General features: G+C 57.8%; 48 protein-coding genes and 1 pseudogene (1 of these 49 running past the window's edge). 16 read left to right on the top strand and 33 right to left on the bottom strand.

Annotation, left to right across the window (positions count from 1 at the left end):
• From acs to gabT, 4 genes are all read right to left on the bottom strand, one after another.
• Positions 1–1,803: acetate--CoA ligase (gene acs, locus AC1D1M_RS28320; RefSeq protein WP_477778241.1), on the bottom strand; the 1,803-nt coding region annotated here is incomplete at its 3' end.
• Positions 1,804–1,946: 143 nt separating this feature from the next.
• Positions 1,947–2,435, bottom strand: coding sequence for an Lrp/AsnC family transcriptional regulator (locus tag AC1D1M_RS28325; RefSeq protein ID WP_008017091.1), 489 nt, complete (start codon positions 2,433–2,435; stop codon positions 1,947–1,949).
• Positions 2,436–2,482: 47 nt separating this feature from the next.
• Entirely contained in the window at positions 2,483–3,139 is a 657-nt protein-coding gene (locus tag AC1D1M_RS28330; protein ID WP_477778242.1) for an HAD family hydrolase, read from the bottom strand.
• A gap of 93 nt (positions 3,140–3,232) precedes the next feature.
• Entirely contained in the window at positions 3,233–4,525 is a 1,293-nt protein-coding gene (gene gabT / locus AC1D1M_RS28335) for a 4-aminobutyrate--2-oxoglutarate transaminase (protein WP_477778243.1), read from the bottom strand.
• Between the two features lie 287 nt (positions 4,526–4,812).
• Here gabT and AC1D1M_RS28340 point away from each other — a divergent pair, with 287 nt between their 5' ends.
• The 6 genes from AC1D1M_RS28340 to AC1D1M_RS28365 all read left to right on the top strand — a co-directional run bounded on the left by AC1D1M_RS28340 (position 4,813) and on the right by AC1D1M_RS28365 (position 11,119).
• On the top strand, positions 4,813–5,739 hold the full coding sequence (locus AC1D1M_RS28340) for a 2-hydroxyacid dehydrogenase (RefSeq protein WP_477778244.1): 927 nt from the start codon (positions 4,813–4,815) through the stop codon (positions 5,737–5,739).
• A gap of 422 nt (positions 5,740–6,161) precedes the next feature.
• On the top strand, positions 6,162–7,502 hold the full coding sequence (locus AC1D1M_RS28345) for an OprD family porin (protein ID WP_477778245.1): 1,341 nt from the start codon (positions 6,162–6,164) through the stop codon (positions 7,500–7,502).
• A gap of 336 nt (positions 7,503–7,838) precedes the next feature.
• Positions 7,839–8,696, top strand: a complete 858-nt coding sequence (locus AC1D1M_RS28350) for a GNAT family N-acetyltransferase (RefSeq protein ID WP_477778246.1) — start codon at positions 7,839–7,841, stop codon at positions 8,694–8,696.
• Between the two features lie 57 nt (positions 8,697–8,753).
• Positions 8,754–9,461: a cupin domain-containing protein gene (locus tag AC1D1M_RS28355; RefSeq protein ID WP_477778247.1), complete on the top strand. Its 708-nt coding sequence runs from the start codon at positions 8,754–8,756 to the stop codon at positions 9,459–9,461.
• Positions 9,462–9,545: 84 nt separating this feature from the next.
• Complete coding sequence (gene tatA / locus AC1D1M_RS28360; protein ID WP_477778248.1) at positions 9,546–9,776, top strand: twin-arginine translocase TatA/TatE family subunit; 231 nt, start codon at positions 9,546–9,548, stop codon at positions 9,774–9,776.
• Positions 9,777–9,910: 134 nt separating this feature from the next.
• Complete coding sequence (locus AC1D1M_RS28365) at positions 9,911–11,119, top strand: aminotransferase class V-fold PLP-dependent enzyme (protein WP_477778249.1); 1,209 nt, start codon at positions 9,911–9,913, stop codon at positions 11,117–11,119.
• A gap of 22 nt (positions 11,120–11,141) precedes the next feature.
• Here AC1D1M_RS28365 and AC1D1M_RS28370 read toward each other — a convergent pair whose 3' ends face one another.
• Entirely contained in the window at positions 11,142–12,011 is an 870-nt protein-coding gene (locus tag AC1D1M_RS28370; RefSeq protein WP_477778250.1) for an NmrA/HSCARG family protein, read from the bottom strand.
• 34 nt (positions 12,012–12,045) lie between these two features.
• Positions 12,046–12,981 carry an NADP-dependent oxidoreductase gene (locus tag AC1D1M_RS28375; RefSeq protein WP_477778251.1) on the bottom strand — a complete coding sequence of 312 codons (936 nt, stop codon included), beginning with the start codon at positions 12,979–12,981 and terminating at the stop codon, positions 12,046–12,048.
• A gap of 102 nt (positions 12,982–13,083) precedes the next feature.
• On the opposite strand from AC1D1M_RS28375, the gene AC1D1M_RS28380 reads away from it, so the two are divergent.
• Positions 13,084–13,959: a LysR family transcriptional regulator gene (locus AC1D1M_RS28380; RefSeq protein WP_477778252.1), complete on the top strand. Its 876-nt coding sequence runs from the start codon at positions 13,084–13,086 to the stop codon at positions 13,957–13,959.
• A gap of 218 nt (positions 13,960–14,177) precedes the next feature.
• Here AC1D1M_RS28380 and AC1D1M_RS28385 read toward each other — a convergent pair whose 3' ends face one another.
• The 13 genes from AC1D1M_RS28385 to AC1D1M_RS28445 all read right to left on the bottom strand — a co-directional run bounded on the left by AC1D1M_RS28385 (position 14,178) and on the right by AC1D1M_RS28445 (position 30,591).
• Positions 14,178–15,257, bottom strand: coding sequence for a tartrate dehydrogenase (locus AC1D1M_RS28385; RefSeq protein WP_477756522.1), 1,080 nt, complete (start codon positions 15,255–15,257; stop codon positions 14,178–14,180).
• A 40-nt stretch (positions 15,258–15,297) separates the two neighbouring features.
• On the bottom strand, positions 15,298–16,755 hold the full coding sequence (locus AC1D1M_RS28390; protein WP_477778253.1) for an NAD-dependent succinate-semialdehyde dehydrogenase: 1,458 nt from the start codon (positions 16,753–16,755) through the stop codon (positions 15,298–15,300).
• A gap of 204 nt (positions 16,756–16,959) precedes the next feature.
• A complete protein-coding gene (locus AC1D1M_RS28395; RefSeq protein ID WP_477778254.1) occupies positions 16,960–19,041 on the bottom strand; it encodes a methyl-accepting chemotaxis protein in 2,082 nt (693 codons plus the stop codon).
• A gap of 137 nt (positions 19,042–19,178) precedes the next feature.
• Entirely contained in the window at positions 19,179–20,336 is a 1,158-nt protein-coding gene (gene argE, locus AC1D1M_RS28400) for an acetylornithine deacetylase (RefSeq protein WP_477778255.1), read from the bottom strand.
• The gene (locus AC1D1M_RS28405; RefSeq protein WP_477778256.1) at positions 20,333–21,487 is read right to left on the bottom strand and encodes an NAD(P)/FAD-dependent oxidoreductase; all 1,155 of its coding nucleotides are present in this window, start codon (positions 21,485–21,487) and stop codon (positions 20,333–20,335) included. Before AC1D1M_RS28405 ends, argE begins: the two co-directional genes overlap by 4 nt.
• Positions 21,484–22,875 (bottom strand): FAD/NAD(P)-dependent oxidoreductase, encoded by a 1,392-nt coding sequence (locus AC1D1M_RS28410; RefSeq protein ID WP_477778257.1) that lies wholly within the window; start codon positions 22,873–22,875, stop codon positions 21,484–21,486. The genes AC1D1M_RS28405 and AC1D1M_RS28410 overlap by 4 nt, the downstream gene beginning before the upstream one ends.
• Entirely contained in the window at positions 22,857–23,165 is a 309-nt protein-coding gene (locus AC1D1M_RS28415) for a (2Fe-2S)-binding protein (RefSeq protein ID WP_477778258.1), read from the bottom strand. Before AC1D1M_RS28415 ends, AC1D1M_RS28410 begins: the two co-directional genes overlap by 19 nt.
• Entirely contained in the window at positions 23,162–25,006 is a 1,845-nt protein-coding gene (locus AC1D1M_RS28420; RefSeq protein ID WP_477778259.1) for an ABC transporter ATP-binding protein, read from the bottom strand. Before AC1D1M_RS28420 ends, AC1D1M_RS28415 begins: the two co-directional genes overlap by 4 nt.
• Before the next feature lies 1 nt (position 25,007).
• A complete protein-coding gene (locus tag AC1D1M_RS28425) occupies positions 25,008–25,880 on the bottom strand; it encodes an ABC transporter permease (protein WP_457265720.1) in 873 nt (290 codons plus the stop codon).
• Complete coding sequence (locus AC1D1M_RS28430; RefSeq protein WP_151213984.1) at positions 25,877–26,833, bottom strand: ABC transporter permease; 957 nt, start codon at positions 26,831–26,833, stop codon at positions 25,877–25,879. The genes AC1D1M_RS28425 and AC1D1M_RS28430 overlap by 4 nt, the downstream gene beginning before the upstream one ends.
• 46 nt (positions 26,834–26,879) lie before the next feature.
• Positions 26,880–28,526, bottom strand: coding sequence for an ABC transporter substrate-binding protein (locus AC1D1M_RS28435; RefSeq protein WP_477778260.1), 1,647 nt, complete (start codon positions 28,524–28,526; stop codon positions 26,880–26,882).
• A gap of 85 nt (positions 28,527–28,611) precedes the next feature.
• Positions 28,612–29,886: an NAD(P)/FAD-dependent oxidoreductase gene (locus tag AC1D1M_RS28440; RefSeq protein ID WP_477778261.1), complete on the bottom strand. Its 1,275-nt coding sequence runs from the start codon at positions 29,884–29,886 to the stop codon at positions 28,612–28,614.
• Positions 29,887–29,922: 36 nt separating this feature from the next.
• On the bottom strand, positions 29,923–30,591 hold the full coding sequence (locus AC1D1M_RS28445; RefSeq protein ID WP_150752413.1) for a haloacid dehalogenase type II: 669 nt from the start codon (positions 30,589–30,591) through the stop codon (positions 29,923–29,925).
• 860 nt (positions 30,592–31,451) lie between these two features.
• On the opposite strand from AC1D1M_RS28445, the gene AC1D1M_RS28450 reads away from it, so the two are divergent.
• A complete protein-coding gene (locus tag AC1D1M_RS28450; protein ID WP_477778262.1) occupies positions 31,452–32,939 on the top strand; it encodes an aldehyde dehydrogenase family protein in 1,488 nt (495 codons plus the stop codon).
• A gap of 229 nt (positions 32,940–33,168) precedes the next feature.
• Here AC1D1M_RS28450 and AC1D1M_RS28455 read toward each other — a convergent pair whose 3' ends face one another.
• The 8 genes from AC1D1M_RS28455 to AC1D1M_RS28490 are packed head-to-tail and all read right to left on the bottom strand — an operon-like array spanning position 33,169 to position 40,183.
• Positions 33,169–33,903, bottom strand: a complete 735-nt coding sequence (locus AC1D1M_RS28455; protein WP_477778263.1) for a lipoate--protein ligase family protein — start codon at positions 33,901–33,903, stop codon at positions 33,169–33,171.
• On the bottom strand, positions 33,900–34,604 hold the full coding sequence (locus AC1D1M_RS28460; RefSeq protein ID WP_477778264.1) for a 2-oxo acid dehydrogenase subunit E2: 705 nt from the start codon (positions 34,602–34,604) through the stop codon (positions 33,900–33,902). Before AC1D1M_RS28460 ends, AC1D1M_RS28455 begins: the two co-directional genes overlap by 4 nt.
• 3 nt (positions 34,605–34,607) lie before the next feature.
• A complete protein-coding gene (locus tag AC1D1M_RS28465) occupies positions 34,608–34,841 on the bottom strand; it encodes a lipoyl domain-containing protein (RefSeq protein ID WP_108232314.1) in 234 nt (77 codons plus the stop codon).
• A gap of 4 nt (positions 34,842–34,845) precedes the next feature.
• Positions 34,846–35,871, bottom strand: a complete 1,026-nt coding sequence (locus tag AC1D1M_RS28470; RefSeq protein WP_477778265.1) for an alpha-ketoacid dehydrogenase subunit beta — start codon at positions 35,869–35,871, stop codon at positions 34,846–34,848.
• A gap of 24 nt (positions 35,872–35,895) precedes the next feature.
• Positions 35,896–36,975 (bottom strand): 2,3-butanediol dehydrogenase, encoded by a 1,080-nt coding sequence (locus tag AC1D1M_RS28475; RefSeq protein WP_477778282.1) that lies wholly within the window; start codon positions 36,973–36,975, stop codon positions 35,896–35,898.
• A 56-nt stretch (positions 36,976–37,031) separates the two neighbouring features.
• Positions 37,032–38,021: a thiamine pyrophosphate-dependent dehydrogenase E1 component subunit alpha gene (locus AC1D1M_RS28480; protein ID WP_477778266.1), complete on the bottom strand. Its 990-nt coding sequence runs from the start codon at positions 38,019–38,021 to the stop codon at positions 37,032–37,034.
• 12 nt (positions 38,022–38,033) lie between these two features.
• Positions 38,034–39,614 carry a GMC family oxidoreductase gene (locus AC1D1M_RS28485; protein ID WP_477778267.1) on the bottom strand — a complete coding sequence of 527 codons (1,581 nt, stop codon included), beginning with the start codon at positions 39,612–39,614 and terminating at the stop codon, positions 38,034–38,036.
• 50 nt (positions 39,615–39,664) lie between these two features.
• The gene (locus AC1D1M_RS28490; RefSeq protein ID WP_477778268.1) at positions 39,665–40,183 is read right to left on the bottom strand and encodes a gluconate 2-dehydrogenase subunit 3 family protein; all 519 of its coding nucleotides are present in this window, start codon (positions 40,181–40,183) and stop codon (positions 39,665–39,667) included.
• A gap of 494 nt (positions 40,184–40,677) precedes the next feature.
• On the opposite strand from AC1D1M_RS28490, the gene AC1D1M_RS28495 reads away from it, so the two are divergent.
• On the top strand, positions 40,678–42,627 hold the full coding sequence (locus AC1D1M_RS28495; RefSeq protein WP_477778269.1) for a sigma-54-dependent Fis family transcriptional regulator: 1,950 nt from the start codon (positions 40,678–40,680) through the stop codon (positions 42,625–42,627).
• A gap of 61 nt (positions 42,628–42,688) precedes the next feature.
• On the opposite strand, the gene AC1D1M_RS28500 is transcribed toward AC1D1M_RS28495, so the two are convergent.
• The gene (locus AC1D1M_RS28500) at positions 42,689–43,240 is read right to left on the bottom strand and encodes a VOC family protein (RefSeq protein WP_477778270.1); all 552 of its coding nucleotides are present in this window, start codon (positions 43,238–43,240) and stop codon (positions 42,689–42,691) included.
• A gap of 404 nt (positions 43,241–43,644) precedes the next feature.
• Between AC1D1M_RS28500 and AC1D1M_RS28505 the strand changes: the two are divergent.
• Both AC1D1M_RS28505 and AC1D1M_RS28510 read left to right on the top strand, forming a co-directional pair.
• Positions 43,645–43,959, top strand: a pseudogene (locus tag AC1D1M_RS28505) (hypothetical protein); the annotation flags it as partial.
• The gene (locus AC1D1M_RS28510; protein WP_477778271.1) at positions 43,926–44,123 is read left to right on the top strand and encodes a twin-arginine translocase TatA/TatE family subunit; all 198 of its coding nucleotides are present in this window, start codon (positions 43,926–43,928) and stop codon (positions 44,121–44,123) included. The pseudogene AC1D1M_RS28505 and the gene AC1D1M_RS28510, both read left to right, overlap by 34 nt.
• Before the next feature lie 100 nt (positions 44,124–44,223).
• Here AC1D1M_RS28510 and AC1D1M_RS28515 read toward each other — a convergent pair whose 3' ends face one another.
• From AC1D1M_RS28515 to AC1D1M_RS28535, 5 genes are all read right to left on the bottom strand, one after another.
• Positions 44,224–45,162, bottom strand: coding sequence for a carbohydrate kinase family protein (locus AC1D1M_RS28515; protein WP_477778272.1), 939 nt, complete (start codon positions 45,160–45,162; stop codon positions 44,224–44,226).
• Between the two features lie 90 nt (positions 45,163–45,252).
• Positions 45,253–45,912, bottom strand: a complete 660-nt coding sequence (locus AC1D1M_RS28520) for a nucleoside/nucleotide kinase family protein (protein WP_477778273.1) — start codon at positions 45,910–45,912, stop codon at positions 45,253–45,255.
• Between the two features lie 287 nt (positions 45,913–46,199).
• Complete coding sequence (locus tag AC1D1M_RS28525; RefSeq protein WP_477778274.1) at positions 46,200–47,126, bottom strand: ABC transporter substrate-binding protein; 927 nt, start codon at positions 47,124–47,126, stop codon at positions 46,200–46,202.
• Between the two features lie 50 nt (positions 47,127–47,176).
• The gene (locus AC1D1M_RS28530; protein WP_477778275.1) at positions 47,177–48,199 is read right to left on the bottom strand and encodes an ABC transporter permease subunit; all 1,023 of its coding nucleotides are present in this window, start codon (positions 48,197–48,199) and stop codon (positions 47,177–47,179) included.
• Entirely contained in the window at positions 48,196–49,755 is a 1,560-nt protein-coding gene (locus tag AC1D1M_RS28535) for a sugar ABC transporter ATP-binding protein (RefSeq protein ID WP_477778276.1), read from the bottom strand. Before AC1D1M_RS28535 ends, AC1D1M_RS28530 begins: the two co-directional genes overlap by 4 nt.
• Before the next feature lie 322 nt (positions 49,756–50,077).
• Between AC1D1M_RS28535 and AC1D1M_RS28540 the strand changes: the two genes are divergently transcribed.
• From AC1D1M_RS28540 to gbdR, 5 genes are all read left to right on the top strand, one after another.
• Positions 50,078–51,082, top strand: a complete 1,005-nt coding sequence (locus AC1D1M_RS28540) for a LacI family DNA-binding transcriptional regulator (RefSeq protein ID WP_477778277.1) — start codon at positions 50,078–50,080, stop codon at positions 51,080–51,082.
• A 397-nt stretch (positions 51,083–51,479) separates the two neighbouring features.
• Positions 51,480–53,144: a glucose-6-phosphate isomerase gene (pgi, locus tag AC1D1M_RS28545; protein WP_477778278.1), complete on the top strand. Its 1,665-nt coding sequence runs from the start codon at positions 51,480–51,482 to the stop codon at positions 53,142–53,144.
• A gap of 276 nt (positions 53,145–53,420) precedes the next feature.
• Positions 53,421–54,647, top strand: a complete 1,227-nt coding sequence (locus AC1D1M_RS28550) for a carbohydrate porin (RefSeq protein ID WP_477778279.1) — start codon at positions 53,421–53,423, stop codon at positions 54,645–54,647.
• Positions 54,648–55,135: 488 nt separating this feature from the next.
• Positions 55,136–56,536, top strand: a complete 1,401-nt coding sequence (gene gabP, locus AC1D1M_RS28555) for a GABA permease (RefSeq protein WP_150674249.1) — start codon at positions 55,136–55,138, stop codon at positions 56,534–56,536.
• 101 nt (positions 56,537–56,637) lie between these two features.
• Positions 56,638–57,671, top strand: partial view of a choline metabolism transcriptional regulator GbdR gene (gene gbdR / locus AC1D1M_RS28560; protein ID WP_477778280.1) — the 5' portion only. 88 nt of this gene lie beyond the right edge of the window; only the first 1,034 of its 1,122 coding nucleotides appear in the window; it begins with the start codon at positions 56,638–56,640; its stop codon lies beyond the right edge, outside the window.

Raw genomic sequence — 57,671 nt, forward strand, 5'->3', positions numbered from 1 at the left:
GGCGGGCGCCCACTGGATCACATCCGGCGAAGCAATCGGGCCGATCTCCTTGCGCACCCAGTTTTTCAGTTCCAGGCGCAGCTGCTCGTTCGGCTCTTCACCGTTTTTAAGGGTGACATACACATAGATGCCCTGCCCCTTGATGTCGTGCGGCACGCCGACCACMGCGGCTTCGGCGACTTTCGGGTGAGCGACCATCGCGCTTTCGATCTCGGCGGTGCCCATRCGGTGGCCGGACACGTTGAGCACGTCGTCCACGCGACCGGTGATCCAGTAGTAACCATCGGCATCGCGACGGGCGCCGTCACCGGTGAAGTACATGCCRCGGAAGGTCTTGAAGTAAGTGTCGACGAAGCGGTCATGGTCGCCAAACAGCGTACGCGCCTGRCCTGGCCACGAATCGAGRATCACCAGGTTRCCYTCGGCCTCGCCTTCGATGATGTTGCCCAGGTTRTCCACCAGYGCCGGCACCACGCCGAAGAACGGACGCGCCGCAGAGCCTGGCTTGAGCGCGTGAGCACCCGGTAGCGGGCTCATCATGTTGCCGCCGGTTTCGGTCTGCCACCAGGTATCGACGATCGGGCAACGGGACTTGCCGACATTCTTGTAGTACCAGTCCCAAGCTTCCGGGTTGATCGGCTCGCCCACCGAACCCAACAGGCGCAGGCTGCTGCCATCAGCACCTTCAACGGCAGCGGTGCCCGAGGCCATCATGGCGCGGATCGCGGTCGGTGCGGTGTAGAGGATGTTGACCTTGTGCTTGTCGACGATCTTCGCCACCCGGGTGATGTCCGGGTAGTTCGGCACGCCTTCGAACAGCAGCGTGGTCGCGCCGTTAGCCAGCGGACCGTAGACGATATAGCTGTGGCCGGTGACCCAGCCGACATCGGCGGTGCACCAGTAGATTTCACCCGGGCGGTAGTCGAACACGCGCTCGTGGGTCATGGCTGCGTACAGCAAGTAGCCGCCGGTGGTGTGCTGCACACCCTTCGGCTTGCCGGTGGAGCCGGAGGTGTAAAGGATGAACAGCGCTTCTTCGGCGCCCATTTCTTTCGGCGCGCACACGGTGCCCGCCACTTTCATCAGGTCCTCGAACCAGATGTCGCGATGCTGGTTCCACTTGATGTCGCCACCGGTGCGCTTGCACACGATGACTTTCTGGATGCTGCTGGTTTCCGGGTTGGTCAGCGCGTCATCGACGTTGGCCTTGAGCGGGATCTTCTTGCCGGCACGGATGCCTTCGTCAGCGGTGATCACCACTTTGGATTTGCAGTCGATGATGCGACCGGCCAGGGCTTCCGGAGAGAAACCGCCGAACACCACCGAGTGAATCGCGCCGATCCGGGTACAGGCCAGCATGGCGACCACGGCTTCRGGGATCATCGGCATATAGATAGTCACCACGTCGCCGCGGTGCACGTCCTGRCCACGCAGGGCGTTGGCGAACTTGCASACTTGCTCGTGCARYTCGCGGTARGTGATGTTGCGGCTTTCGGCAGGGTCATCGCCCTCCCAGATGATCGCAACCTGATCACCGCGCTCGGCCAGATGGCGGTCGAGGCAGTTGTAGGAAACGTTCAGGGTGCCGTCGGCGAACCATTTGATGTCGACATGGTGATCGTCGAAGGAAGTCTGCTTCACCGTGGTGAAAGGCTTGATCCAGTCGAGGCGCTTGGCTTGCTCGCGCCAGAAGCCGTCCGGGTTGACGACCGACTGCTGGTACATGGCCTTGTAGGTCGCCTCGTCGGTCAGCGTGTTAGCCAGAACCTCGGGACGAACGGGATACAGGGAAGCCGCACTCATCTTTCTTACCTCGGTGTCTCAAGCCCGCCCGTGATGGTGTTGTGCTCTTTTGACGACAAGTCATATTCGGAAGCGGTTGAGCAATATGGATTTGGACTTCGTACTGTTTCTTACTTCGTCTGATCCAATTGACCTGGGTGGCATCAGTGACGCAATAACCTACGTAACGGGACCCCATCTTTGAGTACTGGGGATTTAATTACGATATAACTGAAATATTTGGAGATACCGATATTTTTGTCCAGCAGCCCTTCGATCACTTCCTGATAATGCTGAATACTGCAGGTCATGAAGCGCACCAGGTAATCGTAACCGCCGCTGACTAAATGGCACTCAAGTACCTCATCGACCAAACGAATATTGGATTCGAACTTAGCGAAGTCCTCTCGTTTATGGTCGCTGAGCGTGATCTCAGTAAATACCGTGACCGAGTCGGTGATCTTGGCAAGGTTTAGATGAGCTCTATACCCGGAAATATAGCCGGCCGACTCAAGCCGTTTGACCCGCTGCAAGCATGGACTGGATGACAGGCCCACCGCATCGGCCAGACTGACGTTGGTCATTCGACCGTCTTTTTGAAGTTCAACCAGGATACTGATATCAATTCGGTCTAGTTTAATTAAACCTTCCATCGGGTACCTCTTGATTGCCGTTCAGATAGACAGTGGTTTTAGCAAACTCAACGTCGCAAAGATAGCTGATGCTGAGCGACCAGGTCAGCCATGCTAGTGATGTGAAAATCAGCGGAATATTCCTGAGTATAATTCTCATGGCTACGGCGGATCAGGCACAAACCAGCCGATTTTGACGGCTGCGCAGGAGGCCTGGAAACCTGCAGAATATTTTCAGGCTCCAGATTGTTGGCCAGCAACCATGCACCGTCCTCCAATGGATTACTGGCTCGGGAATGCAGGTCTTCGGGTAAAATTCCCAAACGCTCACAGAGCTGCTCCCGATCTTCAGCATCACGATCGCAGTACACCAGCAACCGATAGAATTTGCGCAGATACAACATCGCACCAGGCGCGTCCTCGAACAGCGACCAGTTGCATGCCGAACGGGCGAAACTCATGCCCTCTTCCCAACTGGCCTTGAGCCCAAAACGCTCTGCCAGCTGACGATGGGCAAAGCACAATAAGCCACTGAAGCCCAGCTCGGAAAAACGTGGGTAGAGCGTGTGCACCGCCTCGTCAAACTCAGCCAATACCGCTTCCCTGCCTGGCATGCCCGGATGGTTTTCGAGCAAAGGTTGCAGGGCCGTCCAGATACCGGAATCCCGATCGACCAGGACTTCGTCGCAATCGATCAGCAGTGCACGATAATCAGTCAGGTACATGGTGTGTAGCCTCCCATGATGCATTCATCAATCCATGTGCGCTAAATGCCCTCGGTCGGCGCATTGCTACATTGCGCCAACCGAGACCTGAGATTAATCCAACACTCGCAATAATGCCGCTTCAAGAATTGTCAGCGCTTCGTCGATCTGATTTTCTTCGGTTACCAGAGGAGCAAGGAAGCGCAGCACATTTCGGTACACCCCGCATTTGATCACCAACAGCCCGCCAATCCTGGCGTGATCGATAAGTTGTTGGGTGAGTTCTGCATCGGGGCTGCGGGCCTCATCGTCTTTGATCAATTCGATTGCCAGCATGAAGCCAGTGCCGCGCACGTCACCGATACGAGGGTGACGCGCCTGCAAGCGCAGCAAGCCCTGACGCAGCCGCTCACCCAATACCTCACCACGCTCGAGCAACTGATCCTGTTCGTAAGTTTCGATCACCGCCAACGCGGCCGCACAAGCCAGGGCGTTACCGCCGTAGGTACCGCCGAGCCCCCCGGGTAATGGCGCGTCCATGATGTGCGCACGACCTACCACGCCCGATATTGGCAAACCACCTGCGAGACTCTTCGCGACGGTGACCAGATCCGGCTGAATCCCGGCGTGCTGAAAACCGAACCATTTGCCGGTACGGCCGAAACCGGTCTGAATTTCATCGAGAATGAGCACGATGCCATGTTGTTCGGTCAGAGCCCGCAGTGCCTGGAGAAATTCCGGCGGCGCGCAAAGGAAGCCTCCGTCGCCCTGCACCGGCTCAATGATGATCGCAGCTACTCGATCCGGAGCGACTTGGGTCGCCAGCAATTCGTTAAGAGCTTGCAAAGCCATCTCGCTGCTGAAACCGCGATAGGCGTTAGGGTATGGGGTATGGAAGACTTCTGGAGCGAAGGGCCCGAAGTTTTGCTTGTAGGGTTGGCTCATGCCAGTCAGCGTCGTACCCAGTAAAGTACGCCCATGGAAACCGCCACGAAAGGAGATAACGGCTGAACGATTGGTATGTGCGCGGGCGATCTTCACCGCGTTCTCTACCGCCTCTGCACCGGAAGTAAACAGCGCCGCCTTGTAGGCTTCTTGGCCACCCACCAACTTGCACAAGCGCTGTACCAGGTCAATGTAGGGTTTGTAGGCCACCACCTGGAAGCAAGCATGGCTGATCTTTTGCAATTGGGTCTGCACTGCCGCGACCACCTTCGGGTGATTGTGACCGATGTTCAAAACGCCAATGCCGCCGACGAAGTCCAGGTAGCGCGTCCCGTCCACGTCCCACACTTCAGAACCCTGGGCCCGGTCGATGACCAGCGGGTGTGCCGTGACCAAACCCCGTGGCACGAATTGATCGCGCTGACGGAGCAAACTCGGGGTTTCTTCGACTTTACTGTTCATGGCATCTCCCATAGTGAACCTGGCAACCGGGAAACGGCTGCGATGTGTTCCAAAGGTTAAGCTTTCGACGCAATTGTCTAAGCCGAACTTGGCCTCTGAGAAATTCGGATCGACTGTTTTCACCCCGGTAAACAGCAGAATCCTTCAGCTGTGGCCAGCTCCCATCGAATCTGCCGACGTGCACCCCATACAACGCAACGTTATGCGTTTACGCAGATTCTTTCGACATATCCTGCTCTGCCACTCGGGCATGCTGGATACTCCCAATCTAAAGCGAGAAGTTACCCATGGCCCTGCTCTATAAAGCTGACCCGGTGCGCGGCGAACAATGGAAACGCCTATTCGCTGAGCACGCTCCGGATATCGAATGGCGTGCCTGGCCGGATATCGGCGATCCGAAGGATATTCGCTACCTGGCAGCCTGGCAGGCGCCGGACGATCTCGAAACATTGTTGCCAAACCTGCAGGTACTGTTCGCCTTGTCGGCCGGGGTCGACCAACTTGACCTTGACCGTCTGCCAACGACCCTGCCGGTGGTACGTTTACTCGACCCGAGCATCACCCGGGGCATGTGCGAGTACGCCGGTTTTGCGGTGCTCAGCCTGCACCGGGATATGCTCCGTTATCGCCAGCAACAAATGGCTCGGTGCTGGCAGGCTCACCTGCTGCAACCGGCAGCCAAACGTCGGGTAGGTGTGATGGGGCTCGGCACGCAGGCTCAACAGATTCTAGCCACCTTGCAGACCTTTGGATTCGACTTATCAGGCTGGGCACGCAGTGAGCATCGCATTGCCGGGGTGGACTGCTTTGCGGGTGCTGAGCAACTTCCGGCCTTCCTCGGCCGTTGCGACATCGTGGTTTGTGTCTTGCCATTGACCGAGGAGACTAAAGGGATTCTCAACCGACAGTTGTTCCAGCACCTGCCCAAAGGCGCTGCGTTGGTCAACATGGGCCGGGGTGGGCATCTGATAGAAGAGGATCTGCTTGAGGCATTGGCCAGCGGCCAGCTCAGTGCGGCGGTGCTCGATGTACTGGAACAGGAGCCGGCAGCGCCGGACCACCCCTTCTGGCACCATCCGCAGATATTGCTGACACCGCATATCGCCGCAATGACCCAACCGGAAAGTGCGTTTAGCGTGTTGCTGGAGAATATCCGCCGGCATCAACGTGGTGAGTCAATGCTTGGCCAGGTTGACCGCAAGCGAAGTTATTAACCTCCGGCGGTCAACTCACCAGTAACAACCAACCGGCGCCAGATTTTTTTACTTCTCTGAGGCAAATCTGGCGCTATACAAAACAGACCTGATGCTCATCCCATTTTGCTGTTTCTGCGCACACCTACCCCCAAGAATCAGCCGACATTTGCTGCCGATCTCACCCCCCGATTGAGCACTAATTGCGGCTCGTGAAGCCGCAACTTATGCAATCTACCGAATTGACTGCACCCCATTGTCAGGTCTCGCCGTAACTGCGATACAGCCACCGCTGCGGCGCCCGGCTGCTGGTCAAGTCCACCGCAAGGCGCTGATCGACAGGACTCTCCCGGGCTTACTTCGCAGTGGTTTACCTGAGCTGCCGCAAGGGCATCGCCTGCCGCGCAGATTACCAACACTAATAAGATCAAATGGGGTAAGCGATGAACATCGCAAAACTAAGCTCTCTCTCCTTGGCTGTCATTGCCGCCACCACGCAACTGGCAATAGCGGGTCAGCAACAGCAAGCCAATGGCTTCATTGAAGACAGCAGCCTCGGGTTGCTCAACCGTAATTTCTACATGAATCGCGACTTCCGTAATGGCGGCAGCAATAGCCAAGGTACCAACGGCTCCAAGCCGGCCAGCGAGCGCAATGGCTATCGCGAGGAGTGGGCACAAGGGGCCATGCTCAACTTCGCCTCTGGTTTCACTCAGGGAACCATCGGCTTCGGCACCGATGCCTTCGCCTATGGTGGAGTAAAGCTGGACACTGGCCGTGGCCGGGTCGGCAACGGCCTGCTGCCCATCAGCAACAATCGCACCGCCGAAGCCGACGTGCCAGATAGCTATGGCGAGATCGGCGGCGCAGTGAAGATGCGCATTTCCTCCACTGTACTGAAGTACGGCGAACAACGCCCCACCGCTCCGGTATTCGCCACCGGCGACAACCGCTTGCTGCCGGAAACCGCTACCGGCTTCCAACTGTCGAGCAACGAATTCGATGCCTTATCCTTCGAGGGTGGCCACTTCACCGCATTCAACAATCGCAATTCAACCAACTCCAATGACAAGCTGCTCACTACATACGGGGGGACCGAAGCCGACAGCGTCGACTTCATCGGCGGCACCTATAAAATCAACGAAAACCTTAGCCTGAAGGCGTACACCAGTGAGGCCGAGAATGTCTGGCGTCAGCACTTCGGCAGTGCCTCCTATACGATTCCTCTGGCTGACCAGCAGTCGCTGAATTTTGGCTTGATAGCCTATAAGACCCAGGACCAAGGCGAAGCGCGTGCCGGCAAACTGGACACCACGAGTTGGTCGGCGAAGGCAGCCTATTCCTTCGGTGCCCACAAGCTCACCCTGGCTTATCAGAAGATCGATGGCGACGAGTATTTCGATTACATCGGCGTGGACTCGATCTGGCTGGCCAACTCGATTCAGTACTCCGACTTCAACGCCCCCAACGAGCGCTCCATCCAGGCTCGTTATGACCTGAACATGGCTCCATTCGGCATACCGGGGCTGAGCTTCATGGCCCGCTATGTCAAAGGTGATCAAATCGATGGCACCAAGGCCGATCCGAAGGGCGCCTATGCCAACAAGGTGGGTGACGACCAGAAGGAATGGGAACGTGACCTGGAAGCCAAATACGTGGTCCAGGGAGGGGCCGCCAAGGACCTGTCCTTCCGCCTGCGCCAGGCTACGCACCGCGCGACCTCGTTCGAGAGCGATATCGACGAAGTCCGCCTGATCATCGAGTACCCGCTGAGCATTCTGTAACGGTTGATCCTGGCCGGTTTTGCTCGTGGTCCGGCCGACTTTCTTGGAGGTCTGCTCCCGCTCCCTTAGCCTTGAGGCGCCCATCCGGGCGCCTTTTTTTTAAGCAATCCCTTCATCAGAAGTGCCTTTTGCTTTGGCCAGCATCCTGAAAACCGACCCAGTATTTGCTGCCGATCCCGCGTCTCATTTGAGCAGTAACTGTGGCCTGCCGCGCTGTCGCTTACAGAATCTGCCGAATCAATGGCCGCCTCTTGTCAGGCCTTCCAGCAGGTGAGATACCAATACTTTCAGCGGAGAAATCCGACCGGTCACGCTCCCTGTCTACGGAGATCTTTCATGTCCAACTCGCAACGCCCTGCGTATAGCTATCGCCCCATGACACCGGCCGATGTGCCGTTGGCCCACGCCTTGTCTGTACAGTTGAAATGGCCCCACCGCCTGGAGGAATGGGCCATGTTGCAGCGCATCGCGCAGGGTTTTGTCGTAGAAGATGGAGGTCGCCTGATCGGTAGCGCGTTCACCTGTGCACAGGGAGATTACGCCACTATCGGCCTGGTGATCGTCAGTGATGAGTACCAGGGCCAGGGTATAGGTCGCAAGCTGATGGAACTGGCACTTGAGGCTTGCGGATCACGTACCGCCATGCTCAATGCGACGCTAGCCGGTGCCCCACTTTATGCCAGCCAGGGATTCATTGACTTTGGACATATTCAACAACATCAGGGTCATGCGCTGTCCCCAGTACCCAATGATCTGCCAGCCGGTGAGCGCTGCCGCCCGCTGACCAAAGCTGATCGAAGCGATCAAATCGAACTGGCCAACGCCGGCAGCGGCCTGAACAGACAGGCCGTGCTCAATGATCTGTTCGATAGTGTCGAACACTCGGTCGGTATCGAGCGCGAGGGTCAGCTACGCGCCATCGCGATGCTGCGCCCATTCGGCCGTGGTCGCTGCATCGGCCCGGTCATCGCGGAAAGTCCAGAGCAGGCCAAGCACTTGATCGCGGTGTTGTTGGCCCAAGTGCCGGACGCTTTCGTGCGCATGGACATACCGTCCGACAGCGGACTGGCCCCTTGGCTGGAAGAGGCCGGGCTGAAGCAGGTCGACACCGTTGCGCAAATGGCTCGTGGTACCCCACCGCAGGCAATCGGCGGAGTACGCCAGTTTGCGCTGGTGACTCAGGCCATCGGCTGACAAACCCCACAGATCCATCCAACGCCACACGACGCATATTTCTGGAGAAACTCCTTCATGCAAGAGCCCACTGCAGTGCTGCTGGCACACGCCGACGGCAGTCCCGCTTCAACAAAATTTACCCCCGGTTCGCTAGGGGCCAACGATCCTTTCGACAGGCACATTGCATATGTCGGGACGGATGACATTGCTGCCGGAGTGGTCCAGGCGAGCGGACAATTCAGCGTCAATGAATATCCCTACAGCGAAATGATCGTGGTACACGCGGGACAAGTCATCCTGCAGAGCCAGGATGGCACGCTCCAACTCAATCCCGGTGACAGCGCCGTGATTGCCCGGGGGACAGCGATTCAGGTCGAGGCACAACCCGACTCTCTCTGGGCATTCTGCGCCGATACCCAGCTCGTTGAGGCATGCAATCCCGGGTTAACGCCTCTCCCCCAGCTAACCCTGCTCTCTCCCTCGGCAGCACCGGATGCAGAAATTCTGCTAAGTCCGGCACCGCAATGTCGCTCGCACAATTTATTTGTCGAAGAACCGACCAACCTGCGCATCGGCGTCTGGGACTCGACACCCTATACCCGCAAGGCGAGGCCGCACATGCTGCATGAACTGATGCACTTGCTCGAAGGCAGCGTCACCCTCCAGGTGGCGGACGGGACTCATCTGACGGTCAACAGTGGCGATACGGTGTTCGTGCCCCGAGGCGCCCCATGCGCCTGGAAGAGCAGCGCCTATGTACGCAAGTTCTACGTCGTCAAATAACTCGAACCGCGTTAGCGCCGGCAGATGAGTTGTCCTCCGCCGGCCCCACCACAAAACCGATCAATCACTTGTGGAGTACAGACAATGGGATTGGGTGGCTTCAGTACCGGAAAACTCCTGATCATCCTGTTGATCGTGGTCATGCTGTTCGGAACCAGGCGCCTGAAAGGCTTGGGGTCGGATCTCGGTGACACGATCAGGGGGTTCCGCAAATCCATGGGCGACGATACGCCAGTCACCGAGGAGCCCAGGGACCCGCCCATTGACGCTCAGGCGCGCACGCTCGAAGACTCGGTAAAAAATACTAACCCCTAATTTATATCGGCTTTAACGAACTGCTATTGATGGTTCAGGCAGCTCTAAAGAGATCACTAATCGTGGCGTGAAGATCGTGGGCGTGGCGAGCACCCAAGCCCCAGTCACAATTCAAACAGAGGTGAGAAGCGGGAATGGAAGTGCAGCTGATGTCAGACAAGTCTGTCGCTGGGGAAGCATTCTGGGAGCGCGTGTGCGCAGCCTATCCTGAGCAGCGCCCCCTATTGAACCTGAACAACGCGGCCGTGAGTCCGCCGCCGATGGTGGTAGAGCAAGCTATGATCGATGCCTATCGGCTGATCAGTCAAAACCCGGACGTCAATATGTGGAGCAAGCTCGACGCCGAGCTCCCTACGATCAAGCAACAGCTGGCTGACATGGCCGATTGCGGTCCCGACGAGATCGCCTTGAACCGCAACTCATCCGAAGGCTTGTCGACAGCCATCTTCGGCATTCCATTGAAGGCCGGCGACCAAGTGCTGGTCTCACTGTGGGACTATCCGAGCGTAATAGCCGGATGGTTGCAGCGTCAGCAGCGCGAAGGCATCGAAGTGGTGACCGTCGACTTCGACCTGATGGACGATGAGAATGTCATCGTGCAAGCTTATGCGCAGGCAATTACCCCGCGTACACGGGTGATCCAGCTGACCCACATGCTGCATTGGACCGGGCGGGTCCTACCGGTCAAGCGCATCTGTGCGCTAGCCCGGGCGCGGGCGATTGTCACGGTGGTGGACGGTGCCCAGACGTTTGCACAGATGCCGCTCAGCTTCCGCGAACTGGATTGCGACTACTTCGTCACCAGCCTCCACAAATGGCTGGGGGCGCCGGTCGGCAATGGCATGCTAATTGTCAGGCGCGACCGAATCGACAGCACCTGGCCGTTGCTGGGGCCTTTCGATACTCCGCCGCTACAGATCGACAAGTTCGACCACTGGAATCTCGGCACCTATAACTCGGCGATACAGGCCGGCATTGCCCCGGCTATCCATTTCCATGCGCAAATCGGCACACGAGTCATTCACGCGCGCCTACAGGAGCTGACCCGCTACTGGGTTGACCTCGCCAGCGACATTCCCGGTTTCAGGCTCCACACGCCACTTGATACCGTCGAGCTGGGCGCAGTAACCCTGTTCTCTATCGATCAATGCGATGCTCGATGGGTTGAGCAGGAGCTTCGAAAAACCCACGGGGTGCATGTCAAGTTCCGCGAGATCAGGCACATAAGCGGACTTCGGGTATCGCCGGGCATCTACACGCAAAAGAGCGATCTGTGCCGCTTTGTCGAGGCGTTAAAGCAGGTGGTTGCAAGCAGGTCAGTCAAGGGTAAATCGGACCTGTAGGAGCCCGGCTTGCCCTGACTGTTTAAACCCCGGCAATGGCTTCGCGAACGAAGTCTTCATAGGTGCGCAGCGGGTGCCCAATGATGGCCTCTAGCCGGTCCACTGTTCCGTCAGCCGCTTGCATGCCGAACTTCTGGATACCCGCCATCATCAGGCGCATGTCATAAGCCAACCAGGTGGGACCGTACGAAGCCAGCTGTCCTTCGAAGGCCGCTACATCGTCACCGCCGTAGGCAATGTCGCGACCCAGGGCGGAACTCCAGATCTTCGCCACGCAGGCACCGGTAAGTGCCTGCGGCCCGACTAACTCCAGCGTTACACGATCCAGGGCAGAAGATGCTTTGTCGCGTCGCAGCAACTCTGCAACGGCAACATCGGCGATGTCACGCGCATCTATCATCGAAACGCCCGCCGAGCCGATCGGCATCGGGTATACCGAGTAGTTCTGAATCGTCTGCTGGACCATGAGTTCGTTTTGCATGAAGTAAGCCGGACGCAGAATGGTTGCGGGGATGTCGAGGCTTTCGATCATGCGTTCAACCGTATGCTTGCCGGTGAAGTGCGGAACATTGGTGAACTTGTCGGCATGAATCACCGACAGGTAGACGATGCGCTCGATGCCAGCCTCGCGAGCGAGGTTCAGCGTGATGAGGGCTTGCGTCACCTCATCCGGCGTAACGGCGTTGAGCAGGAACAGCGTCCGCACCGACGACAGCGCGACGCGCATCGACGGTACATCGGTGAGGTCTGCGACAACTTCAGTGACGCTGGCCGGGAAGTCGCGCTTACCCGATTGGCGCACAAGGGCTTTGACCTCGGCGCCCGCGTCGGCAAGGCCCTGAGTGATGAGTGAACCAATGGTGCCCGTGGCACCGATGACAAGAATGCTCATTTTTGAATCTCCTGCAGTGGATATATAGGGTGGGTCAGCGAGTGAAGTCCGCAACGACCTTGCCAGTCCGTGAAACGCTGCGATTGCGTTCGATGGCCTCAGGGATGTCGGCGAAGCCAACGACCTTGCCGATCCTGTAGTGCAGCGTGCCACTGGCGATTTCCTGAACCAGCGACCCCAGAAGTTCGGGGTCGGGTTTGTTCATGAACCAAAGGCCTCGGCGATTCGCAGGTGTGCGCGCCAAGATCTCGGGTGATGACGTGCCGACAATGACGCCGTTTTCCGCCAGCACCTGCCACGAGCGATCCAGTACCTCACCCCCGACGTAGTCGAGTACCAGGTCAATGTCCCGGACTACGTCCTCGAAACGTTGAGATTGATAGTCGATGACATGATCGGCGCCGAGGCTGCGCACATAATCCAGGTCAGCCGTGGCCGCAGTTGCGAAGACCTCGGCGGCTGCCCGCTTGGCGTACTGCACTGCATATCCGCCCAGCGCCCCTGCCGCGCCATGGATAAGGATTCGCTGGCCTGGATGGATCGGTCCTGCGTGATGAAGACTCTTCCAGGCCGCCACGGCTGCTACGGGTATGGCGGCAGCATGGACGTCTTCAAGATTTTCAGGCGTAAGGGAGAGGCTCGCTTCACTGACAGTCACGAATTCGGCGTACGCGCCCAGTCCTCCCACCGCACCCATGACGCGCTCGCCAACACGAAAGCGAGAGGCTCCGGGGCCGACAGCCTCGACAACCCCCGCCAGTTCGGCGCCGAGTACTATTGGCAGTGGAAGCGGGAAAGCATTTCGCACATAGCCTTCACGGACCTTCCAATCGATGCCGTTCACTCCGGCGGCTCGAACTCGAACCAGAACCTGGCCTTGCCCTGGTTCTGGCTTTTCGATCTCGGCCACTTCCGCGGCGTCAGCGCCACCGTATGCCCGGATCAGTACAGCGCGTTGCATGGTGCTCATTGCAGTTCCTCGTATCGAGTTCCGATGACGAGAAGATATGCTGTTGCACAGACAAAGCAGAGACACCAAAATGCAGACACTTCGTTTCAAAAGTGGAACACCATGAACCTGAACGCTCTGATCGATTTCATACTCGTCGCAACGAATGAGGGGCTGGGAAAGGCAAGCCGTGCGAGCGGTATCTCCAAAGCCACCTTATCGCGCCGAATCTCCGACCTTGAGGAACAACTGGGCGTGAGGCTGATCGAGCGCAGCGCTCGCGGCCTGAAGCTCACCGAAGCTGGCGAAATGCTGATGGCTCGAACAGAAGGTCCTTTGGGCGAGGTGGCCGAAGCCATGACGGCGGCCCGTGAAGGCGTATCGACGCCTCGCGGACGCTTGCGTGTTGCTTCCCCGGTCCTGTTCTCGCAGCTTGCGATGGGCCGCATTGGCGCTGAATTCTGTGCGGCCTACCCAGAGGTCGTAATCGAAGTCGTGGCGGAGGATCGCCTGGTCGACCTTGTAGAGGAACAATTTGACGTCGCCATCCGGATCAATCCGAGCCCAGACAGCAGTCTGGTCGGCCGCTGCTTCGCCAAGGACCGGCTGGTTGTAGTGGCTGCGCCTGAAGTACCTAAGCCAATGCCCGGCGCGACCAGACCGGTTCCCAGCATCGTGGTTTCGAGTTTCCAGCCCACCCACTGGAAACTCGATGGAGGACACTTGGTCCTGGAGCCCATCCCCAAGCTGCGGTTCTCTTCCTTCATGATGATCCGCGATGCTGCTGTCGCAGGTGGTGGTGCAGCCCTCATTCCACAGTCCATCGCATGGAACCAGCTTGCCAGTGGCGAGTTGGTTCAATGGGGCACGGTATCGGGTGTAGAAGCTGAACTCTGGGTCTTGCACACGTCCAGGCGTCTTGCTGCTCCGAAGGTTCGCGCATTTGTCGATTTCATGTGCGCTAAATACCCGGACATGTCTCTGGTACTCAAAGGGTAGAAGACCATTCATAGATCTCGGGTACAGTTGCGCCAGGCGAGTAGCTACATTTCTGGCTTGAGTCGCCATCCGGTCGGATGGACTTTCCCCTGATGTTCAAGAAACTCTACCCAGTGCACATCGCTATTTGCCAAAAAAAAGCCCGCAGTGTGAACGGGCTAAAAGGGTGATGCACAAGTATGAACAGAGCTTTCTGACCGACCTGTTGTTACCTCAGTTCAAAGCGCCGCGGCGATTGCCATTCCGACATCCTGGGTCGAGCCCTGTCCACCCAGATCAGGGGTGATCGGTCCCTCGGAGATGACCTGCTCGATGGCCTTCAGAATACCGTCATGGGCCGCCCGGTAGCGCTCATCGCCATTGCCCAGGAAGTCCAGCATCAAGGCACCGGACCAGATCATCGCAATCGGATTGGCAATGTTCTGCCCATAGATATCCGGCGCCGAGCCATGGACCGGTTCGAAAAGCGAGGGGAAGCGCCGCTCCGGATCGAGGTTGGCCGAAGGAGCGATGCCGATGGTACCGGCACAGGCAGGTCCCAGGTCGGACAGAATGTCGCCGAACAAATTCGACGCCACCACCACATCGAAACGATCTGGTTGCAGCACGAAGCGCGCACAGAGAATGTCGATGTGTTGCTTGTCCCAAGTGACGTCCGGGTACTGCTGCGCCATTAACGCCGTGCGTTCATCCCAGTACGGCATGCTGATGGAAATGCCGTTGGACTTGGTCGCCGCGGTCAGGCGCTTGCGCGGCCGGGTCTGGGCCAGATCGAAGGCGAACTTGAGAATCCGGTCTACGCCGCGCCGGGTGAACACCGACTCCTGCAGCACGAACTCATGCTCGGTGCCTTCGAACATCTTGCCGCCGACCGACGAATACTCGCCCTCGGTGTTTTCGCGGATCACCACGAAGTCGATGTCCCCGGCTTCGCGTCCGGCCAGCGGACACGGTACACCGGGAAACAGCCGCACCGGACGGATATTCACGTATTGGTCAAAGTCACGGCGGAACTTCAGCAGCGAACCCCACAGGGAAATGTGATCCGGCACTTTATCCGGCCAGCCCACGGCGCCAAAGTAAATCGCGTCGAAGCCCTTGAGTTGTTCAAACCAGTCGGCGGGCATCATCTGCCCGTGTTCCAGGTAGTAATCACAGTGCGCCCAGTCGAGCACTTCAATGCTCAAGTCCAGCTGCCATTTCTTCGCGGCCTGCTCCAGTACCCGCAGCCCTTCAGGCAAGACTTCCTTGCCGATACCATCGCCGGCAATCGCGGCGATTCTGAATGGTTTGCTCATCAATCGTGGCTCCTCAATGTCTGTTCAAACGGTGACCGGATCACAGCCCACCGATGTGGAAGGCTTTGACTTCAAGGTATTCATCCAGGCCGTACTTGCTGCCTTCACGGCCCAGACCCGATTGTTTGATACCGCCGAATGGGGCGACTTCCATGGAAATGAGCCCGGTGTTGAGACCGATCATGCCAAACTCCAGCGCTTCGCCGAACCGCCATGAACGGCGCAAGTCCTGGGTGAAGAAATAGGCGCCCAAGCCATAAGGCGTGGCATTGGCCAAGGTCAGCGCTTCTTCTTCACTGGTAAAGCGCATCAGCGGTGCAACTGGGCCGAAGGTTTCTTCGTTGGCCAGCAACATCCCGGCATGGGCCTCACCGAGCACCGTTGGCTGGACGAACTGACTGTCGCCCTCGGGGGCGCCGCCACAGAGCAGACGGGCTCCCTGACTCAAAGCATCGTCGATATGTCGAGCGACCTTGCTCACCGCTGCCGCATTGATCAGCGGGCCAATGGTCACCTCAAAGTCCAGGCCATTGCCGACCTTGAGCTTGCCCACCTCCTCCACCAGGCGCTGGGCGAAGCGCTCATAGATCCCGTCCTGCACCAGAATCCGGTTGGCGCAGACGCATGTTTGTCCGGCGTTGCGAAACTTGCTGAGCATGATACCGGCCACTGCCTGTTCCAGATCAGCGTCGTCGAACACAATGAATGGCGCGTTACCGCCCAGTTCCAGGCTCAAGCGCTTGATGTGTTCGGCGCTCTGACGCATCAGCAGTCGACCGACAGCGGTGGAACCGGTGAAGGAGATCTTGCGCACCGTCGGGTTGCCGGTCAGTTCTTCGCCGATGCCGACGGGCATACCGGTCACTACGTTGAACACCCCGGCCGGAATGCCGACGCGCTCGGCGAGCACCGCCAGAGCCAAGGCGGACAGCGGAGTCAGATCCGAGGGTTTGACGATGACCGGGCACCCGGCGGCCAGGGCCGGCGCGCACTTGCGGGTGATCATCGCGTTGGGGAAGTTCCATGGGGTGATAGCGGCGCAGACGCCCACGGGTTGCTTGAGGGTCAGCAAGCGGCGGTCGCCGCTGGGTGCAGGTATGGTCTCGCCGTAAACCCGGCGGGCTTCTTCGGCGAACCATTTGACGAAACTGGCGCCATAGCGGATCTCGCCCTTGGCTTCGTTGAGCGGCTTGCCTTGCTCGCAGGTCATGATCAACGCGAGATCGTCCAGGTTGTCGATCATCGCCTGATACCAGCGCTCCAGCAGCGCCGCCCGTTCTGCCGCCGGGCGTGCGCGCCAGGCCGGCCAGGCGCGTTCGGCAGCTTCGATGGCGCGTCGGGTTTCGCTGCCTTGCATCGCCGGTACGCGGGCGAGCAACTGGCCGCTGGCCGGGTCGATAACGTCAAGGGTCGCGGCGTTGTCGGCGCTGATCCACTGACCGTCGATGTAAGCGAGTTCTACCAGCAGGCTGGGGTCTTTCAGGCGATTCTTGAGCATGGTCGAGTCCTGTTCCGAGACAGCCTTCAGTCTATTGTGTCGCCACAGACGAGGATGCTGAAAGCGCCGCCCCGGCAGCCTTGAATGCTGAAAATCAGCATTCGACAGCAGGCTCTACTGTTGGTTTGTGATGGTTATTGTCACGTTCCCTGGTGCCGAGATGCAGCCGGTTATCGGGCATGAATGGGGCGCAACGAGTCTCGGTTAGACGATAAAATGCTTGACCATGCTATTCAGCTCGCTGGCCAGGCCCGCGAGTTCCCGGCTAGAGGCCTGGCTCTGATTGGCCCCGACCGTGGCCTGCTGGGAAACATCACGAATATTGAGCAGGTTGCGATCCACCTCACGGGCAACCTGGGATTGCTCTTCGGTGGCACTTGCAATACACAGATTGCGTTCGTTGATCTGGGCGATGTCGTCTACGATGGCATTCAGCACCGCGCCCGCCGCGCGGGCGACCTCCAGGGTCTCCCGGGTTTTACCATTACTGTTTTGCATCGCTCGCAGGGTGCCGTGACTGCTTTTTTGCACCGAGCCGATGATGGTCTCAATCTGTTTGGTCGACTCCTGGGTTCGTTGCGCCAAAGCCCGAACCTCGTCGGCCACCACGGCGAAACCCCGTCCGCTTTCGCCCGCACGAGCCGCCTCGATCGCTGCATTCAAGGCGAGCAGATTCGTTTGCTCGGCTATGCCGCGAATCACATCCAACACCGAGCCAATGTCACCTATCTGGCCTGCCAGGGTTTGCAGGGCGCTTGCGGTATCCTCGATATCCTCGGTCAACGATTCGATCGCACCGACTGTACGGCTGACGCTCTCTTGCCCCTGACGCGAACGCTGGTCTGCTGCTTGAGAAACCTCCGAGGCCCAAGCGGCATTTCGCGCCACGTCTTCGATCGCCCCCGTCATCTCTGTGACCGCAGTGGCCGCCTGGTCGAGTTCAGCGCTTTGGCGTTGCACACCACGGGTAGCGTTATCGGTCACTGAACTTAACTGAGCGGAAGTCGTGGCCACTCGCTCGGAAGAACTCAAAACCTGCCTGACCGTACTGCGCAGGTTCATTTGCATGCGCTCAAGCGCCTGCAGCAGGCGCGCCGCTTCATCCATGCCAACGATAACCAATGGTTGGGTCAGGTCACCCTTGGCGATACGCTCGGCGGCCGCCATGGCAATCGCCAACTGTTTAAGCAGACGCAGTACGATCAATGTCGCCAAGGTACCGCCGGCTAACAACAGTGCCAACAGACCTGTGGACATCAGGACGAGGCGGTGCCGGTCACTGTCGCGGCGTTTCTCCAGCGCCTCATCGAGTGCCGTCAGCGCTGAACGGCCAAGGGCGTACAAAGCGTCAACAGGTTTGTTGTAAGCAGTCAGATAGTCGCCGACCGGGTAATTCAGCTTAAGCGCGTACAGGGCATCGGTAGGCTCGTTATTCCCTGCGGGGTTTACGCTGGGCGCGAAATCCAGGTCCATTTCGACGGCCGATACCAATCGCGCATTGCTGAGTTCAAGCGCCTGCTGGATTTGCGGACCTAGCGCCATTAGCGGCGCTTCCAGCAGAGTCTTGAGTTCGGGCTTGGCGGCACTCGCCTTGGTCAAGGCACGTGTCGTCTTGTCAACGCTGCTCAGCGCCTGGGTGGCCAGGCCACGCAGTGCACCTTGTTGCTCAGGCAGGATCCGGCCCTGCGCCAGATACAGGCTACCGGCACCCCGCAACTGACCCAACAACTCGCTGGCTTGCGGCAACTCGATCAGGGCACCCGCCATCAGCGAGTAAGTCTCTAAAACCGGGTCCAGGGACAATTTGAAGTGATCGAGCATTGCATCCTCGATCAGCAGGTAGGCTGCGATCAACTGGCTATGCCGGGCCAGACTCTGCGGGCCCTTGACTGTGGCCTGGCCAACCTGGCCGGCCAGTTCTTGCCATTGTTGCTGCGCCTGTCGCCAGGCAGCCAGAATGGTGGGGGCGACTTGGGCCTCCTGTAAAATCTGCTCGGTTGCCTCGACGGCACGATCCACTTCGGCCTGCTTGTCCAGACGGGCTTTGTGCAAGTCCCGATTGCCGGTAAGCACGACGGACGCCAAATCGCGATGCTGCTGCGTCAAGTGGATTAGCTGGAGCAACGCCTGCACTGGTCGTATGCCCCGCAGCTCCAGATTTGTCTGGTGGCTATTTTGGTACGCACCCAGTACGTAGAGGCTGGCAGGAATGGCAATCAGGGTCACGGCTAGCAAGCCGAGCAAGACGAACTTGCCAGCAAATGTCAGGCGCTCAAGCACTTTCATGGGGGGACTCCGGAAGGGTTGCGAGTGGCTGGCGGTTTTTCTGAACAGGCACAGTCAAGCAAGCCTGGGAAGCCTTTCTCAGCACTTCCCACTCTGTCAGTACGGTGAGCGAGTGTTCGGAGTAGGCAAGCGGAACACTAGAGCCGCATCGAGCCCAATAACCCTTGCAGAAAGTGCTCGCCGGCTTCCACTTGGCTGATCTCGATGAACTCGTCAGGCTTATGCGCCTGTTCTATCGAGCCCGGGCCACAGACCACCACCGGCACATCCAGGCGTTGTTTGAACAACCCGCCCTCGGTGCCGAATGAGACTTTGGCAGTGCCGGCGTCCGGGGCGGCGAAGTTTTTCAGGAAGCGCACCGCTTCGACGCTCGGGTGGGTATCGAGGCCCGGATAGACGTTCAGGGTTTCGATCTCGATATCCGCCACGCTGGACAGCTTTTTGGCTTCGCGCACGATCACTTCGGCACGCTCGCGCATCTGTTCCAGGAACTGATCCAGGTCGTCCGCCGGCAAGTTACGCACTTCGAAATCCAGGGTGCACAAGTTCGGCACGATGTTCAGCGCCTTGCCGCCGACAATCTGCCCGACATGCACGGTGCTGTAGGGCACGTCGTATTCGGCATCCTCAGCGCCCTGCTCTTGCAATTGCTGCTGGCCCTGACGCAGCGCGGCGATGAAGTCGCAAGCCACGTGAATCGCATTGACCGAGCGCGGTGCCAGGGAGGAATGGGCTTCCAGGCCGCGACAGTAAGAACGGTAAGAACCCTTGCCCTTGTGCCCAAGCACAAACTGCATGTTGGTCGGCTCACCGATCACGCACAGAAACGGCCGCACCGGCGCCAGATGCAATACATCCAGTAAGCGTCGAACACCCACGCAGCCGATTTCTTCGTCATGGGACAGTGCCAGTTGCAACGGCCGACTCAACGGATGATCGGCGGCATCGAGCATGGCGTCGATAGCCAGCGCGACAAAGCCCTTCATATCGCAACTGCCACGGCCATAGATCCGACCGTCCTGCACGGTCGCCTGAAACGCCGGAAAGGTCCAGGCCTGCCCCGCTGCCGGCACCACGTCGGTATGACCGGACAGCAGAATCCCCGGCACCTCCCGCGGCCCGGCACTGGCGAACAGGTTGGCTTTTTTGCCAGTGGAGTCTTTGACGATCAATGACTCGACGCCCTTGGTCAGCAGCAGATCGCGTACGTACTCAATCAAGGCCATGTTCGATTCCGAAGAAACGGTTTCAAAGGCCATCAGGCGTTTAAGAATGTCCAGTACACGGGGCTTCATGAGGCCTTGCTCCGTTGCTCGACTGAGGAGGCGAACCGGTTGATGGAGAACGGCAAAATCGAAGTACTGGTGCTGCCGGTGCTGATCAGCTCGGCCATCACGTCGCCGACGCCCGGGCCGAGCTGGAAGCCATGACCGCAGAAGCCGAACGCATAGAACAAACCATCAACAGTGCCGCTTGGCCCCATCACGGGCAGGGAATCAGGCAGGTAACCTTCGATACCACTCCAGACCCGAATGATGTTCAGGTTGCCGACACCCGGCAGCAGGCGACGCATCTGATCGAACTGATTGAGAATGCTGCGCGGCTCGACATAGGCCCGGCGGTTGAGCATGTCCGGTTCGCTGCGATAGCCGCCACCGATGATGATGTTTCCACGGGGTATTTGGCGGAAATAAATCACTTCCTCGGGAATCTTGGTATAGACACCGAGCACCGTCGGCAAGGCGTAAGGCACCGGCTCGGTCACGGCCATTTGCGGACCATGGGTTTCCAGCGGCACCGGTTCGCCGAACTGCGCCGAGAGTTTTTGGCCCCAGGCGCCAGCGGTGATCAACAGCTGAGCGGCGCTGAACTGACGACCGTCGGTGGTGCTGATGCTGAACTCGCCACCGACCTTTTGCACTTCGGCCACTTCAGTGCGCTCTTCGATCTGCGCACCGAGACGTCGTGCCGCGCGGGCAAATGCCGGGGCCGCCAGACGCGGGTTGGCATGCCCATCGTGGGGGGCATAAGAGCCGCCCTTCACATCCGGGCCGAGAAATGGAAAGCGCTTGTGCAACTCGTCGCCACGAAAGATCTTCAAGTCCAGTTGCTCTGCCTCGGGAGCATCTGCGTAGGCTTGCAGCTCGGCGATCTCGTCTTCGCGGTAACACACCCGCATATGCCCACTGGCGATGAATTCCAGGTCATCGTCGATCAGCTCCGGCAAACGCTTCCATAACGCCCAGGAACGATTGGCCAGTTCCAGCTGCCCGAGATAACGCCCTTGACGTCGCACGTTGCCGAAATTCACGCCGCTGGCGTACTGACCGATCTGGTCGCGCTCCAGCAAGATCACCGACTGCCCGCGCAGGCGCAGGAAAAACGCCGCCGCTGAGCCCATCAGACCGCCGCCAACAATCACAACATCGGCTTTCTGTACCGTCATGGCGACACCTCCTCGGTGAGTATCGAAAGGGGTTTAACCGGCGCCTGACCCCGTTGTCGGCCGACCTGTTGCACGCTGACGCCCGCGGCAGCGGCAATCACCTCTGCCCCGGCCTGCGAGCAGTAACGCCCCTGGCAGCGGCCCATGCCGACCCGGCTGAATGCCTTGGCCCGGTTGACTTCACAGGCCCCCTTCTCACTGACGGTCCGACGCAGCTCACCGGCCGTGATCATTTCGCAGCGGCAGACGATCGCCTCATCCGGTAGCGCTTTGGCCTGGGCGGAAGGCCAGGGAAACGCCTGTGCCAGACCGAGGCGAAATTCATCCATCACCGCCAGGGCTTGGCGTTGTTCGTCGCGCAACCCGACGTTCATCGGTTGCTGCTGATCCTCCAGCAGCGCCATGGCCACCAGGCGCCCGGCGTGCTCGGCGGCATCGGCGCCGCGAATCTTCGAACCGTCACCGGCGGCATACACGCCGCTGACCGAGGTCCGGCCGTCTTCATCCGTAGCCAGCCACCATTGGCTCGACGCTTCATCGAAGCGCATACGACAACCGGCCAGGTCGGCCAATTGAGTTTCCGGGCGCAGGTGATAACCCAGTGCGACGGCATCGCAATCCACCGTCAAGGTCTCACCACGTGCCGTACGCACGCGTACGCCACTGACACCGCTGGCCGCATCACCCTGCACTTGAAGCGGCGAAATACCCAGATGCACCGGGATCTTCGCGCGATACAGCTGCGCCAACAATTTCATCCCGGTGAACAGCAACCCCGGGCGTGCCAGCAGTTTCGGCATGGCAAGGATGCGTTTGCTCAGAGGCGAAGTGTCGAGCACTGCCGCGACCTTGGCTCCCGCCTTCACATACTGACTGGCAACCAGATACAGCAACGGCCCGCTGCCCATGAACACCACGCGGTGGCCGATGGACACAGCCTGAGATTTCAGGGCGATCTGCGCACCGCCGAGACTATACGTGCCCGCCAACTGCCAGCCTTCGATCGGCATCAAGCGGTCGGTGGCACCGGTGCAGAGGATCAGCGCGTCGTAATCCACTGTCGAGTGCTTGCCCTGGCTGACACAGCACAGTTGCCCCGGTGTCAGGTTCCACACCAGCGTGTCCGGGCGATAGTCGATTTGCCCGCGCAAGCGATCGAAGCTCTGGTGCAGATCGTTGGCCTTGGCGGCTTCGGTGCCATACAGCGTGGCGTAATCCCGGGTAAAACCTTCGGGCTGGCGACGGTAGATCTGCCCGCCATCCCGACGATTTTCATCGATCAGGATGGGCTTGAATCCAGCGGCGACCAGGGTTTCGGCACAACGTGTACCGGCCGGCCCGGCACCGACGATAACGACTCGATGAGTGCTCAGCCGCGCAGTGGCCATATCGCCTCCGGTTGTGTGGTGACAATATCCAGGCCTTCACGGACCTCATTGGAACAGGCGCGTAGACGCTCGCCGCTGCGGGTCCAGACCCAACAGTCCTGGCAGGCTCCCATCAGGCAGAAACCGGCACGTCGACCCGGATCGAACTCCGATTGGCGCAACGCCGAGCAATGAGTCAGCAACGCGACCATCAGCGTATCGCCCTGCAGCGCCTCGACGGGCATGCCGTCTACCTTCAGTTTGACAGTGGGCCGGCCCTGTTCGGCCAGCCTGACGAAACGCCCGTTCATGCATAGGCTCCCACGATCATGTTGTTTGAATGCTGCTGAGTTTTCATCAACTCGGCACTGTCGTGATGGCAAAGGATTTCACTGCCGCCAACAATCATCCGGCGGTCCGGCGGGACGCAATTACACAGACCGTCAACCCGCACAGGGCAGCGATTGAGGAAGGTGCACAACCCTGGCACATTGGCCTTTGCACCTATGGGCGGCAGCGTGCCACAGGTGGTTGTACCGCAGCTTTCCAGCCAGCCCTGGCGCAACTCCGGCACTGAATGGATCAACAGATCGGTATAGGGATGGAATGGTGCTTCAGCGTACGATTGTCGAGTACCGGCCTGAATCTTGTGGCCGCTGTACATCACCACAATGTCGTCGCACAGGGCTCGCACGGTGGAGATGTCATGGCTGATGAACAGATAGGACACCCCCAGTTCCTGTCGCAGGTCGCGCAGCAGTTCGAGAATCGCTGCACCGACCACGGTATCCAGTGCCGAGGTCACCTCGTCGCAGAGAATCAGATCCGGCTTGGCCGCCAGGGCCCGGGCCAGATTGACCCGTTGTTTCTGCCCGCCGGACAGTTCGTTCGGACGACGTTCAGCCAGCGTGCGCGGCAAACGAACGAGATCCAGCAACTCACCGATACGCTCGCGCAAAGCCGCACCCTTGAGGCCGAAATACATCTTCAGCGGGCGACTCAGAATCGTGCTGACGCTGTGCATCGGGTTGAGTGCGGTGTCGGCATTCTGAAAGACCATCTGAATGCGTCGGAACTGCTCATCAGTGCGCGACGACAGGCTGCCTCCCAGTGGCTGGCCATCGAAGGTCAGCCCACCGAGAGCCGGCGCCAACAACCCGGCCACCACCCGCGCCAAAGTCGACTTGCCAGAACCTGACTCACCGATGACGCCAATCGCCTGGCCTCTGCGAACCGTCAGATCAATGTCCTCCAATACGAGGATCGATGGCATGCCATGCGCGGTTTTGTTGCCGTAACCGGCGGTCAGACCCTGGATGGTCAGCAAAGGCGTGTCTTCAGCGACACCGCAGGGTGGACGGATAGTGGTGTCCGGCCGTGCTGCCGCCAGCAAGCTGCGGGTGTATTCGTGGGCCGGGCCTTTAAGCAAGGGTGCCGTGGCGCTCTGCTCGAAGATTTCACCGCCATTAAGCACCACGATTTGATCGGCCATCTGCGCCACTACCGCCAAGTCGTGGGACACGTAGACCGCCGTTGCGCCACGTTCACGGACCACCCGCTTGAACGCCCGCAGTACATCGATCTGGGTCGTCACATCAAGTGCCGTCGTCGGTTCGTCGAGCACCACCAGCAATGGATCGCTGATCAGCGCCATGGCCGCCATCACCCGTTGCAGTTGCCCGCCGGAAACCTGATGAGGGTAACGCTGGCCAATGTGATCGGGGTCTGGCAGGGCCAGGTCGCGGAACAACTCGATGGCCTTGGCCTCAAGCACAGTCCTGCTGCCCAGTCCATGAATCAACGCGCCCTCCACCACTTGGTCGATGAGTCTTTTCGCCGGATTGAACGCCGCGGCGGCGCTCTGGGCGATGTACGACACACGGTTGCCGCGCAAGCCTTGCAGCTCGCCTTCGCTCAACGCCAGCATGTCGTGTTCGCCGATCTGTACCACCCCGCCCGCCAACCGACAACCGCGTCGGGCATAACCGAGTAACGCCAGGGCGATAGTGGTCTTGCCGGAACCAGACTCACCGATCAACGCCAGCACTTCGCCTTTCTGCAGGGAGAAGCTTACGCCCTTGACGATTTCCACCTCACCAAGCTCGCCACAGGCGACCACTCGCAGGTCCTGAACCCTGATTAATTCACTCATTTCAATGACCTCCCGAACGTCGACTACGTCGCGACGACAGTCGGTCGATAAACAGATTCACACCGATGGTCAGGGTGCCGATGGCCAAAGCCGGAATCACGATGGCAGGCGCACCCTGGTAGAGACCGCCGATGTTTTCGCGCACCAGCGACCCGAGATCGGCATCCGGCGGTTGCACACCCAGGCCAAGAAAACTCATACCGCTGAGCAACAACACGATGAAACCGAAGCGCAGCCCCAGATCTGCAAGCACCGGGTTGAGCATATTCGGCAGAATTTCCACGCAAGCCACATACAACCGGCGCTCGCCACGGGTACGAGCTACCTGCACGTACTCCAGCGCTTCAATGTTCACCGCCATGCTGCGGGCGATGCGGAATGCACCCGGGGTGAAGCTCAATACCGCCGTGCAGATCAGCAAGGTGACCGAGGAGCCGAAAGCCGAGACCATGATCAATGCCAGCATCTTGCTGGGGATCGAAATGAAGGCGTCCATCAAGCGACTGATCAACTCATCCAGCCACTTCGGCGACACCACCGACAGCAACGCAAAGCTAGTGCCCAGACCGCTGGCCAACACCGCCGCCACCAAGGCCAGGCCGACGGTGAATCGTGCGCCGACGAGGATCCGGCTCAGCATGTCGCGGCCCAGATAATCGGTGCCGAACGGGTAAGCAGCGCTCAGGTTTTCGAAGACATTGTCGGAGACCACTTCCCCCACCGGATGCGGTGCCAGCCACGGGCCGAAGATGGCTACCAGCAACCAGATCACACACATCGCGGCACCCACCAGGCCGAGCCAGGACGATCCGTGGGAAACCTTGCCCAGCGCCAATTTGGTAGTAGCCGGCGATTTCACAATGAGATTGTTCATTGATTTCTCAGCCTCGGATTGGAAAGAATCGCGCACAGGTCGGCAATCAGCACCAACGTCAAATACGCCGTACAAAACAACATGGTGCAGGCTTGAACCAGGGCCATGTCGCGGTTAGTCACGGCATCGACCATCAGGCTGGCGATGCCGGGGTAGTTGAAGATCGTTTCAACGATCACCACCCCGCCCAACAGGTAAGACAGGCTCAAAGCGATGGCATTGGCGATGGGCCCGATGGCGTTGGGCAAGGCATGGCGTAGAACGATCCGAATCTTGCTCACACCTTTGAGTCGGGCCATTTCCACGTAAGGGCTGTCGAGCTGATCGATCACCGCCGCCCGGGTCATGCGTGCCATCTGCGCGACAATCACGCAGCACAGCGTCATCACCGGTAAGGCGTAAGTACGCATGAATTGCCAGGGTGAAGTGATGTCACTGGCGTAGGACAACGCCGACAACCAACCCAGGTTCACCGCGAAAATCAGCACTGCCAGGGTCGCAACCAGAAACTCTGGCACCGCTACCATGGTCAAGGTAAAAAAGCTGAGGACACTGTCGATGCGCCCGCCCCGGCCCATGGCTGAACCGATGCCCAGAATCAATGCCACCGGCACTGATACCAGCGCCGTGGCGGCCGCCAGCATCAGGGTGTTGGGCAGACGCCCGGCCATCAAGTCGCTGACTGGCATGGCGTTGGATACCGACTGCCCCATGTCACCGCTAAGCAGGCTCATCAACCAGTGCAGGTAACGCAACACACCGGGCTGATCCAGCCCCATTTTCAGGCGCAAGGCTGCCACCTGCTCGGGCGTGGCGAATTGCCCCAGAGACTGTTGTGCCGCGTCTCCCGGCAGCACCGCCGTGATGGCGAACACCACCATGGACACAATCAACAAGGTCACGATCGCCGCGCCCAAGCGCCGGCCGATCAACCACAGTGTGTTGCTATTCATCACCCTATCCTCATGCAATGTAACTGCAGCAAAAACCCGACTTTCATCAAGCGTCCAGCCAGACCTGCTCGGCAAACATGTACCCCATGAAACCGCCCAGGGGGTTGGTGCCGTAGCCCTTGACTCGCTGATCGGCGCCATCGATGTTGCTGATGAACACCGGCACGCCGATACCGCTGTGCTCATGCACCAGTGTTTGCATATCTGCGTACATCTTGCCGCGCTTGGCCTCGTCGGTTTCACCTCGGGCTTGTACCAACAGTTGGTCGAACTGTTCGTTTTTCCAGCCGGACTCGTTCCAGGGTGCTGTCGACTGGAAGAACTGCGAGAAAAGCATGTCGGCATTGGGCCGCGGATTGATGTTGCCAAAGCTCAGTGGGTGCTTCGCCCAATGGTTGGACCAGTAGCCATCGCTCGGCAGACGGTTGACGTCGAGCTTGAGCCCTGCCTCTTTGGCTGACTGCTGCAGCAGCACGGCGATGTCCACCGAACCGGTCGCAGCCGGCGAGCACATCAGCGGCATAGTGATGCTTTCCATGCCGGCCTTTTTGAGCAGGAACTTGGCTTTTTCCGGATCGTAGGCACGTTGTGGCAGGTCTGCGTTGAAGAAGCGCGCACCGGGTGCAATCGGGTGATCGTTGCCGACCCTGGCGTAGCCACGGAATATCGCCGACTTGATCTGCTCGCGGTCCAGCAAGTATTTCATGGCCTGGGTGAATTCCGGGCTTTGGCCTGGCATCTGGTCCTGACGAATGATCAGGTCGGTGTAGTTACCCGACGGCGAGTCCACGACCCGATGCTTGGTGCTGGCCTTGATGCGAACCGTTGAGCGCGGGTTAACCTCGTTGACGATTTGCACGTCGCCCGACAACAGGGCGTTGATCCGTGACGGCTCGTCGGCAATGGCGATAAATTCGATCTCGTCCAGATACGGCAAGCCGGGTTTCCAGTAATTGGTATTGCGCACACCAATCGAACGCTCCCCGGGCTTGAACTCCTTGGCCTTGAACGGACCGGTACCGATGCCCTGGCTGAAATCGCTCGTACCCTCGGGAACGATCAACATGTGAGAGATGGCAAGAACCGACGGCAATTCAGCATTCGGGCCGCTCAATTGAATCTGCACTTCGTGCGTGCCGACGGCCTTGACCTCAGCGAACTGCGACGCTAGCGGCAGGACCTTGGAACCGGTGATTGGATCCTTGTGCCGCAACAGAGAAAACACCACGTCGGCGGCGGTCAGTGCCTTGCCGTTGTGGAAGGTCACGTCCTTGCGCAGGCTGATCACCCAGAGCGTGGCGTCAGTGGTTTCGATACGCTCGGCCAACTCCAGTTGCGGCACCATATGGCTGTCGAAACGCGTCAGACCGTTGTAGAACATGTAATGGCGCACGTAGTCGGTGGACCCTGAACCTTTGGCCGGATCCAGGGTGTCGGCGGTGGAACTGGACGAGCCTGCGACGCGGATACGACCGCCGGGCTTGCCTTTGCCAGGGCTTGCAGCTTCATCATCGGCAAACAGCTTGCCAGCGGCGCCGAACAGACTGCTGGCGCCCGCGACAGCCACCCCGGCCAACCCCAGCATCTGCAATGCATTGCGGCGCGACATGCCGCGATTGAGCCCTTCGAAAACGCGCAGACTTTCTTCACCGGTGATCAGCTGGGAGTCGATATTTTTTTTATTGTCAGTCATGTCAGTCCTACCTTTGGTCAATGATAAGGCTCAAGTGCTGCTGATTAAGCGCAGCGTGGTTGAAACGTAAAGCAACACCATGAACTCAGTGCAGGTAGTCCTGCAGGCGGTAATACGCACCCACCAGAGGCAGGAACCAGGGTTTGCCGAAATGCCCGGGAATGGCCGGCCAATCGAGTTCGCGCCACGGATTGGCCTCGACCTTGCCAGCCATTACCTCGGCCATGATCTGCCCCATGTGCACCGACATTTGCACCCCATGACCGCTGTAGCCCATGGAGTAATAAACCCCTCCATGCTGCCCGGCGCGGGGTAACCGATCGGAGGTCATATCCACCAGGCCACCCCAGCAGTAGTCGATCTTCACGCCAGCCAGTTGCGGAAACATCCGAACCATCGCCGCCTGCAGCACTTTGCCGCTCTTGGCGTCGGAAATACTGTCGGACATGGCAAACCGGGCACGACCGCCAAACAGCAAGCGGTTGTCCGGCGTCAGGCGGAAGTAGTTACCGATCATGCGGCTGGTGACATAGGAACGCCGTGCCGGTAGCAAGCTGTCGATCAGGGCCTGCGGTAGCACCTCGGTGGCGATCACGAAACTGCCCACCGGCACGATCCGCCGCCGATACCAGCCCAATCCGCCCTGCTGGCACGTGCCTGTGGCCAGCAGAACCTGCGTGGCGTGTAGCGAGCCCTTGGTGGTATTGACCTGATAGCCGCCGGCACTGGCTTTCCAGTCCGTCACTGACACGCCCTGAAAGATCAACGCGCCGTGACGTGCTGCCGCCTCGGCCAATCCAACACCGAAGCGCCCGACGTGCATCTGCACGCCGTTGCGCTGCAGCAAGCCTCCATGGAACTGGGCCGAGTTGGCTTCAGCACGGGCCTCTTCTGGAGAGAGCAACTCGACCTCGGCGTCGACCTCCCGCCGAATCAATTCGCAGGTGCGCGCCAAACCTTCGTAATGCATCGGTTTGGCAGCCAGCTTGAGCTTGCCATTGCGTTTGAGGTCGCAGGCAATCTGCTCCTGCTCCACCAATGAAACGACGCTCTGTACGGCGCTTTCATAGGCCTGGTAATAAGCACGCGCCTTATCAGCACCGAGGCTGGCGCTGAGTGCCGCGTAGTCCTGGGCAACGCCGGTGCTGCAGTGACCACCATTACGCCCCGAAGCCTCGCCAATCACTCGCCCGCCTTCCAGTACCACCACACTGGCCCCCTTCAAGGCCAGGGCTCGGGCCGCCGCCAGGCCGGTGAGACCACCACCGACGATGGCCACATCGACCTGCCCGGGCAATGCGCCGAGCTGAGCACCGGTGAATTGCGGTGCGGTATCGAGCCAATAGGACTCACTGCCCATGTCTAACCCCTTTTGCCTTGAAGAGTGCCCTGAGACTTAGAGACCGACCAACCCGGGCAATGCGCCGATATCCGGGATCTGGTGGTAGCCATAGACGGCATTCGCTGGCTGCTCGTGACCACGAGCAACGAAGGCTTTGTTCTTGATCTTCATGTCGTTGGCCGGCATCAGGTCATAACGAAAGCTCGAGGACACATGCAGAACGTCTTCTGGGCCGCAGCCGAGGTTATCGAGCATGAACTCGAAGGCGGCCAGGCGCGGCTTATAGGCTTGGGCTTGTTGGGCGGTGAAGACTTTATGGAAAGGTGCGCCGAGCTTGTCGACGTTGGACATGATCTGCTCGTCCATCGCGTTGGAGAAAATCACCAACGGAATCTTGTCGGCGATTTTTGCCAGGCCGGCCGGTACGTCGGCATGTGGCCCCCACGTCGGTACGGCGTCGTAGTAGAGTTGGCCTTCACCCCGGTACTCGACACCCCAACGCTTGCAGACGCGCGCCAGGGCGGTCTTGATGATCTCATCATATGGCCGCCAGTCACCCATCACCTGATCCAGGCGATAGGCGGAGAAGTCCTTGACGAACTGATCCATTTGCTCAAAAGGTACACGATCGGCGAACAGTTCGCGCGTCATGTTTCCCATTTGAAAGTTGGTCAACGTGCCATAGCAGTCAAAGGTAATAAACTTGGGTCGAAGAAAGCTCATGAGTGCGGTCCTTAATGATTGTTGAGGTCATGACGGGGCAAGCAGTTACTCCGTTCTGGAAGCATCGGAGCAACGCTGCATCACGGATTTATTACAACACCAAGAGACCATGCATAAACTGTTAAAAGTATAGGCTGCTTGGTACAAACCACCGTTTTGCAGGGCTTGCTCAGCAGACTTTGCGGGATGCTCCAGACTCGGGCGCTCCACCCCCTGTTTCTACGCCTTTGCGGGCTTTTATGGTGCGCTGGCAAGCCACGCACAACGCAATGTGCGGCAGTATTTATGACTGGCGAAAGGAGAACGGGGGCATTCGCTGAAGGCGCGCCCGCTGATTGTGCTGCGAGGTGAGGCGGGGTCAGTCAAGAGTCAATGCGCATTGGGACAACCTTGCTTTTATTAGCGATAGGCGTGACATACCGGTAAAAAAACTCTGTACGCGTCGCGACAGCGCTACAAAGGCGGCGCATCGCACGATGCAGCAGCACATCTCTTCCTGCTTATCTATATGGCGCATCACCGCCAGCGATATGCCTGCGACTGCACTGACCAGGAATGATCTCGCTGAGAGGACTATCAGAAAGGTTACTGACGAAATCGGGTCAACTTGCTCTCATACAAAGTCAGCCTGACAGATACGGCAGATTCTCCCTTGCAAACCTCAAGAACAGCACATTTTATCTGGCACGCTTTGTTAGCTTATTGAGAAGACACGGCATAGCGATGTCCTGGTCGCCACGGCGATGTTCTGGTGATTTCCACGTTCGGCTTGATCTATGTTTCAGCGGCCTCGCAGGGTCGCGAGCCAGACCGCCCTCTGCTGCTTGCAGTGCCTATTACCGCTCAAGGGAGCCAGTTGGATGACAATACAATCTTCGAATAGCTACAGCGTTGATCCGCAAACGTCTCACAAATTTTATATCGATGGCTGTTGGTCTTCCCCGGCGATTCCGGCAAGTTTGCCGGTGGTCAATCCGGCAACTGAAGAGGTCGTTGCGCAGGTCGCGCAAGGCTCCGCCGAGGATGTTGATCGGGCAGTAGCTGCGGCGCGTGCAGCGTTTCCTGGCTGGTCTGCTACCTGCACAGAGTCGCGCGCGCTTGTCCTCGGAAAGATCCATGAGCTCATCCTTGAGCGAAAAGAAGTGCTCGCGCAGGCCCTCTCCCTCGAAATGGGCGCTGCCATCGGTTCCGCCCGGGCAATGCAAGTGCCTCTCGCGGCCGAACACGTTCGGGTCGCCCGCGACCTCCTGTCCACTTATCGTTTCCAGACGGTTGAAGGTGGAACCGCGATTGAACGCGAACCTATAGGCGTCTGCGGTCTCATCACTCCGTGGAACTGGCCGCTTTATCAAATCACCGCGAAAGTCGCCCCGGCTATTGCTGCCGGATGCACTGTGGTCCTCAAACCAAGCGAACTGTCGCCTCTGAGCGCCCTTCTTTTTGCACAACTGGTCCACGACGCGGGCCTTCCACCTGGCGTCTTCAACCTCGTGAACGGAAGTGGATCCGAGGTCGGCGCAGCGATGGCTGCGCACCCTGATATCGATATGATTTCGATTACCGGCTCCAACCGCGCGGGCGCGCTGGTCGCACAGGCGGCCGCCCATACGGTGAAGCGCGTCACACAAGAATTGGGAGGCAAATCCCCGAACATTCTGCTTCCCGACGCCGACTTCGCCAAAGCCGTCCCACTGGGCGTGATGTCGGCGTTCCGTAACGTCGGACAATCGTGCAGCGCCCCGACACGAATGATCGTACCTAAGGACCGGCTGGCGGAGGTCGAATCACTGGCAGCCGCGACCGCCAATGCGATCATCGTGGGTGATCCGCGATCGGAAGATACGGTGCTCGGTCCCATTGCCAACGAGGCCCAGTTCAATCGTGTGCAAGCCATGATCGAGGCTGGTCTGAGTGAGGGCGCAAAACTCGTTTGCGGCGGACCAGGACGTGTGCCGGGTTTTGAAAAGGGCTTCTACACTCGACCGACAGTATTCTCCGACGTAGATACCGCAATGCGGATCGCCCAAGAAGAAATTTTCGGGCCGGTGTTGTGCATTATTCCGTATGAAACGATCGATGAGGCGGTCGTTATCGCGAACGATACGGTATACGGGCTGGGCGCCCATGTTCAAGCTCAGAACCTTGATCTTGCACGTGCAGTTGCCTCTCGTATCCGCGCGGGGCAAGTGCATCTGAATTACCCCGCCTGGAATCCAATGGCTCCATTCGGTGGTTACAAACGTTCTGGTAATGGTCGTGAGTATGGTGTCTACGGCTTGGAGGAATACCTGGAAACCAAGGCAATCATTGGATTTGGCGGATCACTTGAAAGTTCTTCCCGAACGTAGAACTCATTCAAATGTTCGGTGCCGTCCAATTCGGCTAGCCACCGATGCGGACGCCCATCGCGCAGACCGGTAGCGAATGCTTGTTGCGCCAGCAGAATTTAGTTGTGTTGCATCGACCGGTTGAATCCACAGCCAAAAGCGGGCGCTTTTCAAACGTCCGCTACGGCTAGATTGTCTTAAGGAAATCGACTTGTCCTCAGCCTTTTTCGCTCGGGCACCAACGAGGAGGTCAATAAAGGGCTTTCAGATTGCCAGATTCCTTTCTGGGCGTCCAAGCCTCCCAGGGCACCTCAAACCACCTCGCAAGGCTTTGCGCCGTATCCCATGTCAAGGTCAACCACTCATCCAGAGCCACGTGACTCGAAGCGCGGCACCGTTGCTCCAGACCGCAACTCTGGTAGAAACGATTGACCACGTCGACCATGGGCTCACGCTGGTCTTCAAGCAGGATCGCCCCATGAACCAGGACCACCAGGCGGTTATCTGCTGTACGGCGGCGCCAACGCTGGGCCGTTCCCACCAGCTTGCGTCTAGCCAGGGTGACGTTGAACCGGCCGTCACAGAATGCTTCTGGGACCTCACCGAGGCCCGGCAGCAAGCCCATGCCACGCAACCACTGGCAGATGGGTTCGCATAGTCGTAAATAAGCGGTTTCTATTCGCGCCTGTTCGTCATCTTCCAGTGGCACGACATAGGCCAAGGCTACATTGAGTACCGCCGATGATTGCGGCACCGGCTCGCCGCCCGTGTCGCGCAATGCGATCGGCCAGCCCAGGGCAGTACAACTGATATCGGCCGCCGTGAAACCCGGAAGCCGGCTCAGCCAGCGTGGCATCACCAAGGCTGAGTCGCTGGGTCGCCATAGCAGCAACCCCCACTCCTCCTCTCCGGCGTACACACGGTCGAGCAACTGCCGCTCAGCCTCCAGGCCGGCCTCGATACTGACGCGCCAGATCCGGCTCATAGTGGCTCTACCCCTTCGATTCGCTGGCACAGATCATCGAGGAAGTCTGCGGCAGGAGCACCGTTCACGGCCCGGTGATCAAAGGTCAGCGAAAGGCCCATGAAGTCACGCTCTGATAACGAACCATCGGCGCCTCGTTGCAGGCGACGCTGGATGCCTCCCAGCCCGATAATGGCCACCTGAGGGACATTGAGGATGGGCGTGAAGAAACGCACCCGCGACAGCCCCAGGTTGGTCACGGTCACCGTGGCACCCGTTAGCTCCTTCACCGAGAGCTTCCCGGACAGTGCCTTGTCCACCAGGGCCCGGCGTGCAAGTGCCAAGCCTTCCGCATCCAGTTGGTCGGCATCGAACAGTGCGGGCGCCACCAGCAGATCGTCCGGCAGCGGGATCGCCAGACCGAGATGCACCGAACCATGCCGCGTGATTTGGTTATCCTGCAGGGTTGCATTGAGTCCCGGATGGTTCTTCAGGGAACATACGATCTCGAACAGCAGCAGGTCCTGGAGCGATACCTGGCGACCCGCAGCCTTTAGCTCCGCCCGTTTCGCCTGCAGGTTGGTCAACTCGCATTCAGCATGGTGAGTTAGTTGCGCTGCAGTCTGCAGGCTTTCGCTCATCTTCGCAGCGATCATTTTTCGCATGCCTTTCAAGGGCACGGTGCTACCGGAACCGGCAGCAGGATTCTGTATGAGCCCCATGGTTCACTCCACTAACCCGATGGTCGCGCCTTTGACGACCACCGCGTCTTCTTCTTCGAGGATTTTCAGCACGCCGGAAGCCGGCGCCTCGATCTCAAACTGGGCCTTTTCAGACATGATTTCTGCCACCAGGTCGCCTTGGCCAACTTCGGCGCCATCACTGACCAGCCAGGAAGTGATTACGGCTTCGGCGTCGCCTTCCCAGAGGTCAGCGGGAATCAGGATTGAGTTGGACATGTTGTTATTCCTCGTTCTTCAGGTTCTGGTAAGCCGCAACGATCTTTGCTGCGCAAGGCAGCGCCCATTGCTCCATAGGCGGGGTGAAAGGAATCGGAATGTCGGGGAAAGCCACCCGCTGCGGGCGCGCCTTGAGCATCCCGATGTCGTGTTCGACGACGCTAGCGATGATTTCGCCGCTCACACCGAAGCTGTGGTAGTCCTCGTCGACAACGATGAGTCGGCCGGTCTTGCGCACAGAGGCGATGACGTGCTCACGGTCCAGCGGCACCAGGCTGCGCAGGTCCACTACTTCGGCGCTGACACCCTGCTGCTCCAATTGCTGGGCAGCGCGCAGCGCGTGATGCACGCCGGCGCCCAGGCTGACGATACTGACATCACTGCCTTCGCGGACCGTCTTCGCCTTGCCGATATCCACGGTATAGGGTTCCTCCGGTACAGCCACCGTGGCGCCCTTCTCGGTACCCAGCCAGCCCATGCCCTGCAGCGACTTGTGGAACAGGTAGATGACCGGGTTGTCATCGCGAATGGCGGCGGTCATCAGGCCCTTGGCGTCGTAGGCGTTGCTCGGCACCACCACCTTCATGCCTGGCAGGTGAGCGAAGGTGCCGTAAAGGCACTGCGAATGCTGCCCGGCGTCGGAGTAGCCGGCACCGGTGGATGCCATCAGCACCATGGGCACGCTGACCTTGCCGCCGGAGAAGTAGGTGTTCTTCGCCATCAGGTTGTAGATCGCGTCCATACAGACGCCGAAGAAGTCGACGAACATCAGTTCGACAATCGGACGCATGCCGTCAGAGGCCGCGCCCACGGCAGCGCCGATGAAGGCGGTTTCCGAGATTGGCGTATCACGAATGCGCGCGCTGCCGAATTCTTCATGCAGGCCACGGGTGTTGCCGAACACCCCGCCGAGTTGGCCTATGTCCTCGCCCATCACGAAGACGCGTGGGTCGAGGCGCATTTCCTGGGCCATCGCCTCGGCCATGGCGCGGGCGATGGTGAGTTTGCGTTCTTTGATTGTTGCGGGCATGTCTGATTTCCTCCGTCGATGGGATCAGTGACGGGCAGCGGCAGGCGCGGACGGCCTGACGATGATCTTCACGTTCTGGTCCTTGTTGTTAACCAGCTCCTCGAAGCCCTGCTCGAGGATGTGTTCCAGTTCGATCCGCCCGGTGATCAGCGGAGTGACGTCCAGGCGGCCGTCGGCGATCAGAGCGATGACATCGGCGAATTCACCGTTGTAGGCCAAGGCACCAATAACCTGTTTTTCGGTGGCGACGATTTCGAAGAAATTGAATTCGCTGGGCTCCTCGAAGATGCCCACCATCACGCAGCGCCCGCCCTTGCGAATGACATCGATAGCCAACTTGGCAGTGGTCTTGTGGCCGATGCACTCGAAGGAAACCGCGGCACCATATCCATCTGTCAGTTCGCGCACCGAAGCAATGGCATCGCACTGGCTGGGGTCAAGCACCTCGGTGGCCCCCACCTCAAACGCCTTCGCCTTGCGCGCCGTGGACATTTCGAGAGCGATGATCCGGGCCGCACCCGCGGCACGGGCGCACATGATGGTGCACAGACCGATGGTTCCAGCGCCGACTACCACCACTGTCTGGCCGAGGAGGCTGCCGGCCTTCTTCACCGCGTGCATGCCAACTGCCAGAGGTTCGATCAGCGCGCCGGCCTCTGCAGGGAAACCTTCCGGTAGGCGGTACAGCAGATTGGCCGGGATGTTGACCAGTTCAGCGAACGCACCGTTGTTCATCAATCCGGTGAAGGCGAGGTTCTCGCACAGGTTGTATTGGCCCTGCTGGCAGAACCAGCATTTGCCGCAATGCTGGCAAGCATCGGCGGCCACACGCTCACCTACTGCAAAGTTCTGAACCCCCTCACCCAGGGAGACAATCTCGCCGCAGAACTCGTGGCCGAGAATGCACTGCCCTTTGAGGCCCGTGAGTGGGTGGGCGGTATCAGTGGGAATGAATACCGGCCCGGCCAGGTATTCGTGCAGGTCCGAGCCACAGATGCCGCACCATTCCACACGGATTTGCACCCAGCCCGCCTGAGGTTGCGGCGGGCAGGCAACGTCCTGCAGGCGGATGTCGCGTCGGCCATGCCAAACTGCGGCCTTCATCGTCGGTTGTCGGTACATGTCGATCTCCTTCTTGTCGTTGTTGTGGCGGGCTCCGTTCACACGAACACCATTTCCATAGCTTCTTCCGGTGCCGGATAGGCACTGTCGCGGGCGAACTGCACAGCAGCGTCGACGCGTCCTCGGGCACGTTCTTCAATGGCGGCGGCGCCGACCTCGTCCAGCACGCCCAGATCCAACAGGCGTTGGCGGTAAGCCGGAATCGGGTCCTTTGCCAGCAGGGCTTCCTTCTCGCCGGCAGGACGGTAGGTTTCGCCGTCACCCATGAAATGGCCGGCCAGGCGGTGAGTTTCGATCTCGATCAGGCTCGGCCCTTCACCGGCACGGGCCCGAGCAATGGCCCCACCGGCTGCGGCGAAGATGGCGTCGGCGTCGTTACCCGGGACGAACACGCCGGGCATGCCATAAGCGGCAGCACGCAGGTAGTTGCGCTCGATGGCAGTCGAAGAGGCCTTGGCCACCGAGATGCCCCAGGCGTTGTCCTCGATGACGAAGACCACCGGTAGCTTCCACAGCGCGGCCAGATTCAGGGTTTCGTGGAAGGCTCCCTGGTTCGCTGCGCCTTCACCCAGGTAGGCCACGGCGACTCCGGACTTACCCTGTAGTTGGCGCGATAACGCAGCACCAACCGCAGGGCCCATGCCTTGGGCGATGATGCCGGAGCAGGAGAAGTTCACCCGTGCGTCGAACAGGTGCATATGGCCGCCGCGGCCGCCAGACAGGCCGGTCTTTTTGCCGAAGATCTCGGCGACCATCTCGTCCAGGTCTACGCCCTTGGCCACGGCGATGTGGTGTGGGCGGTGGGTGGCGGTGACGATGTCCTCCACCGCGAGGTGGGCGCAGACACCGACGGCGCAAGGCTCCTGACCGTTGGACAGGTGCATCTCACCGGGAATTGGCCCATTGGCCATGTTGAATACAGGCGTCTTGCCTTCCATGTAGATTCGTTCGATAGACTCTTCCAGGTAACGGCTGACGAGCATTTGCTCGAGCATCCAGAGTCGCTGGGCTTTGCTGGGCGTGGTCATGGGATTGACTCCTCAGAGGGCGCGCTGGTTCATCAACGCGCCGATGTGCTCGGCCTGGCGCAAGGCCAGGGCGACAATGGTCAGGGTCGGGTTCTGCCCGCCGCTGGTGGTGAACTGGCTACCGTCAGAGACGAATAGATTGGGGATGTCGTGGCTCTGGCCCCATTTGTTCACCACGCCGTCGGAATCTTTGGCGCTCATGCGGTTGGTGCCCATGTTGTGACTGGCCGGGTAAGACGGCAGGCGGATCACCTCGGTGGCACCGACTGCCTCGTAGCACTTGCGGGTCTGCTCCACGCCGTGATTACGCATGGCGGTGTCGAAGGCATGGTCGTCCTTGTGCACCACCGGGATGGGCAGGCCGTACTGGTCCTTCTCGGCGCCGTGGAGGGTGATGCGGTTACTCTCCATGGGCAGGTCCTCACCGCACAACCACACGCCGGACATATGGTCGTAGCGCTCCATCCGCGAAGCGAAGGCACGGCCCCAGCCCTGCGGGGTCGGATCGAGGAAGGCGGACATGAACGGCAGGCCGAGGGACAGGATTTCCAGCCGGTAGCCACCGACGAAGCCCCGCGAAGTGTTGTTGTAGGACTCGTCGGAAATGATTCCAGCACAGGTGGTGCCCCGATACATGTGAATCGGCTTGGGCAGCGTTGCGTAGATGCCCGCGGTGGTGTGACACATGTAGTTGCGCCCAACCTGACCGGAGGAGTTGGCCAGGCCGTCCTTGAACATCGAGGACTCGGAGTTGAGCAACAGACGCGGCGACTCGATGGAGTTACCGGCCACGCACACCACTCTGGCCTTCTGGCGCTGCTGGTGGCCCTCGGCGTCGGCGTAAACCACCCCAGTGACTCGGCCGCGGGCATCATGTTCGATGCGAAGCGCCATGCTCTGCGGACGCACCTCACAGTTGCCGGTAGCCTCGGCGCGGGGGATATCGGTGTAGAGAGTCGACCACTTGGCGCCGATGCGGCAGCCCTGCATGCAGAAGCCGATCTGCATGCAACCGGGACGACTGTCATAGGGCTGCGTGTTGATCGCCATGGGGCCGGACTGGATTTCTTTGTAGCCAATGCGTTGGGCGCCTGTGGCCAGGACCTTGAAGGAGTTGTGCCATTGGTGATAGGGCATTCCGGTGCTTGGACCGGTCACACCCATGTGCTTCTCAGCCTTGACGTACCAGGGCTCCAGTTCCTCATAGCTGATTGGCCAGTCCAGCATATTGGCGCCCTTGATATCGCCGTTCTCGGTGCGCATGCGAAACTCGAAGTCGCGAAAGCGCAGGGCCACGCCGGCCCAGTGCACGGAGCTGCCGCCCACCGCTTTGACGATCCAGGCCGGCAGGTTCGGGTGGTTGCGCGCCACGTCCCAGCCGCCGGTGGCGATGCGTTTGTCGAGCCAGGAAATCTTGTTGAACATGGCCCACTCATCGTTTTCGATATCGGACATCTCGTAACGCTTGCCGGCTTCCAGCACCACGGTACGGATTCCTTGCTTGGCCAAGGCGTGAGCCAGGGTCCCGCCGCCGGCGCCCGAGCCAATGATGACGACGACATCGCTGTCGTCCTGGGAGTATTTCGCTGCCATGGGGTTAACCCTCATTGTTGGAATGGATGGAGCCGCGAAGAGAAGGCTGATCAGAGCCAGTCGAGGTCGTTGAAGCCACGCGCGATATAGCCACCTTTCTCCACCGACGAGCCCTCGTAGCCGAACAGTGGGAACAGCGTCTTGTTGTCGTAGATTCCAAACATCAGCGCGCTGCGGGTTTCGCGAAAGAAGGGCGTGGTCTCGATCTCGCGAAGCAGGGCGACGCGATCGTCCTCACTGACGATTTCTTCGAAAGGCCGACCATGTGTGGTGCGGGCGCGCCCCTGCAGGGCCTTCAAGCCATCGTTAACCAGGTCCGAGTGTTTACCGAGCAGCTCGACCAGCGACTTGGCATACGGTGCATCGCCGAGCCGGTCATGGGGATAGATATCGCGCCCCATCTGCAGCAGCCCGGCGGGCAACTGGGGCAACACGTCGTCGGCGATGACGGTGACGGGAATGAGCTGGCTGATAACGGCGGTAGCGCCGATGATCAGGGCCGATTGCCCCGAAAGACTGAGGAAGCGCCGGCGGCTCAGAGGGCCACTCAGGGGTGAAGAGTCATGCATGGCAGAGCTCCAGGCTTTTGCCGGTACGCCTGTAAGGTGGGAACAGGTGTGGCCGACGTTATTGTTATTAGTCCGGGTGCCTTTTCGGCCCCTTCGGTAGTGAAGGGGCAACTTGTGTGCCAATGCCAAAAACCAATCTTAACCTTCTGTTTTTAAATGATTTTTTAGCAATCAAAAAACATCTTTCGAGCATGACCTGTAAAGCGAAGGCTTTACACCTGTAAGCATTCGTCCAAGCGTTTTACATACGTAAAGGCTGGCGATACCTGAACTGAGCGCAAGATCGGAGCGACGGCATTGCCGGGCACCGCCAACACATGAGGGGGACCATTTACCTGTCTTCTGGCGGTGGTCCAGCCGCGATCAACGAGGGAAGTGACAGCGCAGGGCTAAACTCGTAATGTGATTGCAACCGTGCCAGCCCGCCCCCCACGTGCTGATGCCAAACAAGAACAAGATCGTCACGGGCCCCCATCCCGTGTCCGGGAGGCCGCATGAGCACCATTTCGACCCCCAGCCTGCACATCGACACTGTGCTGTCCTATGCCAGCGATAACGCTGGGCACGAATCCATCATCACCCGTTCCTGGAAGCGTTGTATCCAGGATTACGGTCTGGATCCGGCCAAGCCCGCGCCACCGCGGTTTGTTCCGCGTCAGGTACTGCGGGAACACCAGGACCACGCGGACGAACTGATCAACGTGGCCCGTGCAGGCGTCGAGCAGCTGTACCGCCACATCGCCGAGCTGGGGTACGTCATTCTCCTCACCGATAGCCGGGGGATCACCGTGCAGTTCCTCGGCGATCCACTGGATGAGGCGGCGCATCGCAAGACTGGCCTGTACCTTGGCGCCGACTGGAGCGAGAACCACGCAGGAACCTGCGCGGTGGGGACCTGTATCAAGGAGCAACTGCCGCTAACCTGCCACCACCATGACCATTTCAGCGCCCATCACATCGCCCTGACCTGCACCGCAGTGCCCATCTTCAATCCCCACGGGCAGCTGCTGGCCGTGCTGGATATCTCGGCATTGAATTCACCACCGTCCAAGGACTCCCAGCAATTCGCCCTGCAACTGGTCAAGCAGTACGCGCGAATGATCGAGGATGCCTACTTCCTGCGCCGCTACCGTGAAGCTCATATTCTCTGCTTCGACCGTTCCCGCGAGTTCGTCCTGATCAATCGCCAGTACCTGCTGGCGATTGCCGGGGATGGCAGTCTCCTGGCGGCGAATACCGCGGCCCGTGTACTGCTCGCCGAATGTGGCTTGCAGTTGCCGGAGCGGCCTTCGGCACTGGCGCGTCGGATCGGTATCCAGGATCTGTTCGACTGCGAACCTGAAGACATCTTCAGCATCCCCCGCGCCAGCCCCGACCAGGTACGCGCGTTCCGTACCCACCGTCAAAACGCCCTGTTCTATGCCGCGTTGATGGAGCCCAGCCGAACGCCCGTTGCCCCTCAAGCTCAACGTTCGAGTGAGGAACGCTGCCCGCTGGATGAGCTCTCCGACGATGACCCCGCTATGCGCAAGATGCTCGCTCGTGCCAAGCGGCTGTGCAGCGAGCCGCTGAACGTGCTGCTCAATGGCGAAACCGGTACCGGCAAAGAACGCCTTGCCCGCGCTTTGCACGACAGCAGCAACAGGCGCAAGGCCCCCTTCGTCGCCATCAACTGCGCGGCAATGCCTGAGTCATTGATAGAGAGCGAACTCTTCGGCTACCAGCCAGGCACCTTCACCGGGGCACGCAGCAAGGGTATGCGAGGGCTGATCCAGCAGGCCGATGGCGGCACACTCTTCCTCGATGAAATCGGTGACATGCCGCTGCATCTGCAGACGCGGCTGCTGCGCGTGCTTGCCGAGCAGGAAGTGATGCCACTGGGCAGCGAAAAACCGATCAAGGTCAATATCCGCGTCATCGCGGCTAGTCACCGCGACCTGCGGCAGTTGAGTGAACGAAACGAGTTCCGCGAAGACCTCTACTACCGTCTCAATGGCGCGATCCTGCGCCTGCCGGCGCTGCGCGAACGGGCCGACAAGAACTACCTGATAGAACGCATTTTCAGAGAGCTCTGTGAACAGCGCCAACGTCCCGCACGAATCCGGGGCGACGCCATGAGTGCTCTCCTCGGCTACGCTTGGCCAGGCAATATCCGCGAGCTGCGCAATGCGTTGCAGTACGCGCTGGCCACCGCGGAGACGGATGAAATCACTGTGAACGACCTGCCCGAAGAATGCCTGCCAAGCGTCAATCAAAGACAGGCCAGGAGTTCGGTTCCCATACAGGAACAACAGACATCCCACGCACGCGAAATCGAGGACTGCTTGCGCAGGCAGCGCTGGAATGTCAGCGCCGCGGCACGCGAGCTCAGCATGTCGCGCCCGACCCTATATCGCTGGATGAAGCTTCACAACATCGTTCCTCCCAACGCCCTGGACAGCTAAACCAATAGTTTCAAATGCCCGTAACCGGCCCGAGCTGGGCCGGCCGGGCTTTTAAGTCGAATCAGTGCTCAGGTGTACGCGGGTCCCAGAGAAGGCGCGTCACTCCTTTCTCGTAGCCCATCCCGTCCGGGAAACTCACCAGCTCCAGCTGCAGCCCCCAGGGCGCCAGGAAGTACACCCAGGTCAGGCCCCTGGCTGGGCCATCGGTGAAGGTCGATGGAGTATCCAGTACCTGCACGCCACGAGACTGCAGGTACTCCACCGCCGCCTCCATGTCGTCCACATAGAACGCCAAGTGGTGCCCGCCGACGTCACTGTTGCGGGGCAACCGACGATTCTGGTCGGGAGCTGTGTACTCGAATATTTCCAGGTTGGTGCCGTTGCCACATCGGACCATCTGGAAGTCGCGAATAGACGCACGCGGATGCACATTGAGGTGCCGCTCCATCCAGTCATCTTCAAAACGGAACTCGCCAAAGGTGAAGTATGGCTCGCAGCCAAGCACCTCGACGAAGAAGGCAACAGCCTCAGACAGGTTCGGCACCGTGATGCCGATATGCTGCATGCCGCGCATTCCCGGCAGAGCGCCATTCAGGTTGTTCTTGTGGGTCATGAGGGTCTCACTTGTTGTTGTACGAGATTCGCCAGCTTCGTGCTGACACATTCCCTGCTGCACGCCCAATGCCACAAACTAACCCATTGATTTGAATAGTCGTCACTCCCGTCGTTGGCAGCAGCGGTGTAAAGGCCTTTACAGCTGCAAGGCGTTACAACAGCCACCTCCCCATCCTCTCTCGCCCCTGCCAATGGGCCTTGCACGGGTTGGCCCGGCTCTTGCCTGATGCTTGGGGACATACCCTTGAACGATGGAGACCTATGGTGGAGCTTCGACACATTGCCACTGGGCCAGGCTGCGTTGCAGGCCTTGGAAAGGGAACAACCATTCCCAACGGCCTGCGCCTTGCCTGGCCCGCTTTAAGGCGACAACGCGACGGGAAAACTAATTGAGAACGCCCCCTAGGCCTGGGCGAGACCGATGACGAAGTGATCGAAGTCATGCAACGCATGCGCGAGCACAAGATCGACATGCTGACCCTCGGCCAGTACCTACAGCCCTCGCGCGACCACTTGCCGGTGCAGCGCTTCGTCCATCCGGACATCTTCGCCTGGTTCGCCGAAAAAGGCGCCGAGCTGGGCTTCAAGAACGTCGCCTCCGGACCACTGGTGCGCTCCTCCTACCACGCCGACCAGCAGGCCAACGGGCAGAAGATCAGTAGACCTACAGAGGCGAATCCCGAATGGGCATTTTCGACTGGAAACACTGGGCAGTAATTCTGCTGATCGCCTTGGTGCTAGTCGGCAGCAAGCGTCTGCGGAATCTCGGCGGTGACCTGGGTGAATCGATCAAGGACTTTCGCAGATCAATGGCCGCCCCCCTCTGCAACTCGAAGGAAATCGAGCAAACGGCTTCTCCTCACAACCAAAAGGAGAGTTAGCCTGCAGCCCGGAAACCAACGCAATATCGCGGAGCGACTGAAGGGCAACCCGACTTGCCCGCGAAGACTGCAGTGAGGGCGAAACAATCCTGATCAGATATCAATCCAACTGATGCCGAAAAGGTAAGTCCGGCCCGGTTTTACCGCAGGTCAGGGTCGCGGCGCTGACGGCAAAGACGAGCATTGCGTCGATCTGTTCACGGCTCAAGCGTTGCAAGCCCTGCACCGAATCCAGTTGCTGCTCAGTCAGCCAAGCGATCAATGCCGCCTGGAAGGTGTCGCCCGCGCCCACGGTATCGACCATCACCACGGCACGGGCCGGCACCGACCAAGTGCCATGGCGGCGGCTGAAAACTGTCGCGCCCTGACCACCACGGGTGAGGAATACCAACTGGCAACGGTGCTCCAGCCAGCCCTCGATCACGCTCTGCGGATCACGCTCGGGGTAGAGTAGGCTCAGGTCTTCGTCACTGACCTTGATCAGATCGGCATGTTCGGCCAGAGCGCCGATACGTTCGCGCCACAACTCGATATTCGGCTCTGGGTTGAGTCGCACGTTGGGGTCGAGGCTGATCAGGCGTTTGCCACTTTCCCGGCAGACCAGAGCCTGCAGGGTATCGGCAATCGGCTGCACCACCAACGAGAACGAGCCGATATGCAGCCCGCGCACCTCAGCGCCCAACTCAGGCAAATGCCCCGGCAACAGCTGGCGATCAGCGCAGCCTTCGCCGCGAAAGCTGTAATGCGGCGAGCCATCGGCACCAACGGCGACCATGGCAAGCGTGGTCGGTGCGTCGAAGTCCTGAAGGTAGTCCAAGCGCACGCCCTCCTCCTGCAATACTTGTTGTAAACGCCGGCCCAGGTAGTCGGTGGACAACCCCGCAAACAGCGCCACGTCGATACCCAGGCGCCGCAGCCCGACGGCGACGTTGAATGGTGAACCGCCGGTAATGGCCTTGTAGTTTATTTTTGAAGCTTGAGCTCCGGGGTCGTTTTCACTAAAGAAATCGAACAGCGCTTCGCCACATACCAGATACATAGTCGTTTGCTCTTTAAAGGTTCGCTACAGGTTGTTGATAGCGATAAAAGGCCTGTTTATACGCAGCCACGCTGGCTGCGACACTCTCGCTCAAGGCGAAGAAGTGGGTTCTTCATCTGTGATCGTGAAGTCAGCTCTACTGCTGGCCGAAATCACAAGTTCGGCATTCGGAAGGTCGTTGCGACGAACTTTTTCATAGGAAGTAGACTCATCGAACCCTAATGATCGCCATCGATCAAGCAGTCGCGCCTCCAGGGTTTTGCGGTCTACCTGCAGCATAATGGTGGCGTCAAAACAGTCTCTTAAGGACGACCATGGGGCGAGGTTTAATAGAAGGTAGTTTCCTTCCACGATGAGATATTTCACGTCAGAGGAAACCAATCGTCCTGCGGCACGGGATATCTCCAGAACTCGATCGAATACTGGAACGGCAACCGTTGGCTCGTTGTTCGCACGAAGCCGCAGCAGCAAACTTCTGAAGCCACCCACATCGAATGTATCGGGGGAGCCCTTACGATCTAAAAGGTTCAAGGATCCAAGAACCGAGTCATCGTAATGAAAGCCATCCCCGGGAATGACCGCTGCACTCCCCGGCATAATACTATTAAGGGCCTCTACCAATGCCTCAGAGACGGTGGACTTACCGGCACCAGGTGGCCCCGCTAGCGCAACGACAATTCGATTACCAGACAGAGCCTTGACGTAGTCAAGTAGCTCCATGCTTACTATTGTGTTTGCGTTGGAAAACATGCCAGGTTTCTCGTCAGCAGGCGTCGCTCAAGCTCCCATACCGAGATACGTGGAGCTTGAACAACCCTCATGAATACATAATTACAACAGGATCAACAGAATCCCCAGCAAGCAAGCCTCTACGATACCCATAATTAAAGCAGATCTATGGGCCTGATACGTATAGAGCCAGCGGAAGATTATTAAAACGAGGCTGTTCGGCTACTGCGAGCACCTCGCAGCAGCCATTACCCGCATTCCAGATGTGGCTAGATATCCCTACGCCACTTGACTAAATCGCTTATTAGTCATTGGTCAGCTTGCCAGCCTTTGTACTCCATAACATTAGTTCGGGTTACAAGTGAGGGCTGAAGCAGTACCGTTGTGCTTTCCAGGGATTTGCCATTCAGCAGGTCGTTACCCATCGTTACGGCCTGTTGTGCCTGGCCCCAAGGGGACTGAGAGGCAGAAGCCTGGATCTGTGTATCGCTTTTGAGTGCTGTCTCTATATCGGGAGCCCCATCCACCGATGCGATAATGATGCCTTTACGCTTGAGTTGTTTTGCTGCCAGGTCTGCACCTATGGCTTGGGGATCATTGATAGCGAACACCGCATCGATTTTTGCAAAGCGAGTCAGATCGCCTTGCATCACGCTGTAGCCACCTTCTCGCGAGCCTTTGGCATCCTGATTATCAGACAGTACCTTAATATCAGGTGCCTGTGCGAAAACACTCTTACACCCATTGACACGATCCAGGACTGCTGAAGTCTGGGTACCATTCTGGATAATAACGTTACCCTTGCCACCAAGCTTTTCAGAAATGTACTGACATACAATCTTGCCGGCTTCGACGTTATCTGTCTGTACCGTGGCGTTGGCACCTTGCACCATAACATCTACACCCACAACCACTATGCCTGCCTTTCTCGCTTTCGCAATCGCAGGCGCGATTGCTACAGGGTCGACGGCATTGACAAGAATCAAGTCTACACCCGATGAAATGAAGTTATCGATCTGAGTGAACTGCTTGTTTAAATCGTAATCGGCCGAGACTGAGGTGAACTTTGCTGCCGGATTGATATGCAGTGCTTCCGCTTTAGCGCCATTTACCATCGCTACGAAATAAGGATTTCCCAGCGAGCCAACGGTTATCCCGACGGATTTCAACTCTCGCGCTTGAGCGGTGCTAAATGCCAGTGCTGCACAAACAGCGGTAAATATTATTTTTTTCATGGGTGCTGCCTCTTATTATTGGAGTGTATTGCGGTAATTTTATATATGATTCAGGTTCGTGCGCCTGTCTGCCGAAAGCGATCAAGTGCTACCGCTCCGATAATGACGACACCTTTGATGATGTATTGCCAGATATCCGAAACTCCCAACAATATCAGGCCGTTGGAAAGTGTAGCGATAATCAAGGCACCAATTAGCGTACCGATGATGGTGCCGACGCCTCCTGTAAAACGTGTGCCTCCCAGGATAACGGCTGCGATAGCGTCGAGCTCATAGGACTGTCCCATTTGCAGTCCGTTAGCAGCCATCAGTCGAGCGGAAGTCATGATGGCCCCCACACCCGCCAACAAGCCGGATAGTGCATAAACAAATAACAGGACTTTCCAGACCTTGATTCCCGATAACCGTGCGGCCTCAGGATTGCCACCTACTGCGTAAATTTGTACGCCTAAAACTGTCCGTCGAAGAATAAGCCATGAAAGAGTAACCACTACCATCGCGATTACAACCAACCATGGCACCCCGAACAACGTATCGTTTCCAATGTAAGCAAACGATAGATCGGGATTGAAAACCGTTTTGTCTTCACCGATGAGGCGTGCAATACCACGCATCGCAGTCAATCCGCCCAGCGTGACTATAAATGCAGGGAGCTTCCCAAAAGCGACCAATGCACCATTGACGAGCCCTAGCAGCAGTCCGACTCCAAGTCCAGCAGCGATGGCCAGGGGCGCAAACCCCGGGACTTGCGATACCAATAGCGCCACTACTGCAGAAACAGCCAGAATCGAACCAACCGAAAGATCGATTCCACCGGTCAAAATCACGAAAGTCAAACCTGATGCCAATACCACATTGATAGAGGCTTGTTGACTAATGATTGAGAAGTTCTGAGCCGAGAAAAAGCTCTCGCTCATCAGGCTAAAGCCCACACAAAGGAGCAACAATACGGGCAGCATGCCCGCCACCCTCATCATTTGGCGCATTTTATCCTGCGCGTTAGCTCCAGTGATGTTTCGTACACCAGGTGTGGTGAAGTCACTTACTACTTTTCGTTGCAGTGGGGAAGTCATTGGACTAAGTCTCCGTTGGCTAGAGTCAACCTGTCGCTGCCTGTGGCAAACGCAATAATGGTTTCAGGTGTGATATCAAGACCGCTGTGGCCACCGAGTTCGGCGACAAGTTTTCCTTCACACATGACCAATACACGCTCAGCAATGCCAACGATTTCTGGTAGCTCACTTGAAATCATCACTACACAAACGCCAGATGCGGCCAATGCATTGATTATTTTATATATTTCTGTCTTGGCTCCAATATCTACACCCGAGGTAGGCTCGTCGAGGAACAATACTCTGGGTTTCATCTCAAGCAGACGAGCCAGCAAAACCTTTTGCTGGTTGCCTCCAGACAACGCTCCGACATTGATATCTGAGGACGCTTTGATATTGAGTGCTTGAATTGCTTGTTCGGCGCGTCCAGTTCCGGCCGTTCGGCTCACAAAGCCCGCAAATAGAGCATCACTTCCCACAACACATACATTGATATTGTCGTGGACGCTCATGTCGAGAAAAAGGCCCAGTGCTTTGCGGTCTTCTGTTAGATAGGCGATACCTGCATTACCTGCATCGCGAGGAGAGCGTATGACTACAACTTCACCATCAATTTCAATCTGTCCACCTGAGTAAGCATCGACACCTGCGATTAATCGGGCAAGTTCTGTTCTCCCTGAACCTACCAGTCCTGCAATCCCAAGAATTTCGCCGGAATACAGATCGAAACTGCAATCTTTAATATTGGCGCCATCTGTAAGGTTGCGAACACGCAGTATCGGTTGCTCATAAGAACACGAAGGACGCTCATGGGCATAGAAACCGGAAACATCGCGGCCAACCATCATCCGGACCAAGGTTTCAGCTGATAGCGTGGCACGATCCAGCGAACCTACGTAATGACCGTCCCGGAGCACCGAAACAAAATCGGACAATGCGTATATCTCAGCCATTCGATGGCTGATATAGATGATCGCGACGCCATCGTCACGTAACTGGCGAATCAACGTAAATAGACTTTCAGTCTCTTTTGAAGACAGCGGCGTTGTAGGCTCATCCATCACCAGGATTCGCGTATCGGCGTGAATTGCACGGGCGATTTCAACAAGTTGTTGGTCGGCGATCGACAATGTACCGACCAGCGCGTGCGGATCAAATGTGACGCCAAGTCGCTTTAGTACAACCTGCGCGCCTTCGGTCATTGCCTTGTGGTTTACAACCCCACATCGACGAATTTCTCTACCCAGGTAGATGTTCTCGACCACGCTCATATTCGCGCACAAGCTGAGCTCTTGATAGATAACTGAAATGCCATGGCGCTTCGCATCGTTCAGGCCATAGTTTCGAATATCACATCCATCGATTCGGATAGTGCCACTGTCGGCTATATAGGCCCCCGACAGAATTTTCATCAGAGTGGATTTTCCGGCGCCGTTTTCGCCCATTAGCGCGTGGATTTGTCCAGGGAAAATATTGAGATCGATGTCATGCAGGACGCGTACTCCATTGAATGATTTCGAGATGGAACGCATTTCCAATAGGGCAAGAGGTGGACTTTCAGATCCAGTGCTCAGCATAGCGGTTAACTCCTTATCTACCGATTTGAGAAGCAGTTGAAACCTCTCATCGGTGTTCTTGTTCGAGAAACATAGTCCAAAGGAAAGCGCTTGCGCAAGCGCTTTCCTTTACGCTCGAAGGAAAGATGAAAAGGCTAGGAAGCCTCCCCCACTTTAGGTGCACAGCGCACCTCGCTGGGTCTCTCTCGAAATTGCGGGCCCGTCCGGGCATCAATTGCTGGAGCCTCCGACACATTTTCTCGCCGTGAGCCTTACAATGGCTTACCGCTGGGCATGAGTTCAGCGCTATCCATGAAATCACGTGAGAAAGGAGTGGTGCACAGTGGGCGCAAAGATGAGTGATGTAGCGCGAGCCGCGAACGTATCAATGTCTACGGTATCCCACGTACTCAACGGTACTCGCAAAGTGCATCCTGACACCGTCCGTAACGTGAATCAGGCTGTAGAGTCCGTAGGCTATATTCGAAACTCGCTCGCTCGGTCTCTAGCACGCTCCTCTTCAGGTGCTATAGGGGTGGCGATTGCTACGCTGTCAAACTATTACTTCAGTGAAACAGTACGTGCCATCGAAGCGGCATGTGCGAAAAGCGGCTTGATGATGATTCTGGTCAATACGCAAAAAGATCCTGAACAAGAGCTTAAAGCGGTCAAAGCACTGCATGAGAGACGTGTTGACGGCATTGTACTCGCCTCGGAGCATGATCCAGAAAATAGAGTATTTAATTACTTAAAGTCCAACAAGATACCCACGGTTCTCATCGATCGACTTCTGTCGACGTCTTTCGATCAGGTGGGGGTAGAGAATAAGCAATCATCTCAAGAGTTGATTGCACACTTGATTAAACTTGGACATCGGCGTATCGGGATGGTATCCGGACGATTGAGTCAGTCTTCTTCTCACGAGCGAATTGACGGTTACCGTGCGGCCTTGGCTGATGCAGGAATTCAGTACGAAGATCAATTAGTTTGCTGTGGTGAATCGGCGATTGCGCCAGCAATGGAAGCGACTCGCCGTCTACTAGCGCTAGAGCACCCGCCTACCGCAATAATGACCGCTAACAACTTGATGACCATTGGTGCAATGCAGGCCCTTCGTGAAGCAAGGCTTGAGGTGCCAAAGGACATCGCACTGGTCGGCTTTGACGACTTCGAATGGGCGGATGCTTTTAGCCCTCGACTGACAGTTATAGCGCAACCTCTCGAGGAACTCGGGGCCCAGGCTGTGAAGCTTTTATTGAAGCGTATCAAGCAACCTGATGGGAAACGTCAGACTATTCGATTGAAACCCTCTTTAATTCAACGAGATTCTTGCAGCGTTTCCAAATAGCTGTACTCAGGGATTCATCCTGAGGATCTAGCGGTTGCAGGCGTGATTTATTTGACTCTTGTCCACGTCTCGCCGCCTAGATAACTTTTAAACTAAATGACCAGTGCGTAGTTTCTATTTGTCGCGCACGCATATGTATGTTTATTTTTTACTTAAGCGACCGACTTTCGGTTTTGCTTTCTTCAGGCTTCAATGATTTCGCTAAAGAGATAGACGTCTATTTAAATCGCGATGAAAAACGCTGACCTCGTGGAGCCGAGTCAGATAACCGATTGTAACTACAATCCGTAGAACCTATTTCTGTCGGGGCGTTTCTGCGTGTGCAGAATTACAAAACTCCCAAATTTGAATCGTTGATTGAGACGGCTGAAGCCGTATTGGCAAAGAGGGGCTGAGCATGAATAACTACAACAAAACGAATGATGTGACTGCATTGCCGGCATGGCGCAATTTGCTCGACCATCGGGAGAGCATGAAAAACTTTAGTATGCGCGATGCCTTTCGAGATGACAGTAAACGCTTTCAAGACTTTTCCCTGGCGGGCTGCGGGCTGTTTCTGGATTACTCCAAAAACCTGATCACTCACGAGACGCGCTCATTGCTTGTAAACCTTGCTCGCGAGGCTGGCGTGGAACAGGCAGCGCATGCCATGTTCAGTGGAGAAAAAATCAACTGTTCCGAGGGGCGTCCAGTGCTGCATACCGCACTGCGACGACCAGTGGGGGAACCTTTGATGGTCGATGGCCGCAACTTGATGCGCGATGTGCATGGTGCTCTGGCGCAGATGACTGACGTTGTGAGTCGTATCCATAGTCATCTTTGGCGTGGTTACAACGACAAGGTCATCACTGATGTCGTAAACATTGGTATTGGTGGCTCATTTCTGGGCCCGGAGCTTGTCTCTGAAGCACTCGCGCCTTTCGCTCGGCATGGGGTGCGGTGCCATTACCTGGCTAACATCGACGGCAATGAATTCCGAGRGGTTACAGCCGATCTGAACGTAGAAACAACGCTGTTCATCATCTCCAGCAAAACCTTCGGCACCCTTGAAACGTTGAAGAACGCGCAAGCTTGTCGAAGCTGGTACTTGGCTAAGGGCGGGACGGAAGAGAAGCTATATCGCCACTTCATTGCGGTGACGAGTAATCGTCAAGCTGCGCTGGATTTCGGCATCCGTGAAGCAAACATTTTTCCTATGTGGGACTGGGTCGGTGGCCGTTACTCACTATGGTCGGCAATTGGCCTGCCGATTGCTCTGGCCATTGGCATAGCTAACTTTAAGGAACTGCTGTCCGGCGCATACGCGATGGATCAACATTTCCTGAATGAGCCATTGGAACAGAACCTTCCCGTTCTTTTAGCGGTACTCGGCGTTTGGTATCACAACTTTTGGGGTGCGCAAAGCTATGCGTTCTTGCCCTATGACCATAACCTGCGCAACTTCGTGAAACACCTGCAGCAGATGGACATGGAGTCCAATGGCAAAAGTGTTCGTCATGACGGCACGTCAGTTTCCTACACCACTGGCCCGGTAATCTGGGGCGGCGTGGGATGTAACGGACAGCACGCTTACCACCAGTTGTTGCATCAAGGGACACCTCTAATTCCAGCTGACTTCATTGTGCCTGTGGTCAGCCACAATCCAGTGGCTGATCATCAGGAATGGCTGTACGCCAATTGCCTGTCTCAAAGCCAAGCGCTGATGCGAGGTAAAAACCGCGCTGAAGCTGAGGCAGAGCTAAAAGCCAAAGGTCTTTCATCCAGTGAGATTGAACGACTGGCGCCGCATAAGGTGATCCCCGGCAACCGGCCAAGCAATACAGTTGCTCTTGAGATCATCAATCCACATAGCCTTGGGGCGCTGATCGCCCTTTATGAACACAAGGTCTTTGTCCAGGGTGTCATTTGGGGAGTCAATTCGTTTGATCAATGGGGCGTGGAACTGGGCAAGGAGCTAGGCAACAGCGTCTACAACCTTCTGACTCGCTATGACGCGGAACCGGCAGATGATTCCTCGACGCAGGGCCTTATAGATTTCTTCCGAGGACGTCATCGTGGTTAAGGTAGTTTGGGCTTCCAAGTGCATGGCCTGAAAATACATTCCAAAGGCTAAAACTTAAGGAGGGCTAACTAACTCATTGGTTAAGTAATCGCTTGCTTACCCTCGTCACTCCGCCTGGCACTGCATGGATTTTTCTCATGCTTTGGCTCAGGCGATACGGTGCGTTCTCTATTCGATTTAACTTATTTCCCGTTCGGGAACTTGTGTGTGGAGCTAGCGTGCTAGCTCGCATTATTTACCTTGTCCAATAAGTATAAAAAACAAAAGGTGTCATGAATGAACGTTAAAACTCTCAGCGCAGTTCTGGGTGCGTCTCTTGCTGCCGGTTTTCTGCCCGTTGATGCGTATTCAACAGACTTCAGCGGTTACTACAGAACCGGAGTAGGAGATTCGACTCAAGGAGGGACACAGTCGTGTTTTCAGCTACCGGGCGCGCAGTCTAAATATCGCCTGGGCAACGAATGTGAGCAGTATATGGAGCTGGATTTGCGCCAGGATCTGCTTTCACTGGACGACGGCTCGATGCTTAGCGTGGAAGGCATGGCACAGTTTTACAACGAGTATGGCCATGAGCCAAAATTTGACGGGGAGCATGGCTACACGCGGATGAGTCAGCTCTACGCAGAGTGGAGCAAGATGCCGGTATTGAATGGCGGTTCTTTCTGGGCGGGCCGTCGTTACTACAACCGAAACGACATCAATATTTCCGATTACTTTTACTGGAACCAAAGCTCAACGGGCTTTGGGTTCGACCAGGTCGCATTAGGAGATCTGAAATACAGCTACGTGCTCTCACGCAAGGACAACGTCTTCCAAAAGGATTTTGTTACCCGTCATGATGTGACCGTCAGCGGATTCAACACAAATCCCGGTGGCGAGGTTCAGCTGGGCGTCAGTTACCTGGACAAGCCGAGCCGTGAGGATGCTCATCAGGGCTGGTCGGTGATTGCCCAGCACAAGCAGATCGCGTTCCTGGGCGGAGTCAACAAATTCGCTGTTCAATACGGCCGAGGGCCGGGCACCGCATTAGGCTACACCGGTGATACCACGTTGGATGAGAGCAACAAGAGCTGGCGGCTCGTGGAGTTTTTCGATTGGCAATTGACTCACGCTTTCAGTGGCCAAGTTGAACTGGTCTATCAAAAAGACACGCGCACTGCTGGTGATGATCAGAACTGGCTATCCATTGGTGTTCGGCCAATTTATGCGTTCTCGGATCAGTTCAAGTTGATCACCGAAGTTGGGCGCGACCAGGTTGAAGCCGCAGACGGTACCCGAAAACTCACTAAGTACACCATTGCGCCGACTTGGTCACCGAAGGGCCCGGGATTCTGGGATAGACCGGAATTTCGTCTGTATTACACCTACGCTACCTGGAACAAGGCTGCGCAACGCGCCGCCAGCTTGCAATCTCCGGGATCGGCTCTGTCTGATACCGGTGCGTTTGGTACAGACTTGCAAGGCTCCAACGTAGGGGTTCAGATCGAGTATTGGTGGAAATAAGCTCCTTTGTTGACGCCGATGCCGAATTGAACCACGTGCCGACGCAAGACCGACCCACCTCCAAATCAGCACAAATCCAGCGCAGGCAACGGTTTGTGAGGAATCAGACTGAGTCAGTGACATCTCGGCAACTGGGTGTATTCGACATCGGCATCAACACCAAGGTCGGCGCTACTTTATTAAAAGAACTATCAATGAACCGAGATGATTGCCCTTGGCCACTTAGTGACTAGCTGGTTTTCGCCGTGAACACAATGTATTCATGTGTCGATATCAGGCACGGAGGTGGCGTGATCAGGTAACTGAATCATCGGACAAGCCGGGTAAGGTGGCGCGTCTTTTCATCGAAATAACCACATCGCGATGATGGGTTTGATAAGAACTGCAGCGTTTGAAGGGTGCCTCTTTCAGGAAGCCCACCAGGCAACAATTATGATCTGTTGCCCCTATCAATTCGCTTAAATGTCGATCAGCAGAGAAAGAAACCAATGATTAGCCCGAGCTCCAAGGATTCGAGTGGCCAATTGGCGCAGGGCTTCAAGCCTCGTCACGTAACAATGCTGTCTATCGCCGGTATCATCGGCGCCGGTTTATTCGTTGGCTCAGGACATGCCATTGCAGCTGCTGGCCCGGCCGTCCTGCTGGCGTACCTATTCTCAGGCCTGCTCGTCGTTCTGGTCATGCGCATGCTCGGTGAAATGGCGGTGGCCAACCCGGACACAGGCTCGTTCTCCACCTATGCCGACCAGGCAATAGGTCGTTGGGCGGGCTTCACCATCGGTTGGCTGTACTGGTGGTTCTGGGTATTGGTTATTCCTATCGAAGCACTGGCCGCCGGCCACGTGTTAAACCAGTGGTTCCCCCAGATCGATGCCTGGCTGTTCGCTCTGGTGTCGATCATTGCGTTGGTGATCACCAATCTGTTCAGTGTCTCCAAGTACGGCGAATTCGAATTCTGGTTCGCCATGGCCAAGGTGGTGGCGATCATCGGTTTCATCGGCGTGGGTTTTGCCGTGCTGATGGGCTGGGTGCCCGATCGGGAAGTCAGCGGATTGAGCGGACTGATGGCCGAACACGGCGGGTTCGCCCCCAACGGCCTGTCGGCGGTAGTCGGCGCTTTCATCACCATCATGTTCAGCTTCATCGGCACCGAAGCAGTCACCATCGCCGCCGCCGAATCCGACAACCCGTCGCAGAACATTGCCAAGGCCACGCGTTCGGTGATTTGGCGCATCGGCGTGTTCTACCTGTTGTCGATTTTCGTGGTCATCTCCGTGGTGCCCTGGAACGATCCTCTGTTGGCCTCAGTCGGTTCTTATCAGCGGGCTCTGGAAATCATGAACATTCCCCACGCCAAGTTCATGGTGGACGTGGTGGTGCTGATCGCCGTGGCCAGCTGCATGAACTCCTCGATCTACATTGCCTCGCGAATGCTGTACTCGCTGGGCCGTCGTGGCGATGCGCCGAAAGCGCTGAAGGCGACCTCCTCCGAGGGCGTGCCGCGGGCAGCAGTCATCGCCAGCACCGTGCTGGGCGCAGCGATCACCGTGTGGAGCTACTTCATGCCCGCCGGGCTGTTTGACTTCCTGCTGGCCAGCTCCGGTGCGATTGCCTTGCTGGTGTACCTGGCCATTGCGGTGTCGCAGCTGCGCATGCGCCGGATGCTACGTCGGCAGAATGTCGAACTGGCCTTTCGCATGTGGCTGTTCCCGTGGCTCACATGGCTGGTGATCGCGTTCATTTGCGCAGCGTTGGCGGTCATGATGATCACCCCGGAACACCGTAGCGAAGTGAGCTCGACCATTGGGCTGGCGCTGGCGATTTCCTTTATCGGTCTTGTGACATCGCGTCAGCCTGCGCGGGATGCAAGGGCGACGTCGGTGGGCTAAAACCAGGGCGGTATTTGCGCCGAACCTGATACTCCCTACGTCAAGTCTGGGGGGTATTACAAGTGCCTGTGTCTCAGGCCGTATTCGCTCTTCGTGAGGACATGACCACGATGTCATCGAACTCCACCGTGTCCGACGGTACGACTCAATCCGTTGGTTTTCTGCTGTTGGATAAATTCACGTTGATTTCCCTGGCGTCAGCCGTAGAGCCTCTGCGCATGGCCAATCAGTTGTCGGGACAAGAGCTGTATCGCTGGCATACGTTCAGCCCCGGTGGAGAGGCTGTCTGGGCCAGTGATGGCGTGCCGATCACTCCGGATGCTTCGTGGAACAATCCGTTGGTGGCGGACACTGTAATCGTGTGCGGCGGCGTTGGAATCCAGAACGTGATTACCCGCGAGCACATTACCTGGCTGCAAGCCCTTGCGCGTAAATCCAGACGGCTGGGAGGCGTGTGCACGGGCAGTTGGGCACTGGCCAAAGCCGGGCTGCTCGACGGTTATGAGTGCAGTGTGCATTGGGAGTTTCTGGCCGCCATGCAGGAAGCTTTTCCGCGAGTCAGCCTCAGCGCGAGTCTGTTCACCCTCGACCGAAACCGCTTCACCAGTTCCGGCGGAACGGCCCCTATGGACATGATGTTGCACCTGATCGGTCGCGATCATGGTCGTGAACTATCTGCTGCGATTTCGGAAATGTTTGTCTACGAGCGCATCCGCAACGAACAGGACCATCAGCGCGTTCCGCTCAAGCACGTATTGGGAACTCACCAGCCCAAGCTGCAGGAGATCGTTGCGTTGATGGAGGCCAACCTCGAGGAACCGCTCGACCTGGATAACCTTGCGCAATACGTTGATCTGTCACGTCGACAGCTAGAGCGGCTATTTCAGAAATACCTTCACTGTACGCCGTCACGCTACTACATGAGGTTACGTCTTGTTCGAGCGCGACAACTGCTTAAGCAAACATCATTGTCGATCATTGAGTTGGCGTATGTATGCGGTTTCGTGTCCACGCCACACTTTTCCAAATGCTATCGCGAGTACTTTGGTGTTCCACCAAGCGACGAACGTTCCGGCTCTGAAATGAGTCGCATACCGGCAATGCTTGCGACTTCGCAGCAGTCATCGACCAGACC

This window comes from Pseudomonas sp. P1_F7 (genome assembly GCF_056405655.1).

Bases quoted from the DNA above. Each gene is read 5' to 3' on its own strand.
- tatA (WP_477778248.1), top strand. From the start codon at position 9,546: ATGGGATTGGGTGGCTTCAGTACCGGAAAACTCCTGATCATCCTGTTG.
- AC1D1M_RS28350 (WP_477778246.1), top strand. From the start codon at position 7,839: ATGTCCAACTCGCAACGCCCTGCGTATAGCTATCGCCCCATGACACCG.
- AC1D1M_RS28330 (WP_477778242.1), bottom strand. From the start codon at position 3,139: ATGTACCTGACTGATTATCGTGCACTGCTGATCGATTGCGACGAAGTC.
- AC1D1M_RS28460 (WP_477778264.1), bottom strand. From the start codon at position 34,604: ATGGGGCTCATACAGAATCCTGCTGCCGGTTCCGGTAGCACCGTGCCC.
- AC1D1M_RS28450 (WP_477778262.1), top strand. From the start codon at position 31,452: ATGACAATACAATCTTCGAATAGCTACAGCGTTGATCCGCAAACGTCT.
- AC1D1M_RS28490 (WP_477778268.1), bottom strand. From the start codon at position 40,183: ATGCATGACTCTTCACCCCTGAGTGGCCCTCTGAGCCGCCGGCGCTTC.
- AC1D1M_RS28440 (WP_477778261.1), bottom strand. From the start codon at position 29,886: ATGGGCAGTGAGTCCTATTGGCTCGATACCGCACCGCAATTCACCGGT.
- AC1D1M_RS28370 (WP_477778250.1), bottom strand. From the start codon at position 12,011: ATGAGCATTCTTGTCATCGGTGCCACGGGCACCATTGGTTCACTCATC.
- AC1D1M_RS28395 (WP_477778254.1), bottom strand. From the start codon at position 19,041: ATGAAAGTGCTTGAGCGCCTGACATTTGCTGGCAAGTTCGTCTTGCTC.
- AC1D1M_RS28380 (WP_477778252.1), top strand. From the start codon at position 13,084: ATGAACCTGAACGCTCTGATCGATTTCATACTCGTCGCAACGAATGAG.
- AC1D1M_RS28470 (WP_477778265.1), bottom strand. From the start codon at position 35,871: ATGCCCGCAACAATCAAAGAACGCAAACTCACCATCGCCCGCGCCATG.
- AC1D1M_RS28550 (WP_477778279.1), top strand. From the start codon at position 53,421: ATGAACGTTAAAACTCTCAGCGCAGTTCTGGGTGCGTCTCTTGCTGCC.
- AC1D1M_RS28425 (WP_457265720.1), bottom strand. From the start codon at position 25,880: ATGAACAATCTCATTGTGAAATCGCCGGCTACTACCAAATTGGCGCTG.
- AC1D1M_RS28365 (WP_477778249.1), top strand. From the start codon at position 9,911: ATGGAAGTGCAGCTGATGTCAGACAAGTCTGTCGCTGGGGAAGCATTC.
- AC1D1M_RS28415 (WP_477778258.1), bottom strand. From the start codon at position 23,165: ATGAACGGGCGTTTCGTCAGGCTGGCCGAACAGGGCCGGCCCACTGTC.
- AC1D1M_RS28385 (WP_477756522.1), bottom strand. From the start codon at position 15,257: ATGAGCAAACCATTCAGAATCGCCGCGATTGCCGGCGATGGTATCGGC.
- AC1D1M_RS28410 (WP_477778257.1), bottom strand. From the start codon at position 22,875: ATGGCCACTGCGCGGCTGAGCACTCATCGAGTCGTTATCGTCGGTGCC.
- AC1D1M_RS28535 (WP_477778276.1), bottom strand. From the start codon at position 49,755: ATGCTGAGCACTGGATCTGAAAGTCCACCTCTTGCCCTATTGGAAATG.
- AC1D1M_RS28445 (WP_150752413.1), bottom strand. From the start codon at position 30,591: ATGAGCTTTCTTCGACCCAAGTTTATTACCTTTGACTGCTATGGCACG.
- AC1D1M_RS28430 (WP_151213984.1), bottom strand. From the start codon at position 26,833: ATGAATAGCAACACACTGTGGTTGATCGGCCGGCGCTTGGGCGCGGCG.
- AC1D1M_RS28480 (WP_477778266.1), bottom strand. From the start codon at position 38,021: ATGACCACGCCCAGCAAAGCCCAGCGACTCTGGATGCTCGAGCAAATG.
- AC1D1M_RS28340 (WP_477778244.1), top strand. From the start codon at position 4,813: ATGGCCCTGCTCTATAAAGCTGACCCGGTGCGCGGCGAACAATGGAAA.
- AC1D1M_RS28355 (WP_477778247.1), top strand. From the start codon at position 8,754: ATGCAAGAGCCCACTGCAGTGCTGCTGGCACACGCCGACGGCAGTCCC.
- AC1D1M_RS28435 (WP_477778260.1), bottom strand. From the start codon at position 28,526: ATGACTGACAATAAAAAAAATATCGACTCCCAGCTGATCACCGGTGAA.
- AC1D1M_RS28525 (WP_477778274.1), bottom strand. From the start codon at position 47,126: ATGAAAAAAATAATATTTACCGCTGTTTGTGCAGCACTGGCATTTAGC.
- gabP (WP_150674249.1), top strand. From the start codon at position 55,136: ATGATTAGCCCGAGCTCCAAGGATTCGAGTGGCCAATTGGCGCAGGGC.
- AC1D1M_RS28390 (WP_477778253.1), bottom strand. From the start codon at position 16,755: ATGCTCAAGAATCGCCTGAAAGACCCCAGCCTGCTGGTAGAACTCGCT.
- AC1D1M_RS28325 (WP_008017091.1), bottom strand. From the start codon at position 2,435: ATGGAAGGTTTAATTAAACTAGACCGAATTGATATCAGTATCCTGGTT.
- AC1D1M_RS28405 (WP_477778256.1), bottom strand. From the start codon at position 21,487: ATGACGGTACAGAAAGCCGATGTTGTGATTGTTGGCGGCGGTCTGATG.
- AC1D1M_RS28455 (WP_477778263.1), bottom strand. From the start codon at position 33,903: ATGAGCCGGATCTGGCGCGTCAGTATCGAGGCCGGCCTGGAGGCTGAG.
- AC1D1M_RS28485 (WP_477778267.1), bottom strand. From the start codon at position 39,614: ATGGCAGCGAAATACTCCCAGGACGACAGCGATGTCGTCGTCATCATT.
- AC1D1M_RS28520 (WP_477778273.1), bottom strand. From the start codon at position 45,912: ATGTTTTCCAACGCAAACACAATAGTAAGCATGGAGCTACTTGACTAC.
- gabT (WP_477778243.1), bottom strand. From the start codon at position 4,525: ATGAACAGTAAAGTCGAAGAAACCCCGAGTTTGCTCCGTCAGCGCGAT.
- AC1D1M_RS28475 (WP_477778282.1), bottom strand. From the start codon at position 36,975: ATGAAGGCCGCAGTTTGGCATGGCCGACGCGACATCCGCCTGCAGGAC.
- AC1D1M_RS28515 (WP_477778272.1), bottom strand. From the start codon at position 45,162: ATGTATCTGGTATGTGGCGAAGCGCTGTTCGATTTCTTTAGTGAAAAC.
- AC1D1M_RS28465 (WP_108232314.1), bottom strand. From the start codon at position 34,841: ATGTCCAACTCAATCCTGATTCCCGCTGACCTCTGGGAAGGCGACGCC.
- AC1D1M_RS28510 (WP_477778271.1), top strand. From the start codon at position 43,926: ATGGGCATTTTCGACTGGAAACACTGGGCAGTAATTCTGCTGATCGCC.
- argE (WP_477778255.1), bottom strand. From the start codon at position 20,336: ATGAAGCCCCGTGTACTGGACATTCTTAAACGCCTGATGGCCTTTGAA.
- AC1D1M_RS28375 (WP_477778251.1), bottom strand. From the start codon at position 12,981: ATGAGCACCATGCAACGCGCTGTACTGATCCGGGCATACGGTGGCGCT.
- AC1D1M_RS28495 (WP_477778269.1), top strand. From the start codon at position 40,678: ATGAGCACCATTTCGACCCCCAGCCTGCACATCGACACTGTGCTGTCC.
- AC1D1M_RS28345 (WP_477778245.1), top strand. From the start codon at position 6,162: ATGAACATCGCAAAACTAAGCTCTCTCTCCTTGGCTGTCATTGCCGCC.
- AC1D1M_RS28530 (WP_477778275.1), bottom strand. From the start codon at position 48,199: ATGACTTCCCCACTGCAACGAAAAGTAGTAAGTGACTTCACCACACCT.
- AC1D1M_RS28500 (WP_477778270.1), bottom strand. From the start codon at position 43,240: ATGACCCACAAGAACAACCTGAATGGCGCTCTGCCGGGAATGCGCGGC.
- AC1D1M_RS28420 (WP_477778259.1), bottom strand. From the start codon at position 25,006: ATGAGTGAATTAATCAGGGTTCAGGACCTGCGAGTGGTCGCCTGTGGC.